The sequence below is a fragment of the Flavonifractor sp. An100 genome, from assembly GCF_002161175.1.
Lineage (GTDB): Bacteria > Bacillota > Clostridia > Oscillospirales > Oscillospiraceae > Lawsonibacter.
Genome location: NZ_NFMA01000003.1, coordinates 56,691 through 114,361, shown reverse-complemented (window position 1 = coordinate 114,361; position 57,671 = coordinate 56,691). Strand labels below are relative to the sequence as shown.

Genomic DNA, 57,671 nt, shown 5'->3' with positions numbered 1-57,671 from the left:
ACCGTGCCTTGGAAGAGGAGCTAACCCAGTTGCCGCCCGCTGATGGAGAGATGGAGCGGATCACCCCCTGGAAGCGGGCCATGAGCCGGATCGTGGCGGGGATCATCCTCACCACCTGTACGCTGAATGTCTGGAACCTGCAGCAGCTGATGCCCGCGGTGGGGATTGTACTGCTGTGGCTAAGCTTCCGGACGCTGCGCAAGGAGAACGGCTGGTTTACCGCCTGCTGGCTCATCAGCCTGTATCGGGCTGCCTCCCTGTTTGTGTCTCTGGTGCTCAACGCCACGCTGTGGGGAACGGAGCAGGGACTTACTCTTTGGAGTTACCTCAACCTCCTGCCGCCACTGGTCCAGTTTATCTGCCTGTGGCAGGGAATCAAAGCGGTGCGGCGGAAGGCAGGCCAGCCGGACAAGGCAGGGGCGGCCGGGGCGCTGGTGTGGTTTTACCTGGCCCTGTGTGTTCTGGGCTTGTGGCAGCTCCAGGGGTGGCTAGTCGTGCTGCCCATCGGGGTGATCTACTTCTTGATTCTCCGCAGCATGGCCAAAATGTCCGCTTTGCTGGATGGGGCTGGCTATGAGGTGCGGGCTGCCAGTGTGCGGGTGTCCGACCGGATGGTGTGGATAGTCTGGGTACTGTCATTAGCCATTGCCATTCCCCTGGCCGGCATTTTCTTGGGGCGCTATCCCATGGATTGGAAGCCGGTGGAGATCAAGGAGCAGGCGGGGCAGGAGGAGATTCAGACGAATCTGCAATCTCTGGGGATGCCTGAGCAGGTGCTCAGCGACCTGAGCACAGAGGACCTGTTTTCCTTGGAGGGAGCGGTACGTGTGTTTGTGATGGTGGACGAGCATCCCTTTAATGACGGACGGCGAGTTACACAAGTCCAGACCAATCAGGTGAGAAGCTGGAGGGAGTATGACGTAAAGGAATTGAAGACCTCCGACATTGCCGTGGAGCTGGAAAACGGAAACTGGCGCATCATTCACCACTTCTTCTGGCAGGGAGATCGGGGGATCGGAGGGACGGAGTGCCTGAAAATCTGGCCCACCGACCGGTTGAACGAGGGATGGCGGCGTGAAGGAGAGCCCACGGGACGGGTGCTCTATGACCGGGGCGGAAACACCTTTGAAAGTGATTTTTATTTCCTTGGGGAGGAGAGCTATACTGCCCAATCTATCTTCTGGGGGCAGACCTATAATAACGACCTCTTTGCCGCCTTCTCCCTTCCCCTGACCGGAGAAAATTGCCGGGGCTACGTGTCCTATGAGATTGAGCTGGTGGAGGAGGGGTGGATCATCGATTCCTGGAGCAACTATACCCATCAGGTGAAGTGGTGGAACTACCCGCTCATGACCGCCATGCAGTATTCCCAGGCAGGTATGCTCTATGGAGGGGATTTTGAAACCGCTCAGAGTGCCATTCAGCTCTTTGACCTCTGGGATTCCCCGGAGGATGCCGGGGAACCCTAAGGCAGGAGAAAATAAGAAAGCAAGCGATACCTGGCGCTAAGCCGGGTATCGCTTGTTTTTGGTGCGGGAGGGGCCGTCTAGAAAAAATGGCCTTTGTGTAACCAATGGGGGACAAAGGGTGCTATTTGTGGTGGAGGGCATCTTGGAAGGGGGGAGACAATGTGGAAGACCATCAGATTGTGGAGTTGTACCTCAGGCGGGAGGAAGAGGCCGTCCGGCAGACCCAGGAGAAGTACGGCAGACGGCTGTATCATCTGGCTTTGGGGATTGTGGGAGATGTCCAGGCAGCCCAGGAGTGTGAAAATGACACCTATTTTCAGGCCTGGAATGCCATCCCTCCTCATGAACCCAGAGACTATCTCTATCCGTTTTTGGCCCGCTTGACCCGCCATATATCCCTGAACCTCTGCCGGGACCGGGAGCGGCTGAAGCGAAGGGCCCTGTTGTGTGACCTCAGCTCGGAGCTGGAGGAGTGTATTCCCTCTCCCGATGATGCAGCGTGTGCCCTGGAGGAACAGGAACTGCGGGAGGCCGTCAATGGTTTTTTAGGGGAACTGGGGGAGGAGCAGCGGAGCATATTTTTACGCCGGTACTGGTATTTAGACTCGATCCAGACCATTGCCAGAAGATATGGCTGCTCCCAGAGCAAGGTGAAGACCATGCTGTTTCGCATCCGCAAGCAGATGCGGAACTATTTAAAAAAGGAGGGGTATCTTCTATGAGAGGAATGGAACTGCTGGAACGGATGGAACTGGTGGACCCGGCCTATGTTGCGGCGGCGGCGGAGGTGCCGGACAGGAAGAAAAAAAGGTTAATGACAGGGAGACTTCTGGCAGCATGTCTATCCCTGGGCATCATTCTGACCGTGCCCGGTTTAGCGGCATCGGTGCCAGCGTGGTACAATGCTCTGTATGCAATTTCCCCCGCCACCGCCCAATTTTTTCAACCAGTCCAGCGCTCCTGTGAGGATAACGGAATCCGTATGGAGGTAGTGGCCGTCCATATGGAAGAAAATAGGGCAGAGCTCTACATTTCCCTGCAGGACCTGACTGGGGAGAGATTGGACGAGACCATAGACCTGTTTGACAGCTACGGGATTCGGACCCCTTTTGACTGTACCGGCCATTGTCAGAAGGTTTCCTTCGATCCTCAGACCCAGACGGCAACCTTTTTGGTCACCATTGCTCAATGGGGGGAGCGGGAGATCCAGGGGGATAAACTGACCTTCACTCTAGAGAAGTTGTTATGCGGCAAAGAGACGTTTGCGGGCACAGTGTCTGGCGTCGATCTGGTTCAGGCAGAGCAGGTCGCAGCTACCCAGCTTGTCTCACCCAGAGGGTGGAGCGGAGAGATTTCCGTCTTTGAACGAAATGGAGGAACAGAGGCCTGTGTTCTGCGTCCGGGAGCGGTCCTTGCTGTGCCAACTGAGGGCGTAGCGTTGACCGGGATCGGATTTGTGGAGGGCGTACTCCATGTACAGGTGTACTACGAGAATATTTTGGAAACGGACAACCACGGCATGTTGGCGCTGGATAACAAGATAACGGGGGAGCAAGTCTCCTGCGCGGGATCGGTGGCTTTTTTTGATGAGAATGGGAAAGGAAGCTATGAAGACTACCTGTTCCCAGGACTGTCTGCGCAGGAGCTGGCTGAATATGAGCTCTATGGAGCGTTTGAGACAGCCCGGGGCACGATTTCCGGCAGTTGGAAGGTAACGGTCCCCTTGCTGGAGACCCATCGTTGAGGGGCAACAATTGATCGTTATAATATACAAAATGAAACCGTTTTCGTTATGCATATTCAACAGTAGTGGTTCTTGACGTATTGGGCAGGGGCCTGATACAATATGGATGGTCGGAGAGAGAACCGGCCACACAGTGCCCGGACCAGCAAAGGATTTGCGGTGTCTGTGCGGCGTATAAAATTGAATGTTTGGAGGAATCAAGTTATGGTACGAGAGATTGAGATCAAGGACCACTCTCAGATTGAGAAGATCAATCGGCTGGCTTGCGACACTCCCTTTGAGGTTTGGTTAAGCTCCGGCACCCTGATGCTGGATGCCCGTTCCCTGTTGGGACTGTTTGCGCTGGTGGGTAAGAAGGCTTTTGTAGTGGCGGAGGATGACATCAACCCTAAGGCGTTCCAGAAGCTGGTCAACAAGATGGTTTAATTGAACAAGTCGGTTTTGAAAGAAAGCCCCCATGTCCTATGGACATGGGGGTGTTCTTCATTTTTTCGAGATTTTGGTCTCGTATTATAGCAGATGGAAATTGACGATCAGTCCGGAGAAGACGATGGATACGGTGGATACCAGCTTGATGAGGATGTTCAGGGAGGGACCGGAGGTGTCCTTAAAGGGGTCGCCCACCGTATCACCGATAACAGCGGCTTTGTGCTGCTCAGAGCCCTTGCCCCCGTGGTGGCCGGCCTCAATGTACTTCTTGGCGTTGTCCCAGGCACCGCCAGCGTTGGACATAAATACGGCCATGGCAAATCCGGTGACGGACACACCGCCCAGCAGGCCCACCACGCCTTCCACAGAGAGGATCAGGCCGGTGAGGATGGGAACGACGATGGCCAGCAGGGAGGGCTTTACCATCTCTCGCAGAGCACCCTTAGTGCACAGCCCCACGCAGGAGGCGTAGTCAGGGTCAGTGGTGCCTTCCATGATTCCGGCGATCTCCCGGAACTGGCGGCGGACCTCCACCACGATGGACTGGGCAGCCCGCTGCACCGCGCTCATGGTGAGGGCGGCAAAGACAAAGGTGAGCATAGCGCCGATAAACAGGCCCACCAGAACGGCGGGGTTAGTCAGACTCAGGTCAATAGCGCCGCCGATGGTGTCCAGCCGGGCGCTGACGATGTCCACATAGGAGACCAACAGGGCAAGAGCGGTGAGGGCGGCAGAGCCGATGGCGAAGCCCTTACCGGTGGCGGCGGTGGTGTTGCCTAAAGAGTCCAGGGCATCGGTGCGCTCCCGGACCTCCTCGCCCAGTCCGGACATCTCGGCGATACCGCCTGCGTTGTCCGCCACGGGACCATAGGCGTCAGTGGCCAGGGTGATACCCAGGGTGGAGAGCATGCCCACAGCGGCAATGCCGATGCCATACAGGCCCTTGGAGAAGGATTCGGCGTAGTCGGCGGCACCGGTGGTGAGGGAGCCGCCGGAGGCCAGGAAGGAGATGATGACGGCCGCGCCCACAATGAGGATAGGGGCAATGGTGGACAGCATGCCCAAGGACAGGCCGCCGATAATGGTGGTGGCGGCGCCGGTCTCAGTGGAGTCGGCCAGACCCTGGGTGGGCTTATAGGTGTCAGAGGTGTAGTATTCGGTAAAGTAGCCGATGGCGCAGCCGCCGATCAGACCGCAGAGGATAGCCACATAGACGCCCCAGTTGCCCAGAATGAAGTAGGTCAGGGGGGCGGCGATGATGGCAGCCAGAACGGCGGCGGTATATGTACCCTTCCGCAGGGTGCCCAGCAGTTCCCGCTGGGAGGCACCCTCCTTGGTGCGAATGAGGAAGGAACCAAAGATGGAGCACAGGATGCCTACCACGGCCAGGGCGATGGGCAGGAGCATGGCGTCCCAAGACTGTTCGGGGTAAGCGGCTACTCCCAAGGCAAAGGTGGCCAGGATGGAGCCTACATAGGACTCATAGAGGTCGGCGCCCATGCCGGCCACGTCGCCTACGTTGTCGCCCACGTTATCCGCGATAGTTGCGGGGTTGCGGGGGTCGTCTTCGGGGATGCCGGCCTCCACTTTGCCCACCAGGTCAGCGCCCACATCGGCCGCCTTGGTAAAGATGCCGCCGCCTACCCGGGCGAAGAGGGCCATGAAGGAGGCGCCCATGCCGAACATAACCATGGTTTGAGCGATCTTAGCCGCATCAAAATGAGCGATGTACTTGAGAATGTGGAACCAGATGGAGATATCCAGCAGGCCAAGTCCTACCACAGTAAAGCCCATAACAGCGCCGGAGGAGAAGGCTACGTTCAAGCCCTTGTTCAGGCTCTCGCTGGCGGCCTGGGCGGTGCGGGCGTTGGCGGAGGTGGCAATCTTCATGCCCACAAAGCCGGCCAGAGCGGAGTAGATGCCGCCGGTGAGGAAGGCAAAGGGAATGAACCAGTTATCCAACATTTGGAATTGGGCCAGGGCCAGCAAAATTAAAAACACCACAAAAAAGACCTTCGATACCGTCGCATACTGGTGCCGCAGATAGGCATTGGCACCTTGGCGTATGGCGGAGGCGATCTTCTTCATGGTGTCGCTCCCCTCGGAGAAGGCCAGAACCTTGCGGCTTTGGAGGTAGGCGAAGAGAATTGCGGCCGCAGCTCCAGCTAGTCCGATCCAAAACATATTACTCAAAGTCTTCCACTCCCTTTTTGCGCCGGAAGGAATTGCTTCATGTGCTTGGAAACAATTCAAGCGCAATGTTATGGTAGTATTTTAGCACATAAGATAAAAAATGCAAGAGTAGAATTTAAAAGATGCGCAGATCAAACAAAAAAACCGACAAGCACTTTGGAATCGTGCTTGTCGGTTTTCAATTGTCATTAGGCGCGGCGCCAGGATTGCCGGCTAAACAGAATTAAAATGGGGAAGATCTCCAGCCGTCCAATAATCATGCACAGGGACATCACCAGCTTGGACAGGGAGGAGAAGGTGGAAAAGTTACCTGCTGGTCCCACCAGTTCCAGACCAGGACCCACATTACTCACGCAGGTAAGGGCGGAGGTGAAGGAAACGGTGTAGGAATAGCCGTCCAAGGAGATAATCAGGGCGGCGGAGAGAATGACCAGGAAATAGCAGCCCACAAACACCAGGATGGAATGGACCGTGTCCTCTTCCACCACTTTGCCGTCCAGCTTGACGACTTCCACAGAGTTGGGATGGACAATGCGGTGGATCTCCCGACGGATGGAGCGCAGAAGAATGAGTACCCGGGAGCACTTGATCCCGCCACCGGTAGAGCCGGCGCAGGCGCCGCAGAACATGAGAATCACCAAAACAAAGTGGGAAAAATTGGGCCAGAAGGACCAGTCCGTGGTGGCAAAGCCGGTGGTGGAGATGATGGAGCATACCTGGAAAAAGGCGTACTGGAAGGTCTCCAACACATTTGAGTAGAGGGGGTAGATGTTGATGCACAAAAGCAATGTAGAGCCAGCCACCACACACAGGAAGAAACGTAACTCGTCGCTGCGCAGGACCTCCTTGAATTTGCGGGTAATCAGCAGGAAGTAGACCGCAAAATTCAAGGAAAACAGAAGAACAAAGATGGAAATAATCATATCAATGGCAAAGCTGCCATAGGCGCCTACACTGGCGTTGCGGTTAGAAAATCCGCCGGTGCCCGCCGTGCCAAAGGCGTGGATGAAGGAGTCATAAAGAGGCATGCCGGCAATTTTCAGGCAGATGACCTCAGAGAGAGTCAATACGCAGTACATGCTGTACAGAATTTTAGAGGTCTGTGCCTGTTTGGGTACCAGTTTGGAAAAGACGGGACCGGGGGTTTCCGCCTGCGTCAGGTAGTGGGAGCGGATGCCCAGAGAGGGGATCACCGCAGTGGCCAGCACCAGCACACCCATTCCACCCAGCCAATGGGTAAAGGAGCGCCAAAAAAGGATGCCCTTGGGCAGGGCCTCAATATCCGTGAGGATAGAGGCTCCGGTGGTGGTGAAGCCGGAACAGGACTCAAAGATGCAGTCGGCCAGGGTGTTGAAGTAACCGCTGAACCAAAAGGGCAGAGCTCCTACCACGCCGGTAATAATCCAAATCAGGCCTACACTGGCAAAGCCCTCCCGGATGTAAAAGTGTTTTTTTGCCGGCAGAACGGACAAAATCAGACCAACCAGGAGTACCAACAGGATGCTGTACAGGAAGGGAAGGGGATCTTCTCCATAGCCCAGTGCCACAACCAGAGGAATGACCATGGCTACCGCCTCCATTTTGAGAACACGGCCCACCACGTTCAGTACCAGTTTTAAGTTCATTGTGCGCCTCCCACTGTACCCGGGACGGCCTTTTCCTCTTGGTAAATATCATTGAGATCCAGAATCCCGCTATTTCTGGAAATGATGATGACATTGTCATTGGACTGAAGGGAGGAGGAACCCTCAGGAATGATGATCTCCTGATTGCGGACAATAACAGCAATCAAAATGCCAGGTTTTAACCGCAGATCCTTGAGGGAGATGCCCAGATGGTGGGTGGAGGAGTTTGCGGTAAATTCCATGGCCTCGGCGGCACCGTCTGCAATGCGGTGCAAGGAGTTCATCACGCTGCCCTGGGAATTTTGCATTCCACGAACCAGACGCAGGATATTGGAAGCGGTGATGAACTTGGGAGACACCACGCTATCCAGGCCAACGGAGCGGGCAATACCGGCGTAGTTCTGCCGGTTACATTTGGTGATTACCTTGGGCAGTCCCTTCTGGGTAGCATAAAGGGAGATGATCAGATTGTCCTCGTCGCGGTCGGTAAGGGCGACGAAGGCATCGCAGGCGGACAGGTTTTCAGCTTCTAAAAGCTCCTGATCCGTTCCGTCTCCACAGATTACAGTGCTCTTGGGGAAACGTTCACTCAAAGAGCGGCACCGGCTTGCATTTTGCTCCACGATCTTTAGCCGCATCCCCATTTTACTGAGCATGTGGGCTAAATAGCCGGAAATTTTACCGCCGCCTATGATGAGCACCTGGTTGATCTTTGGGGTGTAGCGGCCTAAAATCCGGAAAAATTGGTCCAGACTGTCCGGACGGCCAATCAAGTAGAGCTTGTCTCCAGCCTGGGGCACGGTTGAGCCGTTGGGAATGGAAACCTCACCGCTGCGTTCCAGGGCGCAGAAGAGCAGGGGCAGCTTTTTGATCTGGTTGGACAGGGTGTGCAGCGGTTTGCCCACCATAAAATCTCCCTGCTGCAAGCGAAAGCCAATAAGTTCTACCTTGCCGCGGCAGAAGGTTTCGATGTTGGCGGCGGCGGGGAAACGGAGCAGACGGGAAATTTCCACTGCGGTTGCACTTTCCGGATTGATTACCATATCAATTTTCAGGTTGCGGCGCAATTCCGATAAAGTGGCGGTGTATTCCGGGTTGCGGATACGGGCAATGGTGTAGGATGTGCCCAGATTTTTGGCGATGAGGCAGCAGACCATATTGACCTCATCGGAGTTGGTGGCAGCGACTAAAAGATCGGAGTGGTCGGCGCCCGCTTCCCGCAGGGTGTCCGCGGAAACGCCGTTGCCCCGTACTACCATAATATCCAGCAAGTCACAGGCCCGGCGCAGCGAATCCTCCCGCACATCCACAACGGTGATGTCATGCTTTTCTTTAACCAACTGTTCCGCCAGAGAAAAGCCCACCTTTCCATTTCCCACGATAATGATCTTCATGACAGAGCGTCCTTTCAACACACATATGTATATGGATTTAGGCAAAGGCGCCCCGCCTGAGTATAGCCTTAGGCGGGACGAGTTTTAGAACAGAACTCAATGGAAACCGGGTTGCTGGGAACCAAACAAACATGGGAAGCACAGCCAACCGGAAGCGAGCCTATTCTTTGGTAGCAGAAGAGAGGACATATAAAAAACCATTATGCATTATATCGAAGAGACAAGAGAAATGCAAGACGGGAAGAGAGAAATCTTTTTCTTCTTGGAACGAGACAAACTCACGTCCTGCCTTGAAGAAGAAGGAAGGGATGTGGTAGGATAAAAGAAGAGATGCCGGGGAGAAAAAGCACCCCCGGGGAAAGGAGCCGCTATGAACGAACAGGAGCGACAGGTGCAATTCCATATTCAGTGCGGACCGGGAGAGGTGGGGAACTATTGTATCCTGCCGGGAGATCCGGGGCGCTGCCGGGCCATTGCCCAAAATTTTGACGATCCGGTTCATGTGAGAACCAACCGGGAATATGAGACGTGGACAGGGACATTATGCGGGGAAAAGGTAAGCGTAGTGTCCACGGGGATTGGGGGGCCTTCGGCGGCAATCGCCATGGAGGAACTGGCCAATCTGGGGGCCCATACCTTTGTTCGGGTGGGGACCTGCGGAGGGATTGCTCTTCCGGTGTGCAGCGGGGATGTGGTGGTGGCCACAGGGGCGGTTCGCATGGAGGGTACCAGCCGGGAATATGCGCCCATTGAATGGCCCGCTGTAGCCGATTTTCAAGTGGCCTGCGCCCTGGTGGAGAGCTGTCGCAAATTGAAGAAATCCTGGCATGCAGGGGTTGTGCAGTGTAAGGACTCATTTTATGGGCAGCATTCCCCGCAGCGGATGCCGGTGTCCTATGAGTTGCAGGAGAAGTGGCAGGCCTGGAAGCGGCTGGGGGTCCTTGCCTCTGAAATGGAATCGGCGGCTTTGTTCGCAGTGGCTGCTGCAAGAGGGGTGCGCTGCGGGTCTGTGTTCCATGTAATTTGGAACCAGGAGCGGGAAGCTGCTGGGCTGGATCAAAAGGAGTCCCACGATACCTCTTCGGCGATTGAGGTGGGGGTAGAGGCATTGCGGTTGTTGATTTGTCAGGACCGGGAACAAACTATAAGGTGATGGAGAAAAAAGGCGGCGCCTGCGTATGCAGGCGCCGCCCTTTCGTTTTAGATGGTGGATTCAGCGTGAAGAAGGGGTTCATAATAGCGCTCTTTGGCCTGTTGAAACAATTGGTCGAACTGGGGGGAGGAGCCTTGGTGGAGTTGCTGAAGATAGCCGTGGATATCATTGCGGACCAGAGCATCCTTATTGGCGCTTTGGTGGATGATGCGGACGGCGGCGTTGGAGCAGTGATCAGAAATGCGTTCCAGATTGATCAGCAACTCTAAAAATTGGGTTCCAAGTTCCACTGTGCAGCTGCCTTTTTTCAGCCGTTCCACATGGCGCTCGCGCAGGGTAGCCGTGATAAGGTCAACGACCTCTTCCAGAGGCTCCACCTGGAAGGCGGCGTAGGAGTCATGGGTGTGGTAGGCTGTCATCACCTGTTCCAGCGCATCTCCCACTGCAGAGCATACGGCACTGAGTTCCTCCTGGGCCTGGTCGGAAAAGACCAAATCTTTGTCGTGTAAAGCGGTGGCAGATTCGGAGAGGTTTACCACATAGTCCCCAATCCGTTCGAAATCGGAGAGGGCGTGGAGCAAATCCGACACCAGGTCACTGTCCCGATCATCCAGGGAGTGGCGGGAGCACTGGACCAGGTACTGGTCCAGTGCTCCTTCCATGTGGTCGATGGCTTCCTCCCGCTGTTCCAGCTGCTCCAACTGCTTGGAATCGTATCGAGCCAGAAGGGAAACCGCTGTGGCGTAGTTTTCTTTGGCCAAGTCCCCCATCTGAATAACCACCGTGCGGGCCCGCTCCAATGCAACAGACGGGGTGGAGAGGAAACGGGGGTCCAGAACAGTGGAGACCGGATGTACTGTCTCCGAGTCGGGGATGATCCACTCTACCAGCCGGACCAGCCAGCGGTTAAATGGGAGAAGCAGGATGGTGCAGACAATGTTGAAAATGGAGTGTAAGTCAGCAATGGAACCATAGGTCATGGTAGCGTTCCAGAAGGGGAGGGAGATGGCTGCGTTTACGCTGTAGAGAACAGTCAGAAATACCAGGGTGCCGATCACATTAAAAAACAGGTGAACGGCCGCTGTGCGTTTGGCGTTGCGGCTGGCGCCGATGCTGGATAGAATGGCGGTGACACAGGTTCCGATATTTTGTCCCATAATGATGGGCATAGCGGTAGAAAATGTGACTAATCCCGAGGCTGTCAGTGCCTGGAGAATGGCGACAGAGGCGGTGGAACTTTGAATGAGAGCCGTAATGGCAGCTCCGGCAGCAATGCCCAAAAATGGATTGGAAAAGCGAAGAAACAGCTGTTGGAAAGCGGGGAGCTCGGTTAAAGGAGTCAGGGCGCTCTCCATTGACTTGATGCCGATGAACAGCAGTCCCAGTCCAATCAGGATCTGACCAACTGTTTTCTTTCGTCCGGAGTTAAAAAAGGAAAAGAGTATGATACCGAGAAAAGCGGTCATTGGGCCGAGCATTTCCGGCTTTAACAAAGAGAGAAAGAGAGAAGGAGGTTTTCATCGGATAGGCCGCCTAAACGGAGGATTTGAGCCGTGATGGTAGTACCAATGTTCGCTCCCATGATGACGCCCACTGCCTGCCGCAGCTGAAGAATCCCGGCATTGACAAAACCGATGCACATAACCGTAGTGGCAGCGGAGGAGTGGACCATTCCCGCAACAACAGCGCCCAGCAAAACTCCTTTTAAAATGTTATCAGTCAGTTTTTCCAGTAAGGAAGCCAATTTCCCGCTGGCCAGTTTTTCCAGGCCAGAGGTCATGGTGGACATGCCAAACAGGAAGACAGCCAGTGCGCCCATCAGGGAGACAATGTCTTGGATGCTCAAATGCACCCTCCTCCTTTAAATTGAAAAGTAAGTCAGCAGGCTCTTAGCAAAATCTTAACGTTCTAATTTGAGTATACAATATTTGTCGGAAGAAGGCAAAACAAAAATAAGAAGAATAAAGGATGGGAGAAGGCCACTTCCTGTCGTGCGGAAATTTGAAGAATAGGGACTTGCGTGGACAGAATACAGTGGTGCGGAGGTGTTTGCCGTATGCTGTCCCCGGTTATTTACCTAGTTATGAATGGCCTGTTCTTCACATTGCGTCTGTCGGGAGGAAGCGGCTCTTTTCCGCGGCCACTGAAAGCGGCGGAGGAACGGGAATGCCTAAAGAAATGTGCACAGGGAGATTTAGAGGCCAGAAACATGCTGGTGGAGCACAACCTGCGCCTGGTAGCGCATATTGTAAATAACGGTTAAAGCAAACGACAAATCCGAGTGTAGCGGCGGTGCAAAGCTGCTGTCAGGCTCGGTGCGAGTGGATGGCTATAACCGGCATTTGGACATCCTCTATGAGGCCAGAATCTTGTTGCCTGGATGATTTCAAGAATGGATAAATCCAAATGAAGACTATATGTGCGAAGCCCGGAAGACCTTGTGAAACAAGGATTTCCGGGCATTTGCGTGTGATAGGGGTAGTACCGTAGCTTCTGTAAGTGAGGAAATTTGAGGAGATAAAATGCCGCCTGTGCAGGTGTAAAGTATGGACATAATGTGATACTCAATATTATTCTAAAGTGGGTATTTACATATCTCGTACATATTTATTGTCCTTTTACTTGAAGGATGTCTGTATATTATTCCTTATCGAAATTAATTCCTCATATCGCCAAGTTTCTCGGTGCTGTTTTTCTACAATTTCGATAGCTTTATTAATATACAGTATTGCTAATTCTGGATTGTCCTTATAATGCCAGACTCGTGCCATATAATCGTCAATTCGGTCTGGGTTTATACCTAAAAAACCTGGCGGAGACATATTATGGGCCTCTGCTTGAACATAGAAATCAAGTTGACTCATCTTGGTAGCACGTGGAGTTAGAAATGAGGATGTCTGTACAATTTCATAGTCTTTAGGATCTGCTCGGTAATGATTATATATGATCCCCCAATGATTTTCAGGTATATATATGCCGACATTTTGAGGAGATTGATAGAAAAGTATAGAAAAAGAACCAGTAGATGCTCCTTGATACATTGGCATTGATAAACCTCTTTTAGTAATTTGCATCCTCGCAAAACTACGGCAATATCCTTTATACCAAAATTGATTTGTTTTAGGGTCAAATAAGACAGGTACCGCAAATCCACCAACGGAGCTGTCACCACAGTCGAAAATTGTCTTATAGAAGCAATTTAGCAAGTCCTGATACATTTCATCTTCTGGAATAAACGGACTTGTACCAAAGTGGGTTTCATAGCTATTCGGCAAATTAGAATTAATATTCTGTCTATAAAAACCTGTGCGCACCCCTTGAAAGTAATCGAATGCTTGGTAGGAACCAATCCACGCAGAAGGTGTTTTCTTACACTCCCCATCTTTGATTTGAAATATTAATTGAACATTTCTATCAGCATAGCAAATGATAAACTCAGCGCCGTTATCGATATCCTGCCGGTTTATATCTAAAGCAAGTTGCAATATCTGTTTTAGGCTAACATGATTGATTTTACTGAGCAATTTATTGGCATAAACAATATTATTTCCTGCGAAACTGATGCAGAAATTTTTAGAAATAATAATGTTTTTTATCATTCCGAACTGATGGACACTTTTCTGAGTATCAGTACCAAAAAGATGGGTTGCAGCAGTATTAAATGTAATCTTTGTATCTGCAAATATTCCTATTGATTTACCAATTTTTTGAGCATAAACAAAACTCATAATATTGTACCCCTATCTGCCGAAATGAATTGCTTTAGTGACTGTGTATGCTTGTATAATTAAAAAATGCCAATTATTGTTACAAAGTAAATTGCACCCCACAATATTAGTGGGTACTTATTTTTGAAGAAGTATATATTTCCAATGTCTGCCCAAATGAACTTTTATAAGATTTCCATCCAACACTAACCCCGCCAAGATCCGATTCGCCGTCGCTGCCGACACCCCGCACAACTCCCGCACATCAGCGTTCATGATATAGTCGTGGGTTTTCAGGAACTCCTCGATCTTCCTCCAACGGAGCGTTGCCTTGTCCATCTTTCCGTCGCTCATTCCATCACTCGTTTTAATGGTTTCTATGAGTGATGCTTTGATAGCTGAGAGCATAAACTCAATAAATACGGTAGACTCTCCCGCATCGTTGGAGGCGTTGATGGCCGCATAATATTCCGGCTGGCGGTCATGGATGATGGATTCAACCGGAAGCCAGGCAAATGCCGGATTCCACTTGGAGAGCAGCAGCGTATGCCACAGCCGCCCCACACGCCCATTTCCGTCAGCAAAGGGGTGGATCAGTTCCAGCTCATAGTGGAACACACAGCTGCGGATGAGCATGTGTACCTCACTGGTCTTTACCCAGTCCAACAGTTCCAGCACCAGATCGGGGACATACTGGGGCAGCGTTCCAAAATGCAGGACATGCCCCTCGCTGTCTACTACGCCTACAGGACGGGTTCGGAACATACCGGATTCCTCTACCAAGCCTCGCGTCATAATGCCGTGAGCAGTCAGTAGATCATCTACGGAATAGGGATCGAGTTCCTCCAGCCGCTCATAGATCTCATAGGCGTTCTTAACTTCCGCAATATCCTTGGGCGGTGCGAGAACGTGCTCGCCGTTCAGCACGGTGGTCACTTGCTCCAGAGTAAGCGTGTTCTGTTCAATGGCAAGTGACCCGTGGATGGTACGGATGCGATTGGCACGGCGGAGCGTGGGATTTGAAGAAAGGGGAGAGGATACAGTCAAGCGACCCACCAGCTCGGCGATCTCAGCCACACGGTCAATGATCTGGTTTGTGATTTCAAAGGGAGGCTTTTTGTTTCTCATGCAAATACCTCGTAACTGTAAATGATTGGCTTTATTATATCACACATCGCTCATTTCATCAATCAAGGTGTTGTCCCTATTTGAGCGATGCGTTTCAAATTGTATATCAGTTTTTATATTGTCTATACGGGGAGAGCGTGTTAAATACGCTCTTCTTTTTTGATAGGGGGTGATAGTTATGGCTTCTGTGGATCTTTCTTATTATTACGGCTATGAGGCAGAGCAGTTTTCATTTTACCGCATCCCCAAACGGATCTTTACAGACAGACGGTTTGCGACTATATCAACAGATGCAAAATTGCTCTACGGCATCCTGCTTGACCGTATGAGCCTATCCATGAAGAACGGATGGCACGACGATCAGGGCCGGGTGTATATCATATTTACCCTGGAAGATGTTGCGGAGACGCTTGGGTACAAGACGGAGAAGGCAATCAAGCTGTTCAATGAATTGGACACCAAGAAAGGAGTTGGTCTGATTGAGCGAGTACGGCAAGGCCAAGGGCGGGCCTCCTTGATCTATGTCAAAAACTTTGCCGGAGAAAGGCAGACTTCCCCAAAACCGAAATCAAGACCTCGGAAAAACCGAGGTCAAGACTTCGGATAATCGGAGGTCAAGACTTCTGAGAAACAGAACTCTAAACCTCGGAAAATCGGAGGTCAAGACTTCGGAAAAACCGAGGGTAATAAGACTGAGCATAGTGATACTGACTGGAGTAAGAAAAGATTACTTACCGACAAAAGAATAATGGCAGCCCCCTCTTTTGGGGGACTGGCCGGTAAACGAAACGGAGGTGCCATCATGCACACAATCGCACTGGCCAATCAGAAGGGCGGTGTCGGGAAAACCACCACGGCAGCAAGTTTGGCCATTGGTCTTTCTCGGCAAGGTAAAAAAGTTCTTCTGGTTGACGCAGACGCCCAAGGTAATCTCACACAGCTTCTCGGTTGGGAGCAGCCGGATGAGCTAAACCCCACTCTGGCAACGGTCATGGGAAAGATCATCACCGATCATCCCCTCGTACCGCAGGAGGGAATTCTACGCCACAAGGACGGCGTGGATCTGATGCCTGCCAACATCGAGCTGTCCGCTACTGAGGTAACGTTGGTCAATACCATGAGCCGGGAAACGGTCTTGCGGCAATATCTCTCTACTGTCCAGAAAGACTACGACTACGCCATCGTGGACTGTATGCCTTCCTTGGGTATGCTGACCATCAATGCGTTGACAGCGGCCAACACTGTCATCGTCCCTGTGCAGGCCCACTACCTGCCTGCCAAGGGCCTGGAGCAGCTTCTCAAGACGGTCATGCGGGTAAAGCGTCAGCTAAATCCCAGCCTGGAAATTGGCGGCATCCTGATGACGATGGTTGACAGCCGCACCACACTTTCCCGTGGCGTTATTGAGCAGATCCGGGTAGCCTACGGAGGCAGGGTGTTCCACAGCGAAATTCCCCGGTCTATCCGTGCCGCTGAGATCAGCTTGGAGCACAAAAACATCTTTGAACACGACAAGGAGGGACGGGTAGCAAGCGCATATGAATCTTTTACCAGGGAGGTGATGAACCTTGGCAGGCAACGTCAAAAACATGGGCCTGACCTCACTCGATGATCTGTTCAAAAGTGAGCAGGAACGGCAGCAGGACACCAACGAGCGCATCCTGAACATTCCCATCGGTGAGATTTATCCCTATGCCAGACAGCCGTACTCCATCAAGCGGCCCACGCCGGATCTGGTAAGGCTGATGGACAGCATTGAGCAGGTAGGAGTTGCGGAACCGCTGATCGTGCGGCCCCGGACGGAAGGCGGCTATGAGATTATCTCCGGTCATCGCCGTGACTACTGCGCCAGGACGGTGGGCCTGGAAAGTCTGCCAGTTATCGTCCGGGAGTACACGGACGATGAGGCTGACATTCTAGTAGTGGACTACAACATCACCCGTGAGGACTTGCTGCCCAGCGAAAAGGCCAGGGCGTACAGTTTGAAGCTGGAGGCCATGAAGCGGCAGGGGGAAAGGACAGATTTAACTTCTCTCCAAGTTGGAGAGAAGTTAAAGGGTAAGACTTCTGTAAGCGTACTGGCCGAACAAGTAAATGATAATGTTACTACGATTCAGCGGTATATCCGCCTGACCAAGCTGATTCCGCCACTGCTGGAGCAGGTGGATAATGGGGGTTTGAAGGTCACGCCCGCAGCGGACTACATATCCCATCTGAGCGAAAAAGAGCAAGCTGCCCTGTTGGTCATCATGGAACGGGATGAGGTATCACCCAGCCTGGGACAGGCCAAACGTCTCAAGGAACTGAGCGAGGAGGGAAAATTGGATTCCAATGTCATGGAGGTGCTTCTTCGGGAGGACAAGTCCCTGGCCCGGAAAGTGACCTTAAAAAATGACCGTTTGCAAAAATACTTTCCGCCCAGCTATACCCCGAAACAGATGGAAGAAGTGATTATCCGGCTTCTGGAGCAGTGGCAGAGAAAGAAGCTGCGGGAACAGGAGCGATAACTATGAACGAGATGGGCCAGATCCTTATGAGGGATCACTACCTTGAGAATGAAACCCTTTCCTTGAAGGCAAAGGGCTTATTCTCTATTATGCTCATCCAGGAGCCAACCTGGAATTTTACGGTGCGCAATTTGGCCGAACTGAGCCGGGACGGGATCGAGGCAGTTGGCAATGCCGTTCGTGAGCTGGAGAAAGCCGGCTACGTGGAGCGGCACCGGGAATACAGTCCGGAAGGGCATATCAGCGGAGTGCGTTATATACTGCACAGAACCCCATGTCAGGGAAAACCGGCACCGGAAAATCACCAGCCGGAAAACTAAATCAAGTTGTGATAAGCGGCTCGTAGGGCCGTTTTTTGTTGCCTAAAAGGAGGTCAAAATGAGCGGAGCACTACCGGAACAATGCTGTTCTATCCTGCCCAGCACCGGGGAACTAATTGTGATTAAGCGAGGCGAGCGTGGGTACTACCGCAGCGAGTGGAACACAGACAGTCGGGAGGAAAACAAAAACATTGCGGACTTCACCAACAGCCGCATGGGGATCACACCGGCGCAGCTGGAAGCCATGATCTGCGGCTCCATGTGCGGCTGGGATGTCCCCGGCGCACAGCCCCAGTTCTATCTCGACAGGGCATCCAAGGAAAAGAGCGTTGCCATCACCGGCCACATCAAACATCCCGTCTTGTCCACCTATTTCCCAGTGAAGGGGAATCTTCACACCTACCGCATCATGGGGGCGGATGCCTATTACATCGACTTTTCCTCTATGCCCAAGATGATGATGGAAGAACGGCTGGGTTACACCTACCACCCCAACTTGGTCACAGGAGAGCTTATGATCCCCGTCTCTTATCAGCAAGGGCAAAACGGAAGCTATACCCTGTACCTGGGGAACGGCTCTTTCCGTCATACCACGGAACAATATAAAGGCTACACGATGATGGCATCTGTGAGCATGGAAGATCGTGAAATTGCAGTGGGGTTCCACTCTCAGGATTCCCACCAGTATGCTGTTTGGGACTGGCAACCAAATCACAAGCCAAATCCTGCACATACGAGCTTTACAGAGTGCGCAGAAGCCATGAAATGCTTTGAAACACACGTTACCATGCTTTACGCACTGCATCGCCATTTGCGGCGGGAAACTCATAAACAGAAAGATTCCACAGGAAGGGAGCGTTAAAGATGGCTGTCCCCGAAATGGCGGGGGATTACGAAATCCTCCAGTCCATCCGTTTGGGCGGGCGCATGATGCTTCTGGGCTACAATCCCAGGGACAAGAAAACGCCCTACATGACCTGTTATCAGCAATATAACCTGGTGGGTGAGAAAATCTTTCCCCAGGCTGTTGCCGGTGACAGTTATATCGAGATCATGCAAATTTTTCTGAATCGTTTGCAGGAGCAGCAAAAGGCGGTGGCGGAATTCCGGGAGAAGCGTGCTGTACCCATTGAAGTGCTGGGAGCCGAGCATTGTCGTGAGCGTGGCGAGAAAGAATCCCTGGAGGGCAAACTTGTGATTCTCAGGCCGACCAGCTTGGCGGCTGAGTACCGCACGGCAGATTGCCAGCTTGGGTACGCAGTCGGCGGCTTTGGGTGCAGTGCAGGAGCAAGAGGCAGAGCCGTGTACTTTCAGGAACTGTTTTCTGGGGAGCGGTGCCGGTGGGATGCCTCGGATGTCCTGGGGATTGCGGATCTCACCAAGCTACCCGATTGGGCGCAGGAAAAGGTGAAGGAGCATGACCGCACCCCGCCGAAAAAAGCAAGAGGAGGGCATGAACGATGAGCCAAGAACCCATCAACATTGCAGGCGTATGCGCCTTTCCCAATCCGAATGGGGTGCGGGATATGCGGTTTGTGGACTGCAACTACAACACGCTCTTTCGCCTGCCTAACCACAGCAGCATCATTATGACAAAGCCGGACGGCACTCAGATGAAGCAGCAGTGCTCCTACATCGATGACTACCACATCTACGTAGGGCAGTGCGGCTTTCACATCATGGAGTTTGCGGAAATGGCGTGGCGCAACGGCTACACCTACCTGCCGGAGCATCCGAGAGAGCAGGACTGCTGCGACACCTACGCACTCTACCAGATCAAAGACGTCATCAAGACGGATTACTTCTGCTGCGCCTATGAACGGGCCAAGGGGCGAATCAGGCCCGCCGATTACCGCTGTGTGTATCGTGGCAACCTCGGCCCTGGAACCACACTGGAGGATCTTCGCAAAAAGCACGGCATGGAGCACCGGCCCGGAGGCGGCACCCTCCGCTCTCTCTGTGACAGCGATATTCTGCTGGTCAATCAAAGTGGCAAGCAGGCCGCCTACTATGTGGAGGCCGAAAAATTCCAGGAGCTGCCCGACAGCTTTGCGGCGCAGCTTCCCCAGCAGGACAAGCCGGAAAAGAACAAGCACAAGCATGAATTTGAACGATAGGAGGAAACATGGCGAGCAAGCTGCAAATCGTCACGGAGTTCAGTCAGAAGAAAACCCTGGAACTGGCCTCTGCGCGTGGAAACTGGCAGCGGTACTTAAAAACTGCCGCCAGGATTTATAAATACCCCTTTCGGGATCAGCTTCTGATCCACGCCCAGCGGCCCGACGCCACCGCCTGTGCCACCATTGAGTTCTGGAACAGTCGGATGGATCGCTGGGTAAACCGGGGCAGCAGGGGCATTGCCCTGTTGGATGACTCCGGCCACAAGACCCGGCTCAAGTATGTCTTTGATGTATCAGACACGCACCCTGGGCGTCACCGCCCCCAGGAGCCGCAGCTCTGGCAGATGGAACCCGCCTATGAGGAAGCCGTGCTGGAATCTATCAGCAACAGCTTTGAGGTAGAGCGAGAACCCGGCGTCTCCTTCGAGGAACATATCTGTTCCATGAGCCAGGCGATTGCGGAGGATAATCTGACCGATTACCTGGAAGAACTGCGCAACACCAGGGAGGACAGTTTTCTGGAAGATCTGGATGATCTGAACCTCTCCGTGCGGCTGAAAACCTTGCTGGCAAACAGCCTCGCCTACACGGTGCTGACCCGCTGTGGCTATGACGCAGACCGCTACTTCGATGAGACGGATTTTGAATTCATCCACGATTTCTCTACCTATGAAACGGTATCTGTTCTGGGCAACGCCTCCAATTCCATCTCAAAAATGGTGCTGCTGGACATTGGACGTACTGTTCGGCAGCAGGAGCGCACTTCAAAATTTGCCAAGCGCCAGAACCCTGTGTATGATAGAGCCACAGAGGAACAACCCAGGACGGCACGAAAGGAGAATGAACACCATGACCGAGGAACTGACCTACACCCAGATCGGGGAGTACCTGTATCCCGACCTGACCTTGCCGGAGACGGAGGAGGCCCCGATGGGCAAGTACGGGATGCTGCACAAGACGTACCTGAAGGAGAACAAGCCGATGCTGTACGACCGGCTGCTGCTGGCGGGCAAGCTGGACGGGCACCTGATGGACATCGACCGGAGGGCCACCGAGATGGTGGAGCAGCTGACGAGAGAGCTGGCGCAGCAGAACCGGGTGGACGAGGAGATGAAGGCCACCAATCAGATGGCGTGGGTACAGGCCATGAACAACTTCAAGGCTTCGGCGGAGGAAGTGGTACTCCGGCAGCTGATTTACAGCTAATCCCCCCAGCGAAACAAGTTCATAATGCACCTACGGAAGCGGAGAATGTATTACCTACATCCTCCGCTTTTTTTGTTGGACAGCAAGCGGTTGACCAGTTCCTGCGCTACGGTGGCAATACGGATCAGCTGCGGATGCGGGTGATCCATCTGTTTCAGATGGATATTCCCCTGCCCCTTATGATTACCCGCCTCCAGGCCCTCTATCACGGCGGCAACGGCATCACCACGGAGCACGGCCCCATGGCCGCATGGTATGACGAGGACGGCATCCACTTTGCCAATGGAGATCGGGCCAGATATGAAGCCAACGCCCAGGTCATCCCCTGGGAGAGTGCAGTCCAGCGCATCGGAGAGCTGCTGGAGGCCGGGCAGTTTGCCAGCAACGTGGAGCTGCTGGAGGCCAATGGGTATGAGCGCAGCCTTTTGGCGGAAAGTCTGATTTATCTGTACCGTGACCTGAACCGGGAAGATCACCCGAATGATTTCCTTCCCTGCCTGACCGACGGAGCAAAATGGCTGGACTTTCCGAAAGATCAACCCCGCCTTTCCGACCTTCTGGCAGACCCGGACTTCCGAAAAACTCTGCTGACCGAATACCGGACATTTCTTGCCGCCTATCAGGAAGATCGCTCTATCATGCGCTTTCACTACCACGATTTTCGTGGTGTGCTGAACCGCCTGGAGGAACTGGACTTGCCCCGCAAGACCTTCAGCACCACCTTGACGGAACTGCCCGCCATCATGCCCTTTATCACGGAGGACGAGATTGACGAGGCCCTTTCTGGCGGAAGCCACTTTGAGGGCGGGCCGAAGCGGATCTACGGCTTCTTTCAGGAGCTGCACGACACCAAGGAAAAGGCGGACTTCCTGCGGAAGGAGTACGGCACAGGCGGTCACTCCCACGCCCTGTCCAGGTCTGGATACAGCCACGAGGACTACGACAGTAAGGGTATCCGCTTCACCAAAAGGAACTGCCCGGAAATCAATCTCTCCTGGGTGAAAGTCGCTCACCGTATTGAGAATCTGGTGCGGAAAGACCGCTACCTCTCCCCGGAGGCCATGGCGGAGTATGAAGATGAGCTTGCCAGCCAGGAGGTGCCGGAGGGCCAGGAGCCTGCCCCCATGCAGTACAACGCCGTCAAGGAGCGATACCCCGACCATGTGGTGCTGTTTCAGGTGGGAGACTTCTATGAGCTGTATGGAGAGGATGCCAAGGCCCTTGCGCCGGAGCTGGGCCTGACCCTGACCACCCGCCCCGTCCCTGGGGTTGGCCGGGTGGAAATGTGCGGCCTTCCCGCTCACCGGCTGGAGCACTACACCAACCGGATGCGGCGCAACCATGATGTCCTTGTTTCCTCCCTGCCCGAAGGGGCAACGGAGCGCCGTGAGACGGTTATGGAGCGGTTCAGCGGCCCCCGTCGTTATCAAATCCCACTGGGCAGTACGGTGTATATCGGTACAAAACCCTATGAGATGCAGTCCCTCGGGGAAACCACCGTCACGCTTTACGACCCGGAATTTCCGCTGTTCACCCAGGAGTTCCCCCGTGCTTACTTTGATCGGAAGCTGGAGGAAAATCCGCTCAACGAGCAATATTTCCTGCCTGATATGCCCCAGGAACAGGCGCAGCCGACTAATACACGGGATTACGGCGGCGACTATCGCCTGCTTGACCGGCTGCGCACCGACTGTGAGTATTTTCTGGGAGAGGGCCAGCGAAACGAGAAGCACCTATGGGCCGGAAATGTATCCGCACAGATCCACAAAATGCGGGAGTTGTACGATGCTCTGCCCGAAAAACCGGACTGGCTCACCAGGGAGCAGATCGAGGATTACGCCGACCGCATGGCCGCCCGGTATCAGGTGGCTGTCTACCATCACTTTGAGAACGGCTTTGATGAACGGTTGGATTATCAGACGCTGGAAGAAGCGGAGCGAGTGGCCCAGGGATATGTGGACGGCACCATGGAAGATGATGGCTTTCGTTATGACGGCGCTGCTGTCTATGACCTGAAGGAGGAGCGTTACCTTCGCATCATCGGAGAGTACCCTGACCCGGCAGCACACGCTCAGGTCAGGGAAAACGCTTTGGAGCATCCAGTCCCGGAGCAGGGACAAGCGGAGCCGCTTCCCGACCTGGAAGCCGAGGTAAAGGCGTGGGAGGCGGAACAGGCCGCAAAAAAACAGGCCGTCATTGATACCCTCTCAGACAGGGAGAAAATTATCGTTCAGGCCATGGAAACCGCTGGTTTCCTGTTCACCCTATGGGAAGGAAGATCGGAGATCACATTTTCCGCAGGGGAATTTGGGTACCCATCAGTCTTTAAGACTTGGGATGAGGCGTATGAGTGGATCAACGAGGCGCAGCTGAAGGATACTCCCGGCCTTCGGGAACAGGTACAAGCTATCCTTCACCCGGCCCTGGATGAAAAGGGCCAGCTTTCCCAGGCGGCTCCTGCGGTTCAGCACGAATTGACCAATGAGGAATACGCCCAGGCCAACCTGATCCCCGGTGAAACTGAATTTGAGCAGGATGGGCGCAGATACCAGGTACACAGCGTAGATCTTGCCACCAATCAGGTGGAGTTGACCGACCTTACCTTTTCGCAGTCGGCGGGATTTCCCATCCTGCGAATGGAGTACATCGGCACTATCCGGGCCTACCTGGAAAATCCGGCCCCGCTGGAGCCGCCCAAGGAACCGAAAAAATCCCGTACCGCAGCACTTTCCAATGTCCTCTACCCGGAGCAAACAGACCGCCATGACCACCGCATCACAGATGATGCCCTTGGGGTTGGGACACCCAGCCAACGCTACCAGAACAACATCGCCGCCATCCGGCTCTTGAAGCAGCTTGAGAGCGAGGAGCGGCTGGCCACACCGGAGGAGCAGGAGGTTCTTTCCCGGTATGTGGGATGGGGCGGACTGGCGGACTACTTTGAAGAAACCAACCGCAACTACCTGGAGCTGAAAAACCTGCTTTCCCCGGAGGAATACGAGGCAGCGAGAGAATCCACCCTGACCGCCTTCTACACGCCCCCGGTGGTCATCCGTTCCATGTATCAGGCCCTGGAGCAGATGGGATTTGAGACAGGAAACGTGTTGGAGCCGTCCTGCGGCACCGGCAACTTCCTGGGCATGATGCCGGAGCGTATGTCCAGCTCCAGGCGCTATGCCGTCGAACTGGACGAGGTCAGCGGACGGATTGCCCAGCAGCTCTATCAGACCGCTTCTGTGACCATCCAGGGCTATGAAAAAACCAACCTGCCGGATAGCTTCTTTGATGTGGCCATCGGCAACATTCCCTTCGGCAACTTCAAGGTTGCCGACCGGCGCTATGACAAGCACAACTTCCTGATTCACGACTACTTCTTTGGCAAGACCCTGGACAAGGTACGCCCCGGTGGTATCGTGGCCTTCATCACCAGCAAAGGCACCCTGGACAAGGAAAACCCTGCGGTGCGCAAATACATCGCTCAGCGGGCCGATTTGCTGGGTGCCATCCGCCTGCCAAACAACACCTTCAAGGGTGCTGCCGGCACGGAGGTCACGTCCGATATTCTGTTCCTGCAAAAGCGGGACTCTATCCTCGACCTGGAGCCGGACTGGGTACATCTGGGTGTCAGTGAAACCGGCCTCAAGATGAACCAGTATTTCATTGACCACCCGGAAATGATTCTGGGTGAGATGCAGGAGGTCAGCGGCCCCTATGGGCCTGAGACGGCCTGTATCCCCTTCGAGGGCCAGGAACTCTCCGACCTGCTGACTTCCGCCATCGGCAACATTGGCGGCTCCATCCAGGAGTATGAGCGTGAGGAGGCGGATGAGCTGGAGGAGGATCGCTCCATCCCGGCAGACCCTACCGTGCGCAACTTCTCCTATACCATCGTGGACGGAGAGGTCTACTACCGGGAGAATAGCCGCATGAATCCGGTGGAGGTGTCCACCACCGCCCTGGGGCGCATCAAGGGCTTGATCGGCCTGCGGGACTGTGTGCGGCAGCTCATTGAGTACCAGACCGAGGATTACCCGGATTACGTCATCAGCGCCGAGCAGCAGCGGCTGAACGGCCTATATGACACCTTTGTGAAGAAGTATGGCCGTATCTCCCAGCGGGCCAATAACTCCGCCTTCCACTCGGATAACTCCTATTTCCTCCTGACCTCTCTGGAGGTTACGGACAGCGACGGCAACTTCATCCGCAAAGCGGATATGTTCACCAAGCGCACCGTCAAGCAAAAGGTCAGTGTCAGCCGGGTGGAAACCGCATCGGAGGCTCTGGCCCTGTCTCTGGCAGAAAAAGCCTGCATTGACATCCCCTACATGACCAACCTGACCGGAAAAGACGAGGCAACCCTGGTGGAAGAACTTCATGGGGTGATGTTTCAGCTTCCCGACAGGGTGGATGATGAAGGGAAGCCCATCTATGTGACAGCGGACGAATACCTTTCCGGCAATGTCCGGCAGAAGCTGCGGCAGGCGGAGGAGGCTGCGGAAGCCGACAGCCGGTTCCGTGTCAATGCCGAGGCCCTGAAAGCCGTGCAGCCGGTGGATCTTACCGCCAGTGAGATCTCCGTGCGCCTTGGTGCCACCTGGCTCCCGCCGGAAGATGTGGCACGGTTCATGTTTGAGCTGTTCGACACCCCCAACTATGCCCGCTTCAACATCAAGGTGCATTACTTCAAGATGACCGGCAACTGGAACATCGAGGGTAAAAGCTACGACCGCTCCAGCATCAAGGCCAACAACACCTACGGCACCAACCGCATCAACGGCTACAAGATCGTCGAGGAAACCCTCAATCTGAAAGATGTGCGGATCTTCGACTATGTGGAGGACGCTGATGGCCGTAAGACGGCGGTGCTCAATAAAAAGGAAACCGCCATTGCCCAGTCCAAGCAGCAACTGATTAAACAAGCCTTTGCTGATTGGATCTGGAAAGACCCGGAGCGCCGGGAACGGCTCTGCAAACTCTACAATGAAACCTTCAACTCCATCCGGCCCCGTGAGTACGATGGAAGTCATTTGAACTTTGTGGGCATCAACCCCGAAATCACCCTGCGGCGGCACCAAGTGAACGCCATCGCCCACATTCTCTACGGTGGGAATACCTTGTTGGCACACGTAGTGGGGGCCGGAAAAACGTTTGAAATTGTTGCCGCCGCACAGGAGAGCAAGCGGCTGGGGCTGTGCAGCAAATCTCTCATTGCCGTCCCCAACCATCTGACTGAGCAGTGGGCCGCTGAATATCTCCAGCTCTACCCTTCTGCCAACATTCTCGTGGCCACAAAAAAGGACTTTGAGCCGAAAAACCGCAAGAAGTTTTGCGGGCGCATTGCCACCGGCGACTACGACGCCATCATCATCGGGCACTCCCAGCTGGAGAAAATCCCTATGTCGCTGGAGCGGCAGCGGGCTATCCTGGAGGAGCAGCTGAGGGAGGTTTTGGACGGCATCAGTGACCTGAAGCGGAGCAACGGGGACAACTTCTCCATCAAGCAGATGGAGCGCACCAAAAAGGGCTTGAAGGCCAAGCTGGATAAGCTCAACGACCAGAGCCGCAAAGATGACATCGTGACCTTTGAGGAGCTGGGTGTGGACAGGCTTTTCATCGACGAGGCACATAATTACAAAAATTTGGCCGCTTACACGAAAATGCGTAATGTGGGCGGCATCAGCCAGACGGAAGCACAGAAGTCCAGCGACCTCTACATGAAGTGCCGCTACCTGGATGAGCTGACCGGGGGCCGTGGAGTAGTATTTGCCACCGGCACCCCTATCTCCAACTCCATGGTGGAGATGTATACCATGCAGAAATACCTCCAGCACGATACCCTGCAAGGGAATGATCTTCTGCATTTTGATTCCTGGGCCTCCACCTTTGGCGAGACAGTGACCGCCATAGAGTTGGCCCCGGAGGGCACCGGCTACCGGGCCAAGACCCGGTTTGCCAAGTTCTACAATTTGCCGGAATTGATGAGTATGTTCAAAGAAATCGCAGATATTCAAACGGCTGATATGCTCAATCTCCCCGTGCCCAAGGCCAACTACCACCATGTGGTGCTGAAACCCTCCGAACATCAAAAGGAGATGGTGGCAGACCTCAGTGAGCGGGCCGAGCGTGTCCGCAATAAGATGGTGGACAGCAGCCAGGACAATATGCTCATGATTACCAACGATGGCCGTAAACTGGCGCTGGATCAGCGGCTGGTTAATCCGCTGCTGCCGGACAGCGATACTGGCAAGGTCAGCGCCTGCGCCGACAACATCTATGAGATCTGGCAGCGCACCGCTGCTCGGAAGTCCACCCAGCTTGCCTTCTGTGACCTCTCCACTCCCAAAAACGACGGCAGCTTCAACGTGTACGATGATCTGCGAGACAAACTGATTGCCAAAGGCATCCCCGCCGAGCAGATCGCCTACATCCACAACGCCAACACCGAGCAGCAGAAAAAGGAACTGTTCGGCAAGGTGTGTAACGGAGAAGTCCGAATACTGCTGGGCAGCACTGCAAAGATGGGGGCCGGAACCAATGTCCAAAAGAAGCTGGTGGCCTTACACCATCTGGATTGCCCCTGGCGTCCGGCAGATCTCCAGCAGCGGGAGGGCCGCATCATCCGCCAGGGCAACGAGAACAAGGAGGTTGAAATCTACACCTATGTGACGGAGAACACCTTTGACAGCTATCTCTACCAGCTGGTAGAGAGCAAGCAGAAGTTCATCGGTCAGATCATGACCAGCAAATCCCCTGTCCGCTCTGCCGATGACATTGACGAAACGGCCCTAAGCTATGCGGAAATCAAGGCCCTGTGTACCGGCAATCCCTACATCAAGGAGAAGATGGATCTGGACATTGACGTGGGGCGGCTGAAGCTGCTGAAGGCCAACCACCTCAGTCAGAAATACAGCCTGGAGGATCAGATCCTAAAGAGCTTCCCCAAGTGCATCGCCAGTTTGGAGCAGCAGATTGCTGGTTATCAGAAAGACATGGCACACCTGGCCGAAGAAACAAAGCCTAACCCGGACGGCTTCTCGCCCATGGTGATTCAGGGAACGGAATATGCCGAGAAAAAGGGTGCTGGCACAGCGATCCTGGAGGCGTGTAAAGCCATGACCAGCCCGGAGACCATTGTTATTGGTGCCTACCGTGGCTTCACCATGGAGCTGTCCTTTGACACCTTCCGGCGGGAATACCAGCTTGCCTTGTGCCATGAGCTGCGTCATACGGTCACATTGGGCACAGACACCTATGGCAACCTCCAGCGCATCGACAACGCCCTGGGGGGCCTAGAGAGCCGTCTGAAGGACTTTGAGCAGGCCCTGGATGATACCAAGGCCCAGCTGGAAACCGCCAAGGTGGAGGTACAGAAGCCCTTTGCCCAGGAGGAAGAACTGGCCACCAAGTCCGCCCGTCTGGAGGAGCTGAACGCCCTGTTGAATATGGATCAGCGGGACAATGAAATGGCCGAGCCATCGGCTGAGGAAATGGAAGAACAGAACGACCGGAACGCCCCTCGCCGCAGCCGTGGGGTGGAGCGTTAGACATGAGCGGCATCCAGTGACATGGGTGCCGCTTATCGAAAGGAGGCTTGGATATGGATGACGGCAGATACACCATGACCCTGGATGAAGTGCCCGCAGAGATCATTGCTATCCGGCAAGTAGGTGTCCCCTGTGGTCTGATCCAGCCCCGCATGGAGGCGGGGTACTTGCTCACGGATGGTACGGCCCTTCTGGAGAGCGAAAAGGATGAGAACGGTTTCTACATCGGTGGGGCCGGGATGGACGGAATGTATTTCAGAACGCCCCAGCGGTATGAGCCAGTGCGGAACGACAGCGGCAAGGTCACGGCATTCCGGCTCATGAGCAGCTATCTCACCAGATTTAACAGCCAGGAGCTGGAGGCCATCTTCCAGTATGGCCTGAACACGAAGGAGAATTTGCTTCACGACCTGGAGGCTGTGGTGCGGGCGGTCAAACAGCCGGAGATCCGTGCGGCTTTTTCCGGCGCAAGGGACAAACTGGAACCCATTCCCCCAGAGGAATGCCGCCGTCTGATGGCGGACATCCGAGCTGCCTACAAGGGCAGGCATGAGCAGTCTATCCGGCAAAGGCAGCAGGCCGCTGGTAAGTCCAGGAGAAGGGACATGGAGCGATAATGGAGGTGACTTTATGAACGAATCGCAGATCAATTTGGATCTGTATAACAAAATGCGGGACGAGCAAGACGAGTACCGCCACTGGTTGTTAGCCCAGACACCCAAAGAAATCCTGAACCACGCCAGCGAATACAGCGCCCGTGAGGACATCCTGGCAACCATGTGCGAAGGCCATCTGCCTCCCATGTTGGCAAAGGCTCTCATGGGCACTGAACATCCACTCGCCTGCGTGTATGCTGAATTGCAAAACAGTGATTACAGGGATAGAAATTATGGGGATTTGATTGACGTGATCCAGGACTGTGCAACCAGGGAACTCAGAGCATCTCCACGCTTTATGGAAATTTGTATCTACCAGATTGATCACTCCCGAGATCGCAACCGGGTTGCATACATTCCATCCGATCAGCTTTCCAAAATTCAAGGAAGCGATCAGGTAGTGAGCAACCTTTACAATAGCGTTTTTAGGGGCATTGTTGAGCGCCCCACTTTGGAGGGGATCTACTATATGTTCAATGTGGCCCCACCAGAAGGATACACTGGACAGCCTCTTTCTATGTCCGATGTGGTTCAGGTCATTAGCTCTCCTGCCGTAGAGCCTGGCTTTTACTACTGCGAAAGATTTGGGTTTACAAAAATCAATTTTGAGCCAGAGAAAACGCAGGATATGACAAACGCTATCTGGGTGCTGCTTCTGGAAAGCGGGAAAACAGCCCGTCCAGTTTTAATCAACAATACGATGGAGGATATGGAGAAAATCGTGGGTGGCCGCACAGCATCGGTTAATCTTCCAGAAGGGTGTTTGCTGATGTTGCGAGAAGGCGCGAATTTAACCGACCTCCCGGCTAATCGAGTAATCAGAAGAAATGGGCGAATCACAGATGTAATCGTAGGAACTTGCTTTATTTGCGGGACAGACGGTGACCACTTTGCGAGCCTGACTAAGAGCCAGATGGAGTTTTTTAAGAAAGAGTTTTTGTATCCTCAAAAAATCACATACCACAATCGAGAATATCATGCAAAGGACATCAAGCCCCATGAAATGGAACGGTAGGTGAAGTCAAAATGGGCTATCAAGAGAGCTTGTTTTATATCAAACCACAGCGCCATTTTGACAAAATGGTGCGTGCTTATGAGAAAGCGGAGTATGCGGGATATTATGAAGTCGCCGGTGCGAAACCTCGTTCCGTAATCATGCTCAAACAGCCCGTTGGAGAACTTCCGGCGGGCACCAGACTTCTGTGGATATGCGGAGAGCGGAGCTTTCATTCTCCTGCCGGAGTGTTCGGCGGACAGCTTCATACCGGAGGCAAAATTGAGGTGATTCCAGTGGAGAAATTATTTGACGGCCCGGAAGATCCCCGGCTTTTCAACATTGATTTAGATACCGCTCAAACCACGGAAAATGACTATTTGAAGCGGTACAGCGCAGACCACTATGCTTATCGGATCAAGTATGATCGAGAGCGGTAAGTGACCGCTTATTCTTTCCTAAAAATCAATCTGAAAACAGGAGGTGAACTGAGTGCCGTACTACACAAAAGAACAAATCCAGCAGGCTCGGCAAATGGATTTACTGACTTACTTACAACGCTATGACCCCGGAGAATTGGTTCATGTGAGCGGTGGAACCTACTGCACAAAAACCCATGACTCGCTGAAAATTTCTAACGGAAAATGGTGCTGGTGGAGCCGTAATATTGGAGGCTCTACTGCCCTGGATTATCTGGTCAAAGTGCGTGGCTACAAACTGCCGGAGGCGGTTGGATTGATCCTCGGTGAGCAGCCGCTGCTTTCTTCCCGGCCTGTATCAAAACCGCCTCCCAAGGCCAGACCTGACTTTCAGCTGCCCGAACAAAATCCCGATACCAGACGAGTGTTTGCTTATCTTCGTGCCAGGGGAATTGACGCTGAAATCATCAATCATTGCATTAAATCTGGCCAACTTTATGAGGACGCCAAACGGCACAACTGCGTATTTGTGGGCTTTGAAAATGGAACAGCCAAATACGCCTCTTTGCGAGGTACATTGTCTCATTCAACCTTTGTTGGAGAGGTAGCCGGGAGCGATAAGCGATATTCGTTTTGTATGCCGCTGCAAGCCAACAACCGGGAGAGTGTGTGCGTTTTTGAAAGCGCCATTGACGCTCTCTCCTATCTGAGTATCCTCAAGCGAAAGGGACAGAACTGGCGAAGCGCCAACTGTCTTTCTCTGTCTGGAATTTATCGTCCCAAGGCCGACGCAGAGTTAAAACTACCGCTGGCATTGGAAACCTATCTCCAGCACAATCCGGGCATTAAAAAAATCATTTTGTGTCTGGACAACGATGAGCGTGGCCGGGAGACGGCGCAGGCACTTCAACAATGCTTGCATGGGTATCGGGTACTGGACAATCCCCCACCCAAGGGAAAGGATTACAACGACTATTTGCAGATTCAAAAAGGAATCGCAGGCCGGGTGAAAACCCGTGGCGGAGAGGAACGGTAGTTTTTTCGGAAAGGTGCCGGGGGAAGGAGCGGCTTTGCCGCTCTTTCCGCAAGCATCGCATTTGGCTAGCCAAACGCAGCTTGTCAGGGGGAATCCCCCCTGAAACCCCCGGCTCAGAAAGGAGGCTTTCATGCGAAACCGTCCTCTCCAGCAAATGGTTCGTCTCAATGAAAACGAGTATTGTCACCTGATTACTTCAGCAAAAATTTCCGGCCTTTCTAGAGAGGCTTATATCCGTAAACTCATTCTTGGAGAAACGGTAAAGGCGAAGCCTCCGCAAGAACTGGCGGAGCTGCTGCGGCTGCTGAAATCGACCAGCGATAACATCAACCAGATTGCCCGTGTGTCCAACGCACGGCACTTTGTGCGCTCCGAGGAGCTTGCGGAGATCTACTCCAAGTTGGATGATATTTGGGGCAAGGTCAAGGAACTGTGATATGGGCGTTACGAAGATTCTTTCCATCAAGCATCAATTATCCGCCCGCCTTAACTATGTGACCAACAGCGAGAAAACTCATCTGGCTACGGACATTGCTTACATCGCCAATCCAGAAAAAACGGAGCAAAATTTCTTTGTCTCCGCTATCAACTGTTTGACTCCAGAATCGGTTTACGATGAAATGATGAACACGAAAATCCGGTTCGGTAAAACAGATGGGGTGCAGGGCTTTCACATTATCCAATCCTTTGCTCCAGGAGAAGTCACCCCGGAGCAAGCCCACAATATCGGCCTGGAGTTTTGCAAGCGGCTTTTGGGCGACCGCTTTGAAGCTGTGATAGGGACACACCTGGATAAAGCACATCTTCATAATCACATCATCGTAAATTCTGTTTCCCTTATAGACGGGAAGAAATATCATTCCTCTTATCAACACTACTTTCAGGAGATCCGCAGGATTTCAGATGAGCTGTGTGCAGAACACCACTTGATGGTAATTGACCCCAAGGGCAAGGGCGAACACTATGCCGTATGGAAGGCTCAGAAGGAGGGAAAACCGACCCTCTCTCAAATGCTTCGAGACGAGATAGATCTGGTGATCCGTGATAGCTTCACTTTCCCCGATTTTCTCAACCTGTTGGAGAAAAAGGGGTACACAGTTTCCCGGAACCCCAACCGCAAATATCTGACTGTTCGCCCACCCGGAGCAAAGCGAAATTTCCGTCTGGATCGGCTGGGCGAAGGGTACACCGTGGAGGACATCAAGCGGCGCATCCAGGAGCAGCAGCGGGCTATTTTGGAAGGCCGTGTTGCGGCCTATCAACCGCTTCCGGTTCGGCGCTATCGTTTCTCCGGCTCCTGGAAAACTGTCCGCAAAAAGAAGATCACCGGCTTTTATGCGCTGTACCTCAGATACGTTTATCTGCTACGCCGGTACAAAAGGCCGATCCGAAAAAGAATCTCTTATGAAATGCGTCGTGAGGTGCTCCGTCTGGAACGCTATCAGGCGCAATTTTTATATCTCCATGAGCATGGCATTTCCACCGTGGAGCAACTTATGGAGCGTCAGGCACAAATCGAGCAGGAGATCCAGCTGCGGACAGAACTCAGGCAACCGCTCTATGCAAAAAGGAGGTGTGAAACCGATGAGAAGATCAAAGAAGAACTCGCCCGTGAGATTGACCGCCAGACCGCCTCCTTACGGCAACTGCGGAAGGAGCGAACGCTCTGCAAACGAATCGAACAGCAGGTTCCCGGTATTCAGCAGAACTTACGGGAGTTCGAGGAAAACAAATCACAAAATCAGAAGGAGGCTGTAAGACATGAGTACCAGCGGAGAAACCGCTGATCTGATGGTACGGGAAGGAATTCAGATTACCGAGAGCGCCCTAAAGCTGGCAGGGCTGGGAGCCAAGAATCTGGCGGCGCTGCTGATTGCCCTTGCCAACGATAACCAGAAGGTTGCCGGTAAAACCACATTGAAGCGGCTGATCCAGGATCGTGAGGAGCTGACCATTTTCTCCATCAACGAGCAGGACTTGGCTGCGTTCAAAAAGGAAAGCACCCAGTACGGCGTCCTGTACTATCCGATCATCAACAAGGCGGAAAAGACCGGCACGGTGGAGATCATGGCAAAGGCCAAGGACGCCCGGCAGATCAATCGCATCCTGGAGCGTATGGGTATTGCTGTTCCCACCCGCCAGGAGGACGAGGCCGCAAAAAAAGAGCCGTCCCGTGTTCCATCCGGCGAAAGATTCAGGGAATACGGGACAGATACGAGAGCAGCTACCGAGACTATGACCAGTGACCCCAAACAGCGCCCCTCCGTGCGCAAAAAAATGGAAGAACTGAAAGCGCAGCAGGCGCAGCGTAAAAAGGGACAGCCCCAGCGTGAAAAGGGCGCTCCCGTTTTTCACCATGCCAAGAACGGCAAAAAAACAAAAGGAGGACTGGAACGATGAAGCGTATCTTTTGTACCTTGTGTGCCATGACGCTGCTGCTCTGCGGCATCATGACCACTGCATTTGCGGCGGCGGCTCCCAGCGAAACGCCGCAGGGGGCGGAAGGCGATAGCACCGCCTCCCCTGCCACCGAGGAGGTGACCGACATGACGATTCCTACGCCTGATCCGGTGCCGCTCTATCCTGCCGAAGTGAGGCAAAGTGAGGAAAATGGGATTACCCGCATTGAGAAGGTCTACTACCTCTCCTCCCAGGACGATCCCTCCGCTATTCCCACCGAGGACTTTGAGCGTGAGGGAAAGGTCTACACGCTGCTGGATGTGCTGAAGCAGGCACAGATCGAGAGCGATACCAAGGACTATACGGAGGTTCTGACCCTGGATTCCGATACCCAGGACATGAACAAGATCCTTGCCATGCTGGAGCCGGAGTTGGAGGTACAGACCGAGGACGGCTATCAGGGTGTTCTCTCCCTGGATCACACCACCATTACCGTGGAGGCCGCAGGCTACAAGAGCAGCAGCCGTACTGTATCGGCCACCCGCACCTATCCCAACCTGTCCGGGGCAGATGTGTCCCTGATTCCCAAGAGCATTACAGACAGTGGCCGGACGCTGACGCTGGCCGATGTGCAGTGGCAGGAGGCCGCAACAACCCAGACCGATGGATATGATATGGCCCTGCGCTATACCGCCACCGCCACCTATACCGGCACAGCCACCAGCAAATACGCCACCGGCTATGTGGTTACGGCAAACTATATGGGAGAAGTCACCAGGGTGAGTACCGATGTGATTACCTATACGGCGGTGTTTTCCAGCGGCGACTCCGCATCTGCCGGTGAGGACACTGATGCCGCTATCGACACCACGCAGTCCGCCCCGTTCTCCTTTGATTGGAAATGGCTGCTGATCCCCCTTGGGTTGGGTGCTCTGGGCTGCGCCGGTTATTTTGGGCAGAAAGGCTACAAACACTACATCAACAAGAAACGGGGGTACGAATGACATGAAGAAACTGCTTGCCACGCTGCTTGCCGCCTGCTGCCTGACGGGGGCCACCATGCTGCCCGCCAGTGCGCTGGAGTATTCCTTTGATGCGCCGGACAATCCGCTCTTTGGCAGGCCCACCTCGGATGACACCATCTATGTGACCACCGGCGCACCGGCCAACACCGACCGCAGCAAGAACGCCGCCTTGATTCCACCTACCTTTGGCTCGCCCACCTCCTACGTTCTGGGCAGCGGCGAGCTGCTGACGCCCAATCTGATCCGGGACGGGCAAATTTATACTGGCCCCGGAAACGGCACCACGGCGGGCCCCGGGACGGTGACTGTCCCCGGAGCTACCGGAACGACCACCATTCCAAACACCTCCACGGTGCCGACCTTACCCAGTGTGGATACCAGCGGCAGCGTAACGGCCTATACGCCGGTGACGGATGCCCTCTATTACAGCGGCGGCTATATCGCCACCTTGTCCATCCCTTCCATCGGCCTGAAGGTCAATGTCAACGAGGGAACGAGCGCCACCGCCCTGGCTACGGGGGCGGGGCATTTTGAGAACACCAGCATCTGGAATGGCAATGTGGCAATCGCAGGCCATAACAGAGGTGTGAATAACCACTTTGGCAAAATCCATACGCTGTCTGGAGGTGATAAAATTACCCTGACCACAAAGCTGGGCACCCGCACCTATGAGGTGTACTCGGTGCAGAAGATCCTCAGCACCCAGGTGTCGGTGCTGGATGCCACCAACGACAACATCATCACCCTCGTCACCTGTGTCATGGATCAGCCCGCTTATCGTTGGTGTGTGCAGGCAAAGATGGTTTGATTTTTTGACAGCCTCTTATATCCTTGCTATGATGTCGGCAGAAATCACTCAGACAAGGAGGCTTTGATGATGAAAAAGAATATCCCCATGTTTCTCGCAGGTCTGTTCTGCGGGGCTGCCCTGTTTGGCGGCAGCGTAGCCTATGCTGCTGGCATCCTTGCAACACCCACCACCGACCTTGACCAGCGGATCACATTGGACGGTCAGGAAATCGAGCTGATTGGCTATGTGATTAACGGCAACAACTACTTCCAACTCCGGGATCTTGGCGACCAGCTGGGATTTGGCGTGAGCTGGGACAACGACACCCGCACCGTGGTGATTACCACAGAGCCTACCGGACAGACTGAGAATCCGGCTAACGTGGCTACCACCGCAGACCCCTATCATGCGGCGGCGGCAACCGGCTCCCGGTATCAGCCCAAAGTAGGCGATCAGATCCTCTGCGATGACGGTTCTACCTACACTATTACAGACGTGAGCCGTTGGGACAAGAATATGTTCCAGGATGGCCCTCTCCCTGAACTGCCCACCGCCACCTGCGATTGGAGCCTCATGCCCCAGGTAGAACTCCCTGCCCCGGAGATTCGCCGGTACAGCAGCGCAGGACAGGACTATCTCTTTGCCCGCAACATCTACGAATCCCGCCGGATGCTGTATACTTTATTTAATGCCATCGGAGACAACCCCGAAACCTGGAAGGATGGGAAGCCGGTTCTCCATCCCAGCGAAAATGCGAAGGTGAAGATTTCCCTCACTATTCCTACGGAAATCACCCCACAGACCTTCTGGCCCTGGAGATCTTCTGAGATTACCAATCTCTTTAATTCCTGCCCTCCCGGAACCTATTACATGGAAGCGTGGGACGTTTATAAAAACGGCGTTTTCCAGCGCACCGAGTATAACATCATGCACCGCATCTAGCCTATATCCATTAAACTTCATATCCACCTAAAAAGACGCCCAATGCGATTGCACCGGGCGTCTTTGCTATTCAAAGGAGGTCATACCATGACACGGAGACTGCTTGCACTGGTACTGTGCATTGCCACCTTGCTGAGCCTCTGTACCGGCTTTGCCTCTGCTGCCAACACTGTGGAGGACGCTCTGGGTGAAGTTGACATCTACAACGGCGGTTACGAGCTGGCCTACCTGTCCATCAACGGGCGGGTACAGTCCCAGAAGTACACTTACTACAATTACATCAACGCAGCTGGCCAGCAGAAGGAGATCCCGGCCTACTGCGTCAACCCCAATCTATATGGAGTTCCGCAGACCGTTGGGGTTGGGGAAAGCATTTCCTATCTGGCCGAAGAAAAGACCAGCGATCCCAAGGTGATGGGTATTATTGCAAACGGCTATCCTACCCGTGGCCTTGCGGAGCTGAGCCTGGAGAACAAGTACCAGGCGTACTATGCCACAAAAATGGCGCTCTGGTGCTATCTGCTCTCCAACTGGAACATCAATAACCTGAAAGTTAATCCCTCCCTGTCTGGAGTTGAGTTGACCCGGGCGCAGAAAATTCTTGCGGCAACAAAGGACATTTACGCCAGGGGCACCAGCTGGACTGAGACACTTTCTCCCAGTGTCACCTGCACCCCGGATCGTGATACCGCATACGCCGTCACCGTAGACGGCAAGCAGTACAAGCAGCAGGTATTTACCTTCTGGAGCAAGACCTGGGTTTGCGATTATACAGTCAATGTGGGTTTCACCGACCCCGCCTCTGTTCCCGAAGGAACCCGTATTGTTGACCTTAACAACCAGGATATTACCACCATTACAACCGAAGGGACTGGCGATGGGTACGCCGGTCAGTTCAAGGTGCTCTACCCGGCAGACAGCATCCAGGGTGAGACTGGCAGCGTCCAGCTCTCCTTCAGCACAAATGTCTACAAGTACGCTGTGTTCTATGCCGTATGCCAAGAGAAGGACACCTATGGCAACTTGCAGAACTATGTAGTAGACACCGACCCCACCGTTACCATGAACCTGTCCGCATACAGCAATTACGCTGATAACCCGGACGATGAACCCGATGAAACTGGACTGCGGATTCTGAAATACGAAACCGGGACGGAGCTGCCTCTTTCCGGCGCACGGTTTGAGGTTATCGGCCCCGATGGTGACAGCATTGGCTCCTTTGTCACTGACAGCAACGGCGAGATCTATATTCCCCTGCTGAAAACCGGCAATTACACCGTCATTGAGCGGGAAGCCCCCAATCATTACCTGATCAGCAAGGAACCCACGCAGAATGTGACAGTGGTATATGATGAGATTGCGGAAGTCACCTACTTCAACGATCCCTATGGCAGTCTGCGCATCGAAAAGAAGTCCAACACGGGTATGAACCTGCCCGGTGCCGTTATCACCATTGAGCATATCGAAAGTGGGCAGACCTACACCACCACCACCAACTCCGCAGGCTGTGCTATTTTCACCGAGATCAAGCCTGGAGCCTACCGTGTTCAGGAAAAGACGGCTCCGGTTGGCTGGAAGCTGGACGATACCATCTACACCACGACGGTAGTTGCCGGTGAAACCACCACGCTGCCTATCATCAATGAGGAACTCCCCGGCCTACGCATTGTCAAGTACGACCGCAAAAACTATCTGGCCATGCCCGGAGTGACCTTCGAGGTATTCCGTGACGAAGTAAGCCTGGGTAAATTCCAAACGGACGCATTTGGTGAAATTCTGCTGACCGATCTGGAACCCGGAACCTACCGGGCCGTTGAGGTGGATACCGGCGATGATGGCTATATCCTGGACACCACCCCCCAGTCGGTGGAACTGAAGGCCGGTGACGGCATCAAAGAGCTGACCTTCTTTAATGATATGAAACCCGGCATGAGGCTCATTAAGGTGGATTCTGCCGATCCGTCCAAGGTGATCCCCAATGCGGTCTTTGAGATCAAGTCGGTGGCGGGTGACTATGGCCCGGAGGAGTTTACCACCGATGAAAACGGCGAGATCGACCTATCCCACCTGCCCGCTGGAGCCTATGTGGTAACGGAGAAGTCCTGCCCCGGCTACATCATCGATGAAGCCCAGCGCATTATCCAGCTTGATCCCAACGAGGACGCCCAGTTCGTCTTTACCAACTCCATCAAGCCGTCCTTCCAGCTGATTAAGCTCAGCGCCGACGGCTCCCGGCTGGCTGGCGTCACCTTCCGCATTGCCAAAATCGAGGATGGAAGCCACTACCTTGACCGTACCACCAATTCCCAGGGCGAGATCCTGATTGCGGATCTGGAGCCGGGTGTCTACTCCGTCAAGGAAACCGCTACGGTGGCCGACCACATCTTAGACCCCACCGAATACCACGTTGAGCTGTTCCCTGGTCAGACCTCTACAATCACCATTCAGAACGACAAGCGGCCTGACCTGACTATCCGCAAGACTGATAAGGACACCGGCGAACCCATCTCCGGCGTCACCTTCACGCTGAACTATGCGGACGGCCCCACCATTACCACCGAACCCACCGGCGAGGACGGCACCGTGACCATCGAGAACCTGCTGCCCGGCGTCTACACCGTCACCGAGCAGAGTGTGCCGGAGGGCTATATCCTGGACACCACGCCCCAGCAGGTGACACTGGAGCCGAACCGGGACGCTACGGTGCAGTTCCAGAACTACAAGCGGCCCACGCTGACCATCCACAAGGTGGACATCAACGGCAACGCCCTGACGGGGGCTATCTTTGAAGTCAAGACCAAGGCGGGCGTGAAGATTGGAGACTTCCCCGTAGGCCCGGACGGTTCTATTACCGTTGAGAATATCCATCTGGATGAGGGTTACTACATCGTCACCGAAATCCAGGCCCCGGACGGCTACATTCTGGACTCCACCCCTCACGAGGTTTATCTGCGGCCCGGTAAAACCACCGAGATCTCCATTGAGAACGAGAAGAAACCGGGCCTGACCATCAAGAAGATTGATTCCGTCACCGGCAATCCTCTGAAGGGGGCAAAGTTTGAGCTTTGGGTAGCCAAGGACAACACCGAGGACGGCACCTATCAGAAACTGGATCAGAACTTCTACTATACCGATGAAAACGGCGAAATCTACCTGGATAAGCTGGACACCGGCTGGTACAAGGTGGTGGAGGTTGATCCGCCCACCGGCTATGCCCTCCGTGACCCCTCCGAGCAGACCATCTACGTAGACAACGACAAGGCTGTGGAGCTGATTTTTGAGAACACGCCCCTCAGTGCCCTGGTGGTCTGGAAGTTCGATTCCGTCACCGGCGAGGCCCTGGAGGGCGCTGTGTTCCAGGTACGCTACCTGGGCGGCACCTCCGGCACCGGCGGCACCGTGATCGGCACCTATAAGACCAGCGCCAACGGCAGCTTTACCGTCACCGGCCTGGAGGCGGGCACTTATGTCGTGGAGGAGATGGCCAGTCCCAATGGCCATGTCATCGACACCGCACCCCAGACCGTGTTTATCTCCGGCAAGGAGCAGGATGTGGTGCAGCTGTACTTCGGCAACTCTCCCAAAGGAAGCCTGCTGATTAAGAAGATCGACAGCGAAACCCATGAGCCGCTCAGTGATGTGGAGTTCATGATCACTACCGCCGACGGAACTGTGGTAGGCGACGCCAACGGCAAATTTGTCACCGACAGCGCCGGTACGATTTTGGTTGAGGGTATCGACCCCGGCACCACCCTGGTGGTCAAGGAAACCAGAGCCAAGACCGGCTATGAGCTGGACGATACTCCCCAGACCGCCACGATCAAGGCGGGACAGACCGTCACCCTCGAATTCCGCAATGCGCCCCAGGGCTGTCTCCTCATTACCAAGGTGGACAGCGTGACCCGCAAGCCCCTGTCCGGTGTCCAGTTCAAGATCGCCGGGTGCAACGGCTGCGAGTATCCCGCAGGCACTTATACCACCGATGCCAACGGCCAGATCAAGCTGAGCCACATTCCCTCCGGCTGCTACTCCATTACGGAAACCAAGGCCGCAGCGGGCTATCTGCTTAACGGTACCGCCCAGACCGTCAAGGTGGAGAGCGGCAGTTGCAAGGAAGTCACCATCGCCAATGAGCCGCTGGGTGGACTGGTCATCAAGAAGATGGACAGCGTAACCAAAGAACCCCTCAGCGAGGTAATCTTCAAAGTGACCACCACGGACGGGGCCGTAGTCGGTACGTCCAACGGCGAGTTCCGCACCGATGAAAACGGTTATATCACCATCCCTGACCTGGAACCGGGCGGCTATGTGGTTCAGGAGGTCAAGGCCAAGGATGGCTACCTGCTGGACAACACCCCCAAGACCATTGAGATCAAGGATCATCAGACCTACACCCTGGAGTTCTTCAACCAGCCCAAGGGCAATCTTATCATTAACAAGCTGGATTCTGTCACCAAGGCTCCCCTGGAGGGCGTGGAGTTTGAGCTGACCTATTCCGACGGCTCCTATGTGGACGCAGAGGGCGGCACCCTGTCCAGCAAGGGCCTTTATACCACCGATGAAAACGGCCAGATCATCCTGTCCGGGCTGACCGGCACCATCGTGGTGACGGAAACCAAGACCATTGAGGGCTATACCATCCACGAAGAAACCCGTACCCAGACGGTGGTTATCAATCCCAACGACACCCAGGAGCTGACCTTCTACAACGACCCTGTGGGCGGCGTGGAGATCATCAAGGTTGACGAAGCGGATAAAACGGAGCGGCTGGCCAATGCCACTTTTGAAATCCGCCAGATGAATGACGCCCTGGTGGATACCGTGACCACCGACAAGTATGGCCGGGTGTTCCTGGCCCTGGAGGACGGGGCCTATTATGCGGTGGAGATCGAGGCCCCGGAGGGCTATAAGCTGGATGATACCCCCCACTACTTCGAGGTGGTGGACGGCAAGACCAGTAAGCTGACCGTGACCAACAAAGCCTTCTCCGGCATCCTCATTCACAAGACCGACAGCAGCACCGGCAAGGGCATCTACGGCGTGACCTTCCTGCTGTATGACGCCAACAATAACCCTGTGGGCCAGTACACCAGCGACAACCAGGGCTACGTCTACATTGAGAACATCGAAACCGGGCGCTACTATCTCCGTGAGCTGGAGAACGAGGGGTACATCCTAGACACCCAGCGCAAGACCGTCTATGTAAAGTCCGGCGAGACAACCTTGGTGGAGTGGGAGAACACCCCCATCATGGGGCAGATCCAGATCATCAAGAAGTCTGCGGACGATAACCCCATCAACGCCCTGCCCGCCGGGACGCTGCTGGAAGGGGCTGTGTTTGAGGTCTACGACAAGGCGGGCAATGTGGTGGACACCATTGTGTCCGACTACAATGGCAGAGCGGTATCCAAGCTCCTGCCCCTGGGCCGCTATACCATCCGTGAGGTACAGGCCCCCAACTATTACTCCATCAATCCCACCGTCCTGACCGCATACTTGGATTATGAGGGCCAGATCGTGACCTTCGAGGTGGAGGACAACAGCGTGTCCACCGGCGTATCCATCAAAAAGACCGGCTATGCCGAGGTCATGCCCAACCAGCCCATCCGGTACACCATCACCGGCATCGGAAACACCTCTACCGTACCGCTGTCCTCCTTCTACTGGAGAGACACGCTGCCCGGTCAGGTGCAGCTTTCCAAGGTGGTCACCGGTACCTACAACCAGCAGCTCTCCTATAAGATCGTCTATAAGACCAATCTGAAAGACAGCTATCAGACCCTGGCAGACAGCCTTTCCACCACCAAGAACTATGTGCTGGAAGCCAGCCCTGCGGCCCTGGGCCTTGCCTCCAACGAGCGTGTCACTGAGATCATGTTCGTGTTCGGCACCGTCAAGGGCGGCTTTGGTCAGGTGGAAACCGCCTATATCCACGGCAATGTGGTGAATGGCCTTGCCAATGGCTCCAGCATTGTCAATGTGGCCGATGTGGGCGGCGTCTACAATGGTCAGTGGATTCAGACCGTGAGCCGCTGGGTGACCAAGGTTTACGCCAAGACCATTACGACCCTGCCCAAAACCGGGTATTAAGCCGTGAAGCGCAATCAGAATTTTCGCAGTGCCGCCCCTTTGTGGGCGGCACTGTCTGTTCTGGTGATTTGGGCCGCTCTGCTGATTGCCACCGCCTACGAGGACGGTATGAACCTATTTACCCTGATGGAGCGCATATCCGGGCAGTTTGCCCATCCGTTCTCCATCCAGTGGAAACCCCACTCCATGAAGGTTGTGTTGATCTGTCTGGTGTGTTACTGCTGCGGAATCGGCTTGTATTACACCTCCAGGGAGAATCGCAGGCCCGGAGAGGAGTATGGCTCAGCCAAATGGGGCGACCCCAAGGCCCTCTGCAAGAAGTACATGGATGCTAAAAATCCGCTGTCCAACGTGATCCTGACCAGGAACGTATCTATCAGCTTCAACAGCTACAAGCACCGGCGCAACCTCAACATCGTTGTGGTGGGCGGCTCCGGCTCCGGCAAGACTCGCTTTGTGGCCAAGCCGTGGCTTTACAGCGCAAACTGCTCCTACATCGTCACAGATCCCAAGGGGGAGCTGCTGCGGGCTTCCGGCAATCTGCTCAAAGAGATGGGATATGAGATCGTGGTGTTCAACCTGATCGACCCCAGCCAATCGGATGGCTATAACCCCTTCGCCTATATCCGCAACGAGGCCGACGTGCTAAAGCTGATGGACAATCTGATCCGCAATACCACACCCAAGAACGCAAATAACTCTGACCCATTTTGGGAAAAAGCGGAAATTGCACTGGATTCCGCTCTTATGCTCTATCTGCTCCATGAGGCTCCGCCTTATGAGCAAAACCTTGAAATGATTACCTACCTGCTGACCTGTGCGCAGGTGCGAGAGGAGGATGAACAGTACCAAAGCCCACTGGATCAACTGTTCCTGGAGCTGGAATATGAGAAACCAGACCACATAGCAGTCCACCAGTACAAGATTTTTAAGCAGGCGGCTGGCAAAACGGCAAAGACCATCCTGGTGTCGGCGGCTGTGCGTCTGGCGGCATTGGCCATGCCGCAGTTTGCCGCCATGACCTTCCGGGACGATATGGACTTCGGCTCTCTTGGAGAACGCAAGAGGGCCATTTTTTGTGTCATTCCTGTGGCGGACGGCAGCATGAACTACCTTGTGGGTATGCTCTACACCCAATGCTTTCAGGAACTGTACCGGGTAGCGGACGAGAAGTACAATGGCAAACTGCCCATCCCCGTGCGTGTCATCCAGGATGAATGGGCAAATGTAGCCCAGCCGGACAGCTACCCGAAAATTCTTGCAACGTGCCGCAGCTATAACGTGAGCCTAAACATCATTGTCCAAAATATCGCTCAGATCAAAAATATCTACGAAAAGGAATGGGAGAGTATCATCGGCAACTGTGATACCCTCCTGTTTTTGGGTGGCGGCAATGAGCCGACCTCTCTGGAGTTTATGAGCAAGCTGCTGGGCAAGGAAACGTTGGACACCCGTACCCGTGGCCTGACCCGCGGGCACAGCGGCTCCAGCTCCACCAACTACCAGCAGGCGGGCCGTGAACTGATGATGCAGGAGGAAATTCGCTTAATGGATACCGACGATTCTATTCTGCTGATCCGGGGCGAGCGGCCTGTCCTGGATAAAAAATACGACCTCATAAAGCACCCCAATATTAAGCTGACGGAGGACGGCGGCGCAGCGCCCTATGTCCATAAGAGCCTGCCCACCAAATTTGAGGTATCCGATCTGCCCTACGATTTTCGTTCTCTGGACGATTATCAATTTGATACAATGGAGGAATTTGACCATGAAAATCCTGATGAAGATGAAGAAGAATGAGCAGCCCAACACGCTGTGCCGCCGTGTCAGACGGCGCTACTTCGCAGGGGCCCTTACGGTTCTGGCCTTTACGCTCTGCACGGTGCCCGCTATGGCTGCTGGTTCTGATCCGTTGACTATCGTCAACAGCCTTTCCGACTTCATTTTCAATATCATCAAAGCCATCGGCGTCATCATCCTGGGCTGGGGCGTTGTCCAGGTTGGCATGAGCATACAGTCCCATGATGCCAGCCAGCGCACCCAGGGCTTCCTTTGCCTGTTCGGTGGGCTGATGATTGCCTTCGCCAAGGAGATCCTGACCACCATCGGCGCTATCTGAGAAAAGAAGCAGCCGGTCTGCCATCGCTGACAGACCGGCTGCGCTTAAATATGCTCCGGGATATTCCGACGATTGTAGAGGATGCGGCGCACCTCCATTATATCTCCGATCACAACGTAAAAAATGACATAGTTTTTCACGTAGATCCGGTAGTACGGATATTGCCGCTCCTTTGCCGAGTGATACGGCTCAAACGCTTCCGCACAGGTGGTGCGCTCTCGAATGGCCTCCTGAACGGCATCCACTAACTGGTCAGCCGCTATGGGGTTCTTCAAACGATATGCAATATAGTCCACAATGCCTGCTAGGTCATCTTCAAATAATGGCAAAAACCGCAGCTTATAGTGCTTTCCGTTCATGGAGCCGACTCCTCACTCTGCCAAACACTTCTTCTTCCGTATAGCGGACACTGTCTGCCGCCGCAGCCCGGTCAGCTTCGTCCAGGCGCAGCTCCACTTCATCCGTCAATGCGGCATATTGCTCCAGGCTGAGCACCACCATGGAACCGTAGCCATTTTTGGTCAGGTAAACCGGCTGACCGCTCTTGACCGTTTCCTCAATCTCGCTGAATTTGTTGCGCAGATCGGAAACCGGGCGAATATCCAGCATAGAAAAGCCCCCTTTCTGACATGGCTATATTTTATCACAATTACGCCACATTATCAAGGCGGCAGATAATCTAACCATATCCAAAACTCTATCACCTGGAGGTGAATCAATTTGGACAACAACTGGGTTGTAGACAACCTTCAAAACGCATTTACCACATGGAACACCAAAATGGAGGAAATGTGGGGCCTGCTGACCCAGTCGCCGGAAACCTTCAAGGGCGGCACGATCTGGAGCACTATCGTCACCATCAATGGCGGTATGCAGGCCATCGGTTATGGCCTTCTGGTACTGTTCTTTGCTATCAGCCTTTTTCGGAGTGCTGCCAGCTTCCGGGACTTCCAACGACCGGAATATGTGGTGCGCCACCTGATCCAATTTGTGTTGGCGAAGGTGGCCATTACCTACGGACTGGATTTTCTGACGAAAATCTTTGCGGTATGCAATGGCATTGTGGCAACCGCAGCGGGCAGTATCGGCGGTGCCGATGGAGCATCTATTACCATGCCAACGGAAATGATAGATGCCATCAACAGCCTGGGTTTCCTGGAGAGCATCCCTCTGTGGCTGGTCACATTGCTGGGCAGCTTGTTTATCACTGTATTGGCATTTATTATGATCCTCACGGTCTATGGCCGATTTTTCAAGCTCTATATGTATGCGGCTCTTTCGCCCATTGCTCTATCTTCCTTTGCGGGAGAAAGCACTTCCTTTATCGGCAAGTCCTTTCTCAAAAGCTATATCGGTGTCTGCATGGAGGGGGCCGTGGTGGTGCTGGCCTGCATTATCTTTACGGCCTATGTTTCCAGCGGAACACCCGTCATTGACGCAGAAACATCCGTTATCACTCAGGTCTGGAGCTATCTGGGCGAAACGATTTTCAACCTTTTGGTGCTGGTTGGGCTTGTAAAAGCCGCCGACCGCATTGCCAAAGAAATGTTTGGAGTGTGATCTATGGAAATCAAAATCAACAAGGAAATCCTGACCTATCAGGAAACTATCTTCTTCGGCCTGACCATGCGGCAGTTTTTCTGCTCCGTCCTGTCGGTTGGAACCGCTCTGGGGCTGTATGCTTTACTTAGCAGATTCATGGGCCGGGAATCGGTGAGCTGGATCTGTATTCTGGGAGCCGCTCCTTTTGCGGTGGCTGGCTTTTTCCAGTATAACGGCATGAAGCTGGAGAAATTCGCCTGGGTGTGGTTCAAGTCCTGCTTTCTGCTGTCCAATCACCGTGTTTGGAAATCACAAAACCGCTTTATCCCTGAAACCAAGCGACAGGAGGGAAAAAGGAAATGATTAAGCCCTTTAAGGGGAAGAACCCCAATCTCGAAAAGTTTTTTATCCCCCGCAGCGTCCAGCAGTCAATCCCCATCAAAAAAGTGCATAAGGATGGTGTCTTTGAAGTCGCCGGTCTTTACTCCAAGACCTGGAGATTTTTTGATGTCAATTATGCGGTAGCTGGGCCGGAAAAGAAGGAGGCGCTGTTCCTCAGCTACTGCGCTTTCCTCAACTCCCTGCCGGTGCGGGCGCTGGTGAAGATCACCCTGTTTAACCGCACCATGAACCAGCAGGAGTTTAGCCGCAACCTGCTGATGCAGATGGCTGGCGACGGCAAGGATCGTTACCGGGTGGAATACAATGACATTCTGACAGAAAATGCGGCAAACAGCAACAATCTCACCCAGGAGAAGTACATCACCATCTCTGTGGAGCGGAAAAACATTGAGGAGGCCCGTGCCTTCTTTAATCGTGTGGGCACAGAATTGAGCACCTACCTGTCTCGCATGGATGTTATGGTGCGAGATACCAACGTGGTGGAGCGTATGCGGCTGTTCCATGACTTCTTCCGTCCCAATGACCCGGACTTTTACTTCGATCTCAACCGCATCGCTCACAGGGGTAATGACTTCCGGGACGCCATTGCCCCGGACTGCATGACTTTCTATAAAGACCACTATGAGATTGGAGATCAGGTGGGCCGTGTCCTGTTTCTCCGGGATTATGCCAGTTTCATTAAGGATGAGATGATTACGGAGCTGAGTGACCTGCCCCGGAACATGATGATCTCCATCAACCTTCTGCCCATTCCCACCGATGAAGTGGTGAAGGAGATCCAGCGGCGGATTATGGCCATTGAATCGGACGTAGGCCGCTTTACCCAGCGGCAGAATTCCCTCAACAATTTCAACGCCACCATCCCGTACCACCTGGAGCAAAGCCGCCTCCAGACCCGTGAACTGATGGACGATGTAACCACCCGTGACCAGGGCCTGATGCTGGGACAGGTGACCATCACCCATCTGGCCGACACGCTGGAGCAGCTGGATCAGGACACCGAAACTCTGGTTTCTATTGGCCAGGGCCGTGGTTGTCAGATCTCCACCCTCAAATACCAGCAGGAGGACGGACTTAACACTGTCCTGCCCTACGGCCTCCAGCGGGTGGACGCTATGCGTAGCCTGACCACCGAAAGTACCGCCGTCCTCATGCCTTTCAAGGCCCAGGAGATCCAGGATAAGGGCGGCGTTTACTATGGTGTCAATGCCGTGTCCCACAACCTCATTATCTGCAACCGGGCCAACCTACTCAACGGCAACGGCTTTATCCTGGGTGTCTCTGGCTCCGGTAAGTCCATGGCAGCAAAGCAGGAGCTGACCTCCCTGATGCTTGGCACAGACCACGACATCATTGTGGTTGACCCGGAGCGAGAGTACGGCCCTCTTGTTCGGGCGCTGGGAGGTGAGGTCATCACCATCTCGGCCTCCAGCGACCAGTGCAGTTACATCAACGCCCTGGACTTGTCGGCGGAATATGGTGACGGCAAGAATCCCCTGGTACTGAAAAGCGAGTTCATCATGTCTCTATGTGAGCAGCTGATGGGCAATCAGGAAATTGGGGCCAAAGAAAAATCCATTATCGACCGCTGTACGGCCAATATCTACCGGGAATACATCAAGGACTTTAAGGGGGAGCCTCCCACTTTGAAGGACTTGCACCGTGATCTGATGATGCAGAAAGAGCCTGCCGCCCACGACATTGCCCTGGCCTTGGAGCTGTTTACCACCGGCACCCTCAATGTGTTCTCTCATCAGACCAATATCAACTCCAATAACCGGCTGCTTTGCTTTGACATTCAGGATTTGGGCGAGAACCTCAAGCCCGTGGGCCTGTTGGTCATGCTGGACGCCATTTTCAACCGTGTCATCCGTAACCGGCAGCAGGGCCGGTACACTCACGTCTATATCGACGAGATTTATCTGTTCTTTTCCAGCGGCTCTGGGAGGGGCCAGAGCAGTATCAACCAGTACAGCGGTGAATTCCTCTATAAGTGTTGGAAACGGTTCAGGAAGTATGGTGCGATGCTGACCGGGATCACTCAGAACGTGGAGGAGTGTCTGCGATCCGAAACGGCAAAACTCATGTTTGCAAACAGTGAATTCCTCCTCATGTTCAACCAGGCGGCTACGGATCGGATGGAGTTGGCCAAACTGCTGGGCACCTCGGATACACAGATGGATCATGTCAATAATGCTCCCGCCGGTCACGGTCTGATCAAAGTCGGCGGGGCCATCGTCCCCTTTGTCAACGACTTTCCCAAGGATACGGAACTGTACCGCTTGATGAGCACTCGTCCGGGCGAGGGATAAGCCATGGCTGATATTAAGAAAAAAGGCTCCATGGATAAGCCGAAAGTGAAAACTTCCGGCTTTGTTCCCAAAGAAGCCAAGTCCATCATCAAGGAGAAGTACCAGGAGCAGCAAGAACGCAACGCACCGGGCCAGAAAGACCCGGTGCGTTATGCTACCGATCATGTGGAGGGCGGCGGAAAGCGGGTGGCAAGAACCGCAGGTGACGCCCTCAAGCAAAAGGTAAAAAAAGAGTTTGTTCGACGTCGCCGGAAGAAAGTGACACAGGATAAGAACACTGTGTCAGAACAGCCTCAGACAAGCAGTTCTCAACCTCCAAACACCCCCGGCGAAGTGTTGGAAACAAACACTGACACCCCTTTGGATTCAAACCATTTCGACAGCTATGGAAGGGCCGAATCGCCCACAAAATACTATCGGCATGACTTGTCCACAACTTCCACCGATTTTTCCACAACTAATAGTGCTCGACTAAATGGCGACACACAAAATATAGGAGGAAGGCAAAAGGAACTCGGACGCAAAAAAGCCATCAAGGATGCTCAGCGGTCAAAGGCAAAGAAAGCGGAGCAGATTAAATTTAGTACGAGAGATCAATCCCACTTAACAGAACCAAACAGACACGAACCCCCTGGTGGCGGCGAACGCCCCCTTCCTAATGCGGGCAATAAAAACGCCGGTTCTTTTGACAAGCCTCGGCGGAACGGTGTTCAGTCCCCCGTGAGCCAGAGAGAAACACCGGATTTTAGGATACCAGCCGGAAAAGACAGGAACCCAAAAACTTTGGGCCAGAAACCCAGCAGTAAAGTGACCCGCTCTCTTAAAGTGGATGGAAACCGGCCAAAACTGGGGACGGCGCTGCAAAAAAGAAAGACACCCTTTCAGCGCAGCAAGACCGTCCAGCGGCAGCTGTCCCCGGCGCAGCAGGCTAAGGCCCTGGCCCGCCGGAGGGCACAGAAAGAAATGGTCAAGAAGGCCGGTCAGCGGACAAAACAGGCTGCGGTCAAGGCTGGAAAACTCACCATGCGGTTTGCCCAGGCAGTCGGGCGGGTGGCCCTGGCTGCGGTTAAGGGTGTTCTGGCTGCTGGCGGAGGTGTGATCCTGCTGATCGTGCTCCTCTGCCTGATCCTTGTGGCCGCTATTGCAGCGTCCCCCTTCGGCATTTTCTTTGCGGGGGGTGGCAGTCAGGACGGTGTACCCGTATCGGTTGCCGTGGCCCAGGTCAACTATGCCTACAATGAAACCCTGGAGGAATTGCAGACAGCGGAGAGCTATGACGATGTTGTGATTGAGGGAACCGGAGCGGACTGGGTTGATGTACTCGCTGTCTTTGCGGTAAAGGTTGCCGGCAGCAATGACACAGACGCCACAGACGTAGTTACGCTGGATGAAAACCGGATCGACCGGCTGGAGGCAGTCTTTTGGGATATGAATACCATTATCCATGAGGTAGACGAAATTGACCACCCGGAAAGCAGTGAAGGAGCCGATGACGGATACACAGAGCGAATCCTCCACATCACCATTACAGGCAAAACGGCAGAAGAAGCGGCTGCGGAATATAACTTTACGACTCAGCAACTTGAGATGCTTCAGGAATTGCTGGAGGAACGTGAAATGTTGGCGGACTTGATTGGAAGTCTGATGAACATAACCGCCGATGCCAAGGATGTCCTTTTGAATTTGCCAGAGGATCTGTCCCCAGAGCGTGAGGCGGTCATCCGTGCGGCCTGTTCCCTTGTGGGGAAGGTCAACTACTTCTGGGGCGGTAAAAGCCTTGTCTTGGGCTGGGACAGCCGCTGGGGGCGGCTCACAGAGGTCACGGCGGCAGGGAACAGCACCACGGGCACCTACCGGCCCTATGGCCTGGACTGTTCCGGGTTCGTGGACTGGGTGTTTTACAACGCCACAGGCGGTGAGTACATCATCGGTCATGGCGGTGGCGCTATGGCGCAGCACGGCTACTGTACCAGTATCTCTTGGGCGGAGGCGCAGATCGGTGATCTGGTTTTTTACCCGGAGGATACCCATGTTGGAATCGTCTGCGGCTGGGACGAGAGCGGCAATATTCTGATCGTCCACTGTGCCTTCAGCGCCAACAATGTGGTCATCACTGGACAGGAGGGATTTACTACCATCGGCAGACCAGTCTTTTATGGAGGTGCGTAATGGAACTTGTGGCGCTACTGGCAAAGCAGAAAAACTGCGCCAACATATCTGATTTGAGATTCCTTCCCAAATCTGATCGGCATTTTCCTCAGCTGAACGACGTTGATATTACCGCCTACTCAGATTGGGAGTGGAAAGAAGCGGCTTGGTATATCCTTCACCGAAGGTGCAGGAATGGAGAACAGGCGAGAAAACTTCTGATTGGATAATGAAGCGGGGTGCTATGGCATTGAACCATAGCACCCCGCATTTTTCGTTTCGGACATTACGTTTTTGGGACTGCCGGAAAACTAATTACAGTTAAAGTAGAGAACGATGCAGCTATCTACATATCACCCTCGTTTTGCTAATTTTACGTTTCATCTTGAATATATTCCATCACATCCTCGACTCCACAATCAAGGATTTTGCAAAATACTTCAATGGTATGAGTGCTTACACTTTCATTCCTTTTTAGCCTTGTAATCTGTGCAGGGCTTATGCCATATTTCTTTATCAGCGCATATTGCGTGATTCCTCGTTTCTTCATAGTCACCCACAATTTTTCATAAGAAATCACGATGCACAAGCCCCCTTTTATTTGAATATTAACCGAACATGGTATATAATCATATTAACCAAAATCGGTTATTCATATGAAAGGGAGGCTTTCTGGTGAATGAAAAAACTTGTTGTGTGACTGGACACAGAGAAATTTCCGCAGATCGCATTACTTATGTGGAGAAAGAACTTAGGTGTGAAATTTTATCAGCGATTGAGGATGGCTATACTCGGTTTATATCCGGCTTTGCTGAAGGAATTGACCTAATGTTTGCCTCTATCGTGGCTGAAGAAAAAGCACAGCATCCGGAGTTGTTTTTGGAAGCGGCTATTCCTCATGCCGGGAGGTTGAAAACCCAAAATCAGCAGTTCCACGAGCTGCTGCAGGCCTGCAATGGCGTCAAGGTAGAATGCGAAAAGTATGTTCCATCCTGTTTCATGCAACGAAATCGCTATATGGTACACCAGTCACAGCGGGTAATTGCTGTCTATGATGGGCGTGATCACGGCGGGACTCTATTTACCATGCGCTGTGCACATACGCTTGGCAAAGAAGTTCATCTTATAAAGATATGAGCTAAATTAAAACTGTGGACAACATTTCGGTTGGCCACAGTTTTTCTTAATCATAATTCTATCTTAACTTCTAAACAATTCTATTTGAAATGAAGGAGCCTGTTGCCGATTTCAAATAGCAACAGGCTCTCCAACTATCGTTATTCTTCCTGAATCTTGAGGCCAAGACGCTCAGCAATTTCTTCCGGTTTCAAACCAGCCTTTTGCGCCTGCTTCATCAAATCCTGGATCTTCTGTTTTTTGGTTTTTCTCGGCTTCCGAGGCGGCTTGGGGGAGAGAATATCTGCCTTTTGCTTGTTCAAGCCTTCAATCCGGGCCTGGACTTTTGCAATTCGGTCATCAAATACTGCAATAGATTCTTGCTTCTTAGCCTCAAGCGCCTGGATCTGATTGCCGAGTTCCTCAATTTTGTTATCAATCTCGGCAATTCGTTCTTCTGTGGTACGCCGAACTCTTTTGTTTTCGGTATCAGGCATTATAATCACCTACCTCGATATAAGAATACCATACGTATCAGTCACTTTCAATAATGATCTATTAACTACTTTATGCTGCTTGACACTCTGTCGGGAGTATGGTACACTTTAGAAGAAACTCTACCGGCTATATGGTACACAATGGAGGGGATTTAATGGGCAGGCAAAATTACATGACTATCACAGTGGCCGACACCGTTCAAGAGATGTTTAATGACTTTGTGTCGGAAAAAGGAATGACAAAAACCGCCGCACTCAATGATGTTTTAGAAATGTATATGCTCGCTAAAGACGAGGAGCTATACCTGAGATTAAAGAAAAAATATCTTCATGTGGAGGAAGTGAAAGCTATGATTGCTGATCGAGACAGTATCCAGATGGATGGTTCAGATTATATTTTTATGAAATTAGGGCTTTCTACGTCTAGTGGAGTTACTTTAGATGGTGAAGAAACGATGGCGTTATATATTTCAGATGAAGCTAAGCGTGGATATACTTGGTTCTCCACGCAATCACTGTTCTTCGGAATGAGTGACACTAGAGTGAAGTGGTATAACGATAGGATTAAATCCGGGAAAAGCGTCAAGATTCTCTTTGCTATCAACAATGAACACTATGATAACGACATCGCATTTTCAGCAAATGTTGAAGAAATTTTTTCCGCAAAAACTCCTGTGTCTTGCCCAGATAACACCAATTACCCTGCTGAATTTCATGGTGAACTTGCAAGAATTTGGCTAAAACTCTCACATATTTGTCATGAAACCCAAATCACTGCTGAAATGCTCAAAATAACAAGCACAGGGCGCAGCTTAAAACAGACGATCTCAGATTCTCAATATCATTTTGGATATGTTTCATTAAAAGATTAAATGCGTGACCACTAGGCAGGCCCAACGGAGAGCGATTTCCGTTAGGCCTGTCATCATACTCAATACAGTCTTGAATTCACGTCTAACCGCTCTATTGCTTTTATGATATAATAAAAAATCACACAAACAGATTTTAACTTAGAAAATATATAAGAGCTGGCTAATAGACCGTCAGGAGGAACTCAGCATGGCAGAATCAAAGGAACTTATTCATTATCAAAACAAGCTTTGTCAAGCATATGACCAACTTGATTTTTCCAAGGAACCTAATTTTCAAGAATGCCGAAATGTTATAATATCTGCCTCCCCTGTATTTCATGACGAATTGCAGAGTAAATACTGCGACTTGCTTTTAGATAGCTTGACAATGGGGTATCTCAGATATTCAGAGCTAATGAAATGCGATGTTATGAAAGATCCCTGCTTTATTGAATACCGAAATTCTGTTATAAGATTATCGGACGGTGACCCCATCAAGCAAATATATTTTGCAGTAATTGACTTACTTACCGGAAAATCTGGAGCAATTAACGAAAGGCTCGCACAGTATGTTCCTGCAAAGATAAAGCGTTATTTGGCTGAAGATGAAGAAATGTCATGCTCAGACTTTATTTATTGTCTGGTCTTACCGCTAAAAGAAGGCATTCCTGGAATGTGGAGTTATTTGCGAGAACTGCTCGATAGACCCGGCGTATGTATAGGTATTCCAGAAATGTGTGAGGCATTGGAAAGCGTTTATTACGGGACAAAAAATGAAGATATTGCAGATGCACTGTTGCGAGTGTTGCAAACCAACAGAGATATATATTTGGCGAAAGAACTATTGGGATACACCTATTATAATATGCAGATGTGGAACAACGCTCTATCGTATTTAGAACAATATGAGGATGTAAAAGATCGTGTAGGCATATTCTATACGGACAATATTTACTTTTGGATGGCTTGGTGCTATGGAAAAAAGCGCAACTATCAGTTAGAAGAAGCATATTACAGAAAAACATTAGAAGTTTTTCCAGAGGCAGAAAACGCCTTGAATAACCTGGGATATTGTTTGTTTAAGCAGAAGAAATACCATGATGCTGAAGATGTATTTCGCAAATGTTTATCGGAGAAAAGAGATACACGCTTTGCGGCAAACAATCTCGTTCGTACTTATTTGGCATTAGGTCAGCAAGATAAGGCAAAAGAATTTGTTGAGAAAAGTGGATATAAGGTGTCAAAACAACTCGTTGCTAGAATTGGACGTCCCCTGGCAACCAAAAAATGTGATGTGGATACAGATTCACAAGATAGTGCAGCAGACACTTCCACGATTAACATAGGAATAAAAAAGCATCAATTTACCAGTGAAAAACTTCTTGAAGATGAACTAATTCAGAGAATGGAACAGGGCATTCCGGTTTTTGGTCTTTCACTAAAGGTCTATCAAAAAAGGGGCGTGTACGGCAGACAATTTATTCTTCGTACTGGTAGACTTGATATTTTGGCAACAGATAATAACAACGACCTTTATGTGATTGAGCTAAAAAAAGACTCCGGTTACGATGATGCGTACACACAAACTAAAACATATATTGAATGGGTAGAAGCAGATATTGCGAAGTCCGGACAACACGTTTACGGCCTTATATGTTTGAATAGCCCTACTGCTGAACTTAAAAGAAAAGTCAAACAGGATTCCCAAATGCGTCTTTTTGAGTATAGCATTTCTTATACTGAAATTTGAAACTCAAAAGCCCCTATTTTCGTATAGTTCTTTACTGAATATCTCCGCCCAGATAAACGGGAGCTGCCCAATAAGCAGCTCCCGTTTATCTGTTTCATACATTGCCTTTTCCCCTAAAATCTGACATAATAAACAAAAAGGAGTGTGAGAGCAAAGGAGGGCAACCACCATGCTGCAAACACCATTTCATGCCTATTACAAGGCTCGGTTGTTGGAGCAGCTACCCGAGGAAGAACAGTTCCTCCCGGTCTTTGCTTCATCGGATATTGAAATCTATCCGTTTCAGATCGCAGCGGCCAGCTTTGCCCTGCGTTCCCCCTATCAGAAAGGTGCTGTCCTGTGCGATGAAGCCGGTATGGGCAAGAGCCACGAGGCCATGCTGGTCATCAATCAAAAGTGGCTGGAGGGATGCAGCCGGATTCTGCTGGTCATTCCCAATGCAGACCTGCTGTACCAATGGACGGAAATGCTGGATCGGTTCTATACCGTTCCCTATGTGGTTCTGACCAGCCGCAAAGAATGGCAGGCCTACAGTGCCCCCGACCATCCCAACGCCTTTATTCAGGATGCCATTGTCATTACGACCTATGACTTTGCCGCCGACAACGAGGAGGCCGCAAAGGTGGTCAACTGGGACTTGACGGTATTTGAAGAAGCCAACGCCCTGTCCCCGGTCTACCAAGAGGACAACAAACAGGCCAAGGCCCTTAAGCGGATCGCCGGAGACTCCTTCAAGCTGCTGCTGACCGGCACCCCCATCGAAAAGAACATTATGGACTTGTACGGCGTGATCTGGTTCATCGACGAAACGCTGCTGCCGGGAGAAAAAGAGTTTCTGGCCCGGTATCTGCGCCGACCGGAGAACTACCCGGAACTCAGCGAACAGGTCAGCCGCTATTGTTTCCGTACCCTCCGTTCCCAGGCCAAGCACTACGCCAAGGTGACGGAGCGTGTGCTGTTGACCGTGGAGTACACCCCCGGCAAGGCAGAGCGGCAGCTCTATGAGCTGCTGTACGCCTACATCAACCAGCCGGAAAAGAGAGCCTTTCCCGAAATGAACCAATATGACCTGGCTCTACGGCTGCTGGGCCTGCTGGGTTCCTCTACGGCGGCAATTTTGCAAACCATCAAAGGTATCGTCAAGCGGCTCCAGGGGTTGGAAAACGCAGCGGAGGAGCTGACCCAATGGCAAGAGATTCAGACCGTGGCAGAAAGCATCCCACAGGATGCAAAGGCCGGTGAGCTGCTGACCGTTCTCAAACAGGGCTTTTCTCTGATGAAGAAAACGGGAGCCGGACGGAAAGTCGTTATCTTCACCGAGAGCGTGGAAACCCAGAAGATGCTCCAGGATCTTCTTTCCGGGCAGTACTACACCTTGGCCTATAATGGTAGCGCCGATTACTCCGTGATCCGCCGGTTCAAAGAGGACGGCGAGGTGCTGATCTCCACCGATAACGGTGCCAAGGGCTTCAATCTGGAGGAGGCTGCTTTCATCATCCACTACGACTTGCCGTACAACACCTTAAAGCTGGAGCAGCGTATCGACCGCTGCCACCGGCTGGGTCAGGAGAACGATGTGCTGTCTGTGGCCTTCATCGACAAGAACAACTTTGCCGATGTTCGCAAGCTGGAGCTGGTCAACAAGCGGATGCTGGTGACAGACGGTGTCTTTGGCATTACCGATGACGTGCTGGGCGGTTTTACGGATGATGTAAAAGCGGCCTTTCCGGTCATTGCCCAGCGGTTGCGGCCCAGGGCGCAGATTGAGCAGGCATACCGCCAGACCCTGGACACCCACGAGCAAGATAACCGGCAGACCGTTTCCGCAGCGGAAGATATTCTGTTTACCACCTTCACCAAGGAGTTGGCCGACAAAGTGAAGATCAACCCCAAGTATGTGAATCGCCGTGGGCAGGAGCTGAACAACGACCTTTGGGAGATTGCCAAATGGTTCTTCAACCGTTACAATGAAAAGAACGACGATTGCCATTTTGTGATCGACGAAGCCAGCCGTACCATTACGGCCACGAAGTACCGGGAGCT

At 53.0% G+C, this 57,671-nt stretch carries 48 protein-coding genes and 1 pseudogene (2 of these 49 cut by a window edge); 37 read left to right on the top strand and 12 right to left on the bottom strand.

Going from position 1 to position 57,671, the window contains the following annotated elements:
* From B5E43_RS02885 to B5E43_RS02870, 4 genes are all read left to right on the top strand, one after another.
* Positions 1 to 1,469, top strand: partial view of a hypothetical protein gene (locus B5E43_RS02885; protein ID WP_087393440.1) — the 3' portion only. Its footprint begins 22 nt before the window's first position; 1,469 of the gene's 1,491 nt are visible here — the last part of the coding sequence; its start codon lies beyond the left edge, outside the window; its stop codon occupies positions 1,467 to 1,469.
* Between the two features lie 161 nt (positions 1,470 to 1,630).
* Positions 1,631 to 2,191: an RNA polymerase sigma factor gene (locus B5E43_RS02880; RefSeq protein WP_087393438.1), complete on the top strand. Its 561-nt coding sequence runs from the start codon at positions 1,631 to 1,633 to the stop codon at positions 2,189 to 2,191.
* Positions 2,188 to 3,213 carry a DUF4179 domain-containing protein gene (locus B5E43_RS02875; protein ID WP_087393435.1) on the top strand — a complete coding sequence of 342 codons (1,026 nt, stop codon included), beginning with the start codon at positions 2,188 to 2,190 and terminating at the stop codon, positions 3,211 to 3,213. Before B5E43_RS02880 ends, B5E43_RS02875 begins: the two co-directional genes overlap by 4 nt.
* Before the next feature lie 204 nt (positions 3,214 to 3,417).
* On the top strand, positions 3,418 to 3,639 hold the full coding sequence (locus B5E43_RS02870) for a hypothetical protein (RefSeq protein WP_087393433.1): 222 nt from the start codon (positions 3,418 to 3,420) through the stop codon (positions 3,637 to 3,639).
* A gap of 84 nt (positions 3,640 to 3,723) precedes the next feature.
* Here B5E43_RS02870 and B5E43_RS02865 read toward each other — a convergent pair whose 3' ends face one another.
* From B5E43_RS02865 to trkA, 3 genes are all read right to left on the bottom strand, one after another.
* On the bottom strand, positions 3,724 to 5,826 hold the full coding sequence (locus B5E43_RS02865; protein ID WP_343214263.1) for a sodium-translocating pyrophosphatase: 2,103 nt from the start codon (positions 5,824 to 5,826) through the stop codon (positions 3,724 to 3,726).
* Between the two features lie 197 nt (positions 5,827 to 6,023).
* A complete protein-coding gene (locus B5E43_RS02860) occupies positions 6,024 to 7,460 on the bottom strand; it encodes a TrkH family potassium uptake protein (protein ID WP_087393429.1) in 1,437 nt (478 codons plus the stop codon).
* Complete coding sequence (trkA, locus tag B5E43_RS02855) at positions 7,457 to 8,854, bottom strand: Trk system potassium transporter TrkA (protein WP_087393427.1); 1,398 nt, start codon at positions 8,852 to 8,854, stop codon at positions 7,457 to 7,459. The genes B5E43_RS02860 and trkA overlap by 4 nt, the downstream gene beginning before the upstream one ends.
* Before the next feature lie 370 nt (positions 8,855 to 9,224).
* Here trkA and udp point away from each other — a divergent pair, with 370 nt between their 5' ends.
* Entirely contained in the window at positions 9,225 to 10,007 is a 783-nt protein-coding gene (udp, locus tag B5E43_RS02850) for a uridine phosphorylase (protein ID WP_087393425.1), read from the top strand.
* 47 nt (positions 10,008 to 10,054) lie between these two features.
* Here udp and B5E43_RS15615 read toward each other — a convergent pair whose 3' ends face one another.
* Positions 10,055 to 11,473, bottom strand: a complete 1,419-nt coding sequence (locus B5E43_RS15615) for a Na/Pi cotransporter family protein (RefSeq protein WP_275532982.1) — start codon at positions 11,471 to 11,473, stop codon at positions 10,055 to 10,057.
* 20 nt (positions 11,474 to 11,493) lie between these two features.
* Positions 11,494 to 11,853: a Na/Pi symporter gene (locus tag B5E43_RS15610; RefSeq protein ID WP_275532981.1), complete on the bottom strand. Its 360-nt coding sequence runs from the start codon at positions 11,851 to 11,853 to the stop codon at positions 11,494 to 11,496.
* Positions 11,854 to 12,063: 210 nt separating this feature from the next.
* Between B5E43_RS15610 and B5E43_RS02840 the strand changes: the two genes are divergently transcribed.
* Positions 12,064 to 12,270: a sporulation sigma factor SigK gene (locus B5E43_RS02840; RefSeq protein ID WP_143382930.1), complete on the top strand. Its 207-nt coding sequence runs from the start codon at positions 12,064 to 12,066 to the stop codon at positions 12,268 to 12,270.
* 355 nt (positions 12,271 to 12,625) lie between these two features.
* On the opposite strand, the gene B5E43_RS02835 is transcribed toward B5E43_RS02840, so the two are convergent.
* Together B5E43_RS02835 and B5E43_RS02830 are read right to left on the bottom strand one after the other, a co-directional pair.
* Positions 12,626 to 13,735, bottom strand: a complete 1,110-nt coding sequence (locus tag B5E43_RS02835; RefSeq protein WP_087393423.1) for a hypothetical protein — start codon at positions 13,733 to 13,735, stop codon at positions 12,626 to 12,628.
* 117 nt (positions 13,736 to 13,852) lie between these two features.
* Positions 13,853 to 14,842, bottom strand: a complete 990-nt coding sequence (locus B5E43_RS02830; protein WP_087393421.1) for a Fic family protein — start codon at positions 14,840 to 14,842, stop codon at positions 13,853 to 13,855.
* A gap of 178 nt (positions 14,843 to 15,020) precedes the next feature.
* Between B5E43_RS02830 and B5E43_RS02825 the strand changes: the two genes are divergently transcribed.
* The 7 genes from B5E43_RS02825 to B5E43_RS02795 all read left to right on the top strand — a co-directional run bounded on the left by B5E43_RS02825 (position 15,021) and on the right by B5E43_RS02795 (position 19,786).
* The gene (locus tag B5E43_RS02825; protein WP_242964682.1) at positions 15,021 to 15,449 is read left to right on the top strand and encodes a replication initiator protein A; all 429 of its coding nucleotides are present in this window, start codon (positions 15,021 to 15,023) and stop codon (positions 15,447 to 15,449) included.
* Positions 15,450 to 15,644: 195 nt separating this feature from the next.
* Positions 15,645 to 16,454, top strand: a complete 810-nt coding sequence (locus B5E43_RS02820) for an AAA family ATPase (RefSeq protein ID WP_206406907.1) — start codon at positions 15,645 to 15,647, stop codon at positions 16,452 to 16,454.
* Positions 16,411 to 17,349 (top strand): ParB/RepB/Spo0J family partition protein, encoded by a 939-nt coding sequence (locus B5E43_RS02815; RefSeq protein ID WP_242964681.1) that lies wholly within the window; start codon positions 16,411 to 16,413, stop codon positions 17,347 to 17,349. The genes B5E43_RS02820 and B5E43_RS02815 overlap by 44 nt, the downstream gene beginning before the upstream one ends.
* A 2-nt stretch (positions 17,350 to 17,351) precedes the next feature.
* Entirely contained in the window at positions 17,352 to 17,669 is a 318-nt protein-coding gene (locus B5E43_RS02810; protein WP_087393417.1) for a hypothetical protein, read from the top strand.
* A 58-nt stretch (positions 17,670 to 17,727) separates the two neighbouring features.
* Positions 17,728 to 18,531, top strand: coding sequence for a hypothetical protein (locus B5E43_RS02805; protein ID WP_087393415.1), 804 nt, complete (start codon positions 17,728 to 17,730; stop codon positions 18,529 to 18,531).
* Positions 18,532 to 18,533: 2 nt separating this feature from the next.
* A complete protein-coding gene (locus tag B5E43_RS02800) occupies positions 18,534 to 19,133 on the top strand; it encodes a hypothetical protein (protein WP_087393413.1) in 600 nt (199 codons plus the stop codon).
* Entirely contained in the window at positions 19,130 to 19,786 is a 657-nt protein-coding gene (locus B5E43_RS02795) for a YodL domain-containing protein (protein WP_087393410.1), read from the top strand. Before B5E43_RS02800 ends, B5E43_RS02795 begins: the two co-directional genes overlap by 4 nt.
* A 296-nt stretch (positions 19,787 to 20,082) precedes the next feature.
* Here the strand turns inward: B5E43_RS02795 and B5E43_RS02790 are convergent, their stop codons facing one another.
* Positions 20,083 to 20,445 (bottom strand): hypothetical protein, encoded by a 363-nt coding sequence (locus B5E43_RS02790; protein WP_087393409.1) that lies wholly within the window; start codon positions 20,443 to 20,445, stop codon positions 20,083 to 20,085.
* Positions 20,446 to 20,638: 193 nt separating this feature from the next.
* Here B5E43_RS02790 and B5E43_RS02785 point away from each other — a divergent pair, with 193 nt between their 5' ends.
* From B5E43_RS02785 to B5E43_RS02715, 15 genes and pseudogenes are all read left to right on the top strand, one after another.
* Positions 20,639 to 20,995 carry a TnpV protein gene (locus tag B5E43_RS02785; protein WP_087266599.1) on the top strand — a complete coding sequence of 119 codons (357 nt, stop codon included), beginning with the start codon at positions 20,639 to 20,641 and terminating at the stop codon, positions 20,993 to 20,995.
* Positions 20,996 to 22,125: 1,130 nt separating this feature from the next.
* Positions 22,126 to 28,539 (top strand): annotated as a pseudogene (locus B5E43_RS02780) (LPD11 domain-containing protein); the annotation flags it as partial.
* A gap of 53 nt (positions 28,540 to 28,592) precedes the next feature.
* The gene (locus B5E43_RS02775; protein WP_087393407.1) at positions 28,593 to 29,156 is read left to right on the top strand and encodes a hypothetical protein; all 564 of its coding nucleotides are present in this window, start codon (positions 28,593 to 28,595) and stop codon (positions 29,154 to 29,156) included.
* 13 nt (positions 29,157 to 29,169) lie between these two features.
* Complete coding sequence (locus B5E43_RS02770) at positions 29,170 to 30,210, top strand: DUF3848 domain-containing protein (protein WP_158098943.1); 1,041 nt, start codon at positions 29,170 to 29,172, stop codon at positions 30,208 to 30,210.
* 11 nt (positions 30,211 to 30,221) lie between these two features.
* Entirely contained in the window at positions 30,222 to 30,629 is a 408-nt protein-coding gene (locus B5E43_RS02765) for a hypothetical protein (protein ID WP_087393403.1), read from the top strand.
* A gap of 52 nt (positions 30,630 to 30,681) precedes the next feature.
* Positions 30,682 to 31,644 (top strand): DUF3991 and TOPRIM domain-containing protein, encoded by a 963-nt coding sequence (locus B5E43_RS02760; protein WP_087393400.1) that lies wholly within the window; start codon positions 30,682 to 30,684, stop codon positions 31,642 to 31,644.
* Positions 31,645 to 31,774: 130 nt separating this feature from the next.
* Entirely contained in the window at positions 31,775 to 32,080 is a 306-nt protein-coding gene (locus B5E43_RS02755; protein ID WP_087393398.1) for a plasmid mobilization relaxosome protein MobC, read from the top strand.
* Position 32,081: 1 nt separating this feature from the next.
* Positions 32,082 to 33,431, top strand: a complete 1,350-nt coding sequence (locus B5E43_RS02750; RefSeq protein WP_158098942.1) for a relaxase/mobilization nuclease domain-containing protein — start codon at positions 32,082 to 32,084, stop codon at positions 33,429 to 33,431.
* Positions 33,406 to 34,044, top strand: coding sequence for a PcfB family protein (locus B5E43_RS02745; RefSeq protein ID WP_087393394.1), 639 nt, complete (start codon positions 33,406 to 33,408; stop codon positions 34,042 to 34,044). The genes B5E43_RS02750 and B5E43_RS02745 overlap by 26 nt, the downstream gene beginning before the upstream one ends.
* Positions 34,041 to 35,048 carry a hypothetical protein gene (locus B5E43_RS02740; protein ID WP_087393391.1) on the top strand — a complete coding sequence of 336 codons (1,008 nt, stop codon included), beginning with the start codon at positions 34,041 to 34,043 and terminating at the stop codon, positions 35,046 to 35,048. The genes B5E43_RS02745 and B5E43_RS02740 overlap by 4 nt, the downstream gene beginning before the upstream one ends.
* A gap of 1 nt (position 35,049) precedes the next feature.
* Complete coding sequence (locus B5E43_RS02735) at positions 35,050 to 35,877, top strand: class D sortase (protein ID WP_087393389.1); 828 nt, start codon at positions 35,050 to 35,052, stop codon at positions 35,875 to 35,877.
* 69 nt (positions 35,878 to 35,946) lie between these two features.
* Positions 35,947 to 36,801 carry a hypothetical protein gene (locus B5E43_RS02730; protein WP_087393387.1) on the top strand — a complete coding sequence of 285 codons (855 nt, stop codon included), beginning with the start codon at positions 35,947 to 35,949 and terminating at the stop codon, positions 36,799 to 36,801.
* 87 nt (positions 36,802 to 36,888) lie between these two features.
* Positions 36,889 to 42,891, top strand: a complete 6,003-nt coding sequence (locus tag B5E43_RS02725; RefSeq protein WP_087393385.1) for a SpaA isopeptide-forming pilin-related protein — start codon at positions 36,889 to 36,891, stop codon at positions 42,889 to 42,891.
* 3 nt (positions 42,892 to 42,894) lie between these two features.
* Complete coding sequence (locus B5E43_RS02720; RefSeq protein WP_242964679.1) at positions 42,895 to 44,691, top strand: type IV secretory system conjugative DNA transfer family protein; 1,797 nt, start codon at positions 42,895 to 42,897, stop codon at positions 44,689 to 44,691.
* A complete protein-coding gene (locus tag B5E43_RS02715) occupies positions 44,660 to 45,010 on the top strand; it encodes a TrbC/VirB2 family protein (RefSeq protein WP_087393383.1) in 351 nt (116 codons plus the stop codon). The genes B5E43_RS02720 and B5E43_RS02715 overlap by 32 nt, the downstream gene beginning before the upstream one ends.
* Positions 45,011 to 45,054: 44 nt before the next feature.
* Here B5E43_RS02715 and B5E43_RS02710 read toward each other — a convergent pair whose 3' ends face one another.
* Together B5E43_RS02710 and B5E43_RS02705 are read right to left on the bottom strand one after the other, a co-directional pair.
* Positions 45,055 to 45,369, bottom strand: coding sequence for a type II toxin-antitoxin system RelE/ParE family toxin (locus tag B5E43_RS02710; protein ID WP_087393380.1), 315 nt, complete (start codon positions 45,367 to 45,369; stop codon positions 45,055 to 45,057).
* Positions 45,350 to 45,619: a type II toxin-antitoxin system Phd/YefM family antitoxin gene (locus tag B5E43_RS02705; RefSeq protein WP_087266575.1), complete on the bottom strand. Its 270-nt coding sequence runs from the start codon at positions 45,617 to 45,619 to the stop codon at positions 45,350 to 45,352. Before B5E43_RS02705 ends, B5E43_RS02710 begins: the two co-directional genes overlap by 20 nt.
* Positions 45,620 to 45,730: 111 nt before the next feature.
* On the opposite strand from B5E43_RS02705, the gene B5E43_RS02700 reads away from it, so the two are divergent.
* From B5E43_RS02700 to B5E43_RS02680, 5 genes are all read left to right on the top strand, one after another.
* Positions 45,731 to 46,570, top strand: coding sequence for a hypothetical protein (locus B5E43_RS02700; protein ID WP_087393378.1), 840 nt, complete (start codon positions 45,731 to 45,733; stop codon positions 46,568 to 46,570).
* A 3-nt stretch (positions 46,571 to 46,573) separates the two neighbouring features.
* Positions 46,574 to 46,915 carry a PrgI family protein gene (locus B5E43_RS02695; protein ID WP_087393376.1) on the top strand — a complete coding sequence of 114 codons (342 nt, stop codon included), beginning with the start codon at positions 46,574 to 46,576 and terminating at the stop codon, positions 46,913 to 46,915.
* The gene (locus B5E43_RS02690; RefSeq protein WP_087393374.1) at positions 46,912 to 49,266 is read left to right on the top strand and encodes a DUF87 domain-containing protein; all 2,355 of its coding nucleotides are present in this window, start codon (positions 46,912 to 46,914) and stop codon (positions 49,264 to 49,266) included. The genes B5E43_RS02695 and B5E43_RS02690 overlap by 4 nt, the downstream gene beginning before the upstream one ends.
* A 783-nt stretch (positions 49,267 to 50,049) precedes the next feature.
* Complete coding sequence (locus tag B5E43_RS02685) at positions 50,050 to 51,435, top strand: NlpC/P60 family protein (protein WP_242964678.1); 1,386 nt, start codon at positions 50,050 to 50,052, stop codon at positions 51,433 to 51,435.
* Positions 51,435 to 51,644 (top strand): hypothetical protein, encoded by a 210-nt coding sequence (locus B5E43_RS02680; RefSeq protein ID WP_087393372.1) that lies wholly within the window; start codon positions 51,435 to 51,437, stop codon positions 51,642 to 51,644. Before B5E43_RS02685 ends, B5E43_RS02680 begins: the two co-directional genes overlap by 1 nt.
* Before the next feature lie 143 nt (positions 51,645 to 51,787).
* On the opposite strand, the gene B5E43_RS02675 is transcribed toward B5E43_RS02680, so the two are convergent.
* Positions 51,788 to 51,970, bottom strand: a complete 183-nt coding sequence (locus B5E43_RS02675) for a helix-turn-helix transcriptional regulator (protein ID WP_275532983.1) — start codon at positions 51,968 to 51,970, stop codon at positions 51,788 to 51,790.
* Positions 51,971 to 52,089: 119 nt separating this feature from the next.
* On the opposite strand from B5E43_RS02675, the gene B5E43_RS02670 reads away from it, so the two are divergent.
* Positions 52,090 to 52,551 carry an SLOG family protein gene (locus tag B5E43_RS02670; RefSeq protein WP_087393368.1) on the top strand — a complete coding sequence of 154 codons (462 nt, stop codon included), beginning with the start codon at positions 52,090 to 52,092 and terminating at the stop codon, positions 52,549 to 52,551.
* A 140-nt stretch (positions 52,552 to 52,691) separates the two neighbouring features.
* Here the strand turns inward: B5E43_RS02670 and B5E43_RS02665 are convergent, their stop codons facing one another.
* Positions 52,692 to 53,027, bottom strand: coding sequence for a hypothetical protein (locus tag B5E43_RS02665; RefSeq protein WP_087393366.1), 336 nt, complete (start codon positions 53,025 to 53,027; stop codon positions 52,692 to 52,694).
* 185 nt (positions 53,028 to 53,212) lie between these two features.
* Between B5E43_RS02665 and B5E43_RS02660 the strand changes: the two genes are divergently transcribed.
* The 3 genes from B5E43_RS02660 to B5E43_RS02650 all read left to right on the top strand — a co-directional run.
* The gene (locus B5E43_RS02660) at positions 53,213 to 53,899 is read left to right on the top strand and encodes a hypothetical protein (RefSeq protein WP_242964677.1); all 687 of its coding nucleotides are present in this window, start codon (positions 53,213 to 53,215) and stop codon (positions 53,897 to 53,899) included.
* A 187-nt stretch (positions 53,900 to 54,086) separates the two neighbouring features.
* A complete protein-coding gene (locus B5E43_RS02655; RefSeq protein ID WP_087393364.1) occupies positions 54,087 to 55,628 on the top strand; it encodes an endonuclease NucS domain-containing protein in 1,542 nt (513 codons plus the stop codon).
* 169 nt (positions 55,629 to 55,797) lie between these two features.
* On the top strand, positions 55,798 to 57,671 hold the 5' portion of the coding sequence (locus B5E43_RS02650) for a DEAD/DEAH box helicase (RefSeq protein ID WP_242964676.1). The gene runs 778 nt beyond the window's last position; only the first 1,874 of its 2,652 coding nucleotides appear in the window; it begins with the start codon at positions 55,798 to 55,800; its stop codon lies off the right edge, out of view.

Coding starts and splice junctions, on each gene's coding strand:
- B5E43_RS02690 (WP_087393374.1), top strand. CDS start 46,912: ATGATTAAGCCCTTTAAGGGGAAGAACCCCAATCTCGAAAAGTTTTTT.
- B5E43_RS02710 (WP_087393380.1), bottom strand. CDS start 45,369: ATGAACGGAAAGCACTATAAGCTGCGGTTTTTGCCATTATTTGAAGAT.
- B5E43_RS02725 (WP_087393385.1), top strand. CDS start 36,889: ATGACACGGAGACTGCTTGCACTGGTACTGTGCATTGCCACCTTGCTG.
- B5E43_RS02695 (WP_087393376.1), top strand. CDS start 46,574: ATGGAAATCAAAATCAACAAGGAAATCCTGACCTATCAGGAAACTATC.
- B5E43_RS02800 (WP_087393413.1), top strand. CDS start 18,534: ATGGCTGTCCCCGAAATGGCGGGGGATTACGAAATCCTCCAGTCCATC.
- B5E43_RS02810 (WP_087393417.1), top strand. CDS start 17,352: ATGAACGAGATGGGCCAGATCCTTATGAGGGATCACTACCTTGAGAAT.
- B5E43_RS02865 (WP_343214263.1), bottom strand. CDS start 5,826: ATGTTTTGGATCGGACTAGCTGGAGCTGCGGCCGCAATTCTCTTCGCC.
- B5E43_RS02705 (WP_087266575.1), bottom strand. CDS start 45,619: ATGCTGGATATTCGCCCGGTTTCCGATCTGCGCAACAAATTCAGCGAG.
- B5E43_RS02655 (WP_087393364.1), top strand. CDS start 54,087: ATGGCAGAATCAAAGGAACTTATTCATTATCAAAACAAGCTTTGTCAA.
- B5E43_RS02795 (WP_087393410.1), top strand. CDS start 19,130: ATGAGCCAAGAACCCATCAACATTGCAGGCGTATGCGCCTTTCCCAAT.
- B5E43_RS02860 (WP_087393429.1), bottom strand. CDS start 7,460: ATGAACTTAAAACTGGTACTGAACGTGGTGGGCCGTGTTCTCAAAATG.
- B5E43_RS02820 (WP_206406907.1), top strand. CDS start 15,645: ATGCACACAATCGCACTGGCCAATCAGAAGGGCGGTGTCGGGAAAACC.
- B5E43_RS02750 (WP_158098942.1), top strand. CDS start 32,082: ATGGGCGTTACGAAGATTCTTTCCATCAAGCATCAATTATCCGCCCGC.
- B5E43_RS02840 (WP_143382930.1), top strand. CDS start 12,064: ATGCTGTCCCCGGTTATTTACCTAGTTATGAATGGCCTGTTCTTCACA.
- B5E43_RS02665 (WP_087393366.1), bottom strand. CDS start 53,027: ATGCCTGATACCGAAAACAAAAGAGTTCGGCGTACCACAGAAGAACGA.
- B5E43_RS02715 (WP_087393383.1), top strand. CDS start 44,660: ATGAAAATCCTGATGAAGATGAAGAAGAATGAGCAGCCCAACACGCTG.
- B5E43_RS02775 (WP_087393407.1), top strand. CDS start 28,593: ATGGATGACGGCAGATACACCATGACCCTGGATGAAGTGCCCGCAGAG.
- B5E43_RS02740 (WP_087393391.1), top strand. CDS start 34,041: ATGAAGCGTATCTTTTGTACCTTGTGTGCCATGACGCTGCTGCTCTGC.
- udp (WP_087393425.1), top strand. CDS start 9,225: ATGAACGAACAGGAGCGACAGGTGCAATTCCATATTCAGTGCGGACCG.
- B5E43_RS02805 (WP_087393415.1), top strand. CDS start 17,728: ATGAGCGGAGCACTACCGGAACAATGCTGTTCTATCCTGCCCAGCACC.
- B5E43_RS02770 (WP_158098943.1), top strand. CDS start 29,170: ATGAACGAATCGCAGATCAATTTGGATCTGTATAACAAAATGCGGGAC.
- B5E43_RS02830 (WP_087393421.1), bottom strand. CDS start 14,842: ATGAGAAACAAAAAGCCTCCCTTTGAAATCACAAACCAGATCATTGAC.
- B5E43_RS02730 (WP_087393387.1), top strand. CDS start 35,947: ATGAAAAAGAATATCCCCATGTTTCTCGCAGGTCTGTTCTGCGGGGCT.
- B5E43_RS02825 (WP_242964682.1), top strand. CDS start 15,021: ATGGCTTCTGTGGATCTTTCTTATTATTACGGCTATGAGGCAGAGCAG.
- B5E43_RS02765 (WP_087393403.1), top strand. CDS start 30,222: ATGGGCTATCAAGAGAGCTTGTTTTATATCAAACCACAGCGCCATTTT.
- B5E43_RS02755 (WP_087393398.1), top strand. CDS start 31,775: ATGCGAAACCGTCCTCTCCAGCAAATGGTTCGTCTCAATGAAAACGAG.
- B5E43_RS02875 (WP_087393435.1), top strand. CDS start 2,188: ATGAGAGGAATGGAACTGCTGGAACGGATGGAACTGGTGGACCCGGCC.
- B5E43_RS02680 (WP_087393372.1), top strand. CDS start 51,435: ATGGAACTTGTGGCGCTACTGGCAAAGCAGAAAAACTGCGCCAACATA.
- B5E43_RS02835 (WP_087393423.1), bottom strand. CDS start 13,735: ATGAGTTTTGTTTATGCTCAAAAAATTGGTAAATCAATAGGAATATTT.
- B5E43_RS02735 (WP_087393389.1), top strand. CDS start 35,050: ATGAAGAAACTGCTTGCCACGCTGCTTGCCGCCTGCTGCCTGACGGGG.
- B5E43_RS15615 (WP_275532982.1), bottom strand. CDS start 11,473: ATGACCGCTTTTCTCGGTATCATACTCTTTTCCTTTTTTAACTCCGGA.
- B5E43_RS02785 (WP_087266599.1), top strand. CDS start 20,639: ATGACCGAGGAACTGACCTACACCCAGATCGGGGAGTACCTGTATCCC.
- B5E43_RS02745 (WP_087393394.1), top strand. CDS start 33,406: ATGAGTACCAGCGGAGAAACCGCTGATCTGATGGTACGGGAAGGAATT.
- B5E43_RS02870 (WP_087393433.1), top strand. CDS start 3,418: ATGGTACGAGAGATTGAGATCAAGGACCACTCTCAGATTGAGAAGATC.
- trkA (WP_087393427.1), bottom strand. CDS start 8,854: ATGAAGATCATTATCGTGGGAAATGGAAAGGTGGGCTTTTCTCTGGCG.